At 70.6% G+C, this 56,323-nt stretch carries 55 protein-coding genes, 1 tRNA gene and 2 pseudogenes (2 of these 58 running past the window's edge); 26 read left to right on the top strand and 32 right to left on the bottom strand.

Annotated features, from left to right (window positions below; genetic code table 11):
• A protein-coding gene (gene der / locus O7633_RS07125) for a ribosome biogenesis GTPase Der (RefSeq protein WP_282326926.1) crosses the window boundary here: on the top strand, positions 1–1,148 show its 3' portion. 256 nt of this gene lie to the left of the window's left edge; 1,148 of the gene's 1,404 nt are visible here — the last part of the coding sequence; its start codon lies off the left edge, out of view; the stop codon is at positions 1,146–1,148.
• Positions 1,149–1,869: 721 nt separating this feature from the next.
• Positions 1,870–1,943: transfer RNA gene (locus O7633_RS07120), tRNA-Pro, on the top strand.
• Between the two features lie 114 nt (positions 1,944–2,057).
• On the opposite strand, the gene O7633_RS07115 is transcribed toward O7633_RS07120, so the two are convergent.
• The 3 genes from O7633_RS07115 to O7633_RS07105 form a co-directional block, all read right to left on the bottom strand.
• Positions 2,058–3,269, bottom strand: a complete 1,212-nt coding sequence (locus O7633_RS07115; protein WP_278127555.1) for a site-specific integrase — start codon at positions 3,267–3,269, stop codon at positions 2,058–2,060.
• A gap of 3 nt (positions 3,270–3,272) precedes the next feature.
• On the bottom strand, positions 3,273–3,482 hold the full coding sequence (locus tag O7633_RS07110; RefSeq protein WP_074479352.1) for a helix-turn-helix domain-containing protein: 210 nt from the start codon (positions 3,480–3,482) through the stop codon (positions 3,273–3,275).
• A gap of 1,076 nt (positions 3,483–4,558) precedes the next feature.
• The gene (locus tag O7633_RS07105; protein ID WP_278127554.1) at positions 4,559–6,499 is read right to left on the bottom strand and encodes an Hsp70 family protein; all 1,941 of its coding nucleotides are present in this window, start codon (positions 6,497–6,499) and stop codon (positions 4,559–4,561) included.
• Positions 6,500–6,667: 168 nt separating this feature from the next.
• Between O7633_RS07105 and O7633_RS07100 the strand changes: the two genes are divergently transcribed.
• The 9 genes from O7633_RS07100 to O7633_RS07060 all read left to right on the top strand — a co-directional run bounded on the left by O7633_RS07100 (position 6,668) and on the right by O7633_RS07060 (position 14,237).
• The gene (locus O7633_RS07100; protein WP_282326925.1) at positions 6,668–9,421 is read left to right on the top strand and encodes a LysM peptidoglycan-binding domain-containing protein; all 2,754 of its coding nucleotides are present in this window, start codon (positions 6,668–6,670) and stop codon (positions 9,419–9,421) included.
• 168 nt (positions 9,422–9,589) lie between these two features.
• Positions 9,590–9,931, top strand: a complete 342-nt coding sequence (locus tag O7633_RS07095) for a MarR family transcriptional regulator (RefSeq protein WP_282326923.1) — start codon at positions 9,590–9,592, stop codon at positions 9,929–9,931.
• A 14-nt stretch (positions 9,932–9,945) separates the two neighbouring features.
• Positions 9,946–10,497 (top strand): hypothetical protein, encoded by a 552-nt coding sequence (locus tag O7633_RS07090; protein WP_282326921.1) that lies wholly within the window; start codon positions 9,946–9,948, stop codon positions 10,495–10,497.
• Between the two features lie 13 nt (positions 10,498–10,510).
• Complete coding sequence (locus O7633_RS07085; RefSeq protein WP_282326919.1) at positions 10,511–10,684, top strand: hypothetical protein; 174 nt, start codon at positions 10,511–10,513, stop codon at positions 10,682–10,684.
• Positions 10,685–10,975: 291 nt separating this feature from the next.
• Positions 10,976–11,299 (top strand): hypothetical protein, encoded by a 324-nt coding sequence (locus tag O7633_RS07080; protein WP_282328479.1) that lies wholly within the window; start codon positions 10,976–10,978, stop codon positions 11,297–11,299.
• A gap of 158 nt (positions 11,300–11,457) precedes the next feature.
• On the top strand, positions 11,458–13,365 hold the full coding sequence (locus O7633_RS07075) for a tetratricopeptide repeat protein (protein ID WP_282326917.1): 1,908 nt from the start codon (positions 11,458–11,460) through the stop codon (positions 13,363–13,365).
• Between the two features lie 256 nt (positions 13,366–13,621).
• Complete coding sequence (locus O7633_RS07070; protein ID WP_282326915.1) at positions 13,622–13,744, top strand: hypothetical protein; 123 nt, start codon at positions 13,622–13,624, stop codon at positions 13,742–13,744.
• A gap of 108 nt (positions 13,745–13,852) precedes the next feature.
• Positions 13,853–14,005 (top strand): recombinase family protein, encoded by a 153-nt coding sequence (locus O7633_RS07065; protein WP_282326913.1) that lies wholly within the window; start codon positions 13,853–13,855, stop codon positions 14,003–14,005.
• Between the two features lie 85 nt (positions 14,006–14,090).
• Positions 14,091–14,237, top strand: coding sequence for a hypothetical protein (locus O7633_RS07060; protein WP_256092160.1), 147 nt, complete (start codon positions 14,091–14,093; stop codon positions 14,235–14,237).
• 175 nt (positions 14,238–14,412) lie between these two features.
• Here O7633_RS07060 and O7633_RS07055 read toward each other — a convergent pair.
• From O7633_RS07055 to O7633_RS06960, 20 genes and pseudogenes are all read right to left on the bottom strand, one after another.
• Positions 14,413–14,808: pseudogene (locus O7633_RS07055) on the bottom strand (glycoside hydrolase); the annotation flags it as partial.
• Between the two features lie 376 nt (positions 14,809–15,184).
• Positions 15,185–15,316: a hypothetical protein gene (locus tag O7633_RS07050; RefSeq protein ID WP_282326906.1), complete on the bottom strand. Its 132-nt coding sequence runs from the start codon at positions 15,314–15,316 to the stop codon at positions 15,185–15,187.
• Between the two features lie 377 nt (positions 15,317–15,693).
• The gene (locus tag O7633_RS07045) at positions 15,694–16,095 is read right to left on the bottom strand and encodes a hypothetical protein (protein WP_282326904.1); all 402 of its coding nucleotides are present in this window, start codon (positions 16,093–16,095) and stop codon (positions 15,694–15,696) included.
• Between the two features lie 122 nt (positions 16,096–16,217).
• A complete protein-coding gene (locus tag O7633_RS07040; protein ID WP_282326902.1) occupies positions 16,218–17,207 on the bottom strand; it encodes a DUF932 domain-containing protein in 990 nt (329 codons plus the stop codon).
• A 79-nt stretch (positions 17,208–17,286) separates the two neighbouring features.
• Entirely contained in the window at positions 17,287–18,597 is a 1,311-nt protein-coding gene (locus O7633_RS07035; RefSeq protein WP_282326900.1) for a helix-turn-helix domain-containing protein, read from the bottom strand.
• Positions 18,598–18,771: 174 nt separating this feature from the next.
• Complete coding sequence (locus O7633_RS07030; protein ID WP_278127543.1) at positions 18,772–19,362, bottom strand: hypothetical protein; 591 nt, start codon at positions 19,360–19,362, stop codon at positions 18,772–18,774.
• A 14-nt stretch (positions 19,363–19,376) separates the two neighbouring features.
• Positions 19,377–20,111 (bottom strand): hypothetical protein, encoded by a 735-nt coding sequence (locus O7633_RS07025; protein WP_282326898.1) that lies wholly within the window; start codon positions 20,109–20,111, stop codon positions 19,377–19,379.
• Positions 20,112–20,208: 97 nt separating this feature from the next.
• Positions 20,209–20,895, bottom strand: a complete 687-nt coding sequence (locus O7633_RS07020; protein WP_282326897.1) for a hypothetical protein — start codon at positions 20,893–20,895, stop codon at positions 20,209–20,211.
• A gap of 321 nt (positions 20,896–21,216) precedes the next feature.
• On the bottom strand, positions 21,217–22,062 hold the full coding sequence (locus tag O7633_RS07015) for a replication-relaxation family protein (protein WP_282326896.1): 846 nt from the start codon (positions 22,060–22,062) through the stop codon (positions 21,217–21,219).
• Positions 22,063–22,268: 206 nt separating this feature from the next.
• A pseudogene (locus O7633_RS07010) lies at positions 22,269–22,715 on the bottom strand (type VI secretion protein); the annotation flags it as partial.
• A 111-nt stretch (positions 22,716–22,826) separates the two neighbouring features.
• Entirely contained in the window at positions 22,827–24,299 is a 1,473-nt protein-coding gene (gene ltrA / locus O7633_RS07005) for a group II intron reverse transcriptase/maturase (RefSeq protein ID WP_282326895.1), read from the bottom strand.
• Positions 24,300–24,895: 596 nt separating this feature from the next.
• Positions 24,896–26,935, bottom strand: a complete 2,040-nt coding sequence (locus O7633_RS07000; RefSeq protein WP_282326894.1) for a DUF87 domain-containing protein — start codon at positions 26,933–26,935, stop codon at positions 24,896–24,898.
• Positions 26,932–28,635 carry a DUF87 domain-containing protein gene (locus O7633_RS06995; RefSeq protein WP_282328478.1) on the bottom strand — a complete coding sequence of 568 codons (1,704 nt, stop codon included), beginning with the start codon at positions 28,633–28,635 and terminating at the stop codon, positions 26,932–26,934. Before O7633_RS06995 ends, O7633_RS07000 begins: the two co-directional genes overlap by 4 nt.
• A gap of 47 nt (positions 28,636–28,682) precedes the next feature.
• Entirely contained in the window at positions 28,683–29,570 is an 888-nt protein-coding gene (locus O7633_RS06990; RefSeq protein WP_282326893.1) for a PrgI family protein, read from the bottom strand.
• Positions 29,567–30,478 carry a conjugal transfer protein TrbL family protein gene (locus O7633_RS06985; protein WP_282328477.1) on the bottom strand — a complete coding sequence of 304 codons (912 nt, stop codon included), beginning with the start codon at positions 30,476–30,478 and terminating at the stop codon, positions 29,567–29,569. The genes O7633_RS06990 and O7633_RS06985 overlap by 4 nt, the downstream gene beginning before the upstream one ends.
• Before the next feature lie 14 nt (positions 30,479–30,492).
• On the bottom strand, positions 30,493–30,783 hold the full coding sequence (locus tag O7633_RS06980; protein ID WP_282326892.1) for a pilin: 291 nt from the start codon (positions 30,781–30,783) through the stop codon (positions 30,493–30,495).
• Between the two features lie 384 nt (positions 30,784–31,167).
• Positions 31,168–31,623, bottom strand: a complete 456-nt coding sequence (locus tag O7633_RS06975) for a SitI3 family protein (protein ID WP_282326891.1) — start codon at positions 31,621–31,623, stop codon at positions 31,168–31,170.
• 17 nt (positions 31,624–31,640) lie between these two features.
• Positions 31,641–31,997 (bottom strand): hypothetical protein, encoded by a 357-nt coding sequence (locus O7633_RS06970; RefSeq protein WP_282328476.1) that lies wholly within the window; start codon positions 31,995–31,997, stop codon positions 31,641–31,643.
• A 230-nt stretch (positions 31,998–32,227) separates the two neighbouring features.
• The gene (locus O7633_RS06965; RefSeq protein WP_282326889.1) at positions 32,228–32,755 is read right to left on the bottom strand and encodes a DUF6244 family protein; all 528 of its coding nucleotides are present in this window, start codon (positions 32,753–32,755) and stop codon (positions 32,228–32,230) included.
• Positions 32,756–32,871: 116 nt separating this feature from the next.
• Entirely contained in the window at positions 32,872–33,648 is a 777-nt protein-coding gene (locus O7633_RS06960) for a hypothetical protein (protein ID WP_282326888.1), read from the bottom strand.
• 294 nt (positions 33,649–33,942) lie between these two features.
• On the opposite strand from O7633_RS06960, the gene O7633_RS06955 reads away from it, so the two are divergent.
• Together O7633_RS06955 and O7633_RS06950 are read left to right on the top strand one after the other, a co-directional pair.
• Positions 33,943–34,518 (top strand): hypothetical protein, encoded by a 576-nt coding sequence (locus tag O7633_RS06955; protein WP_282326887.1) that lies wholly within the window; start codon positions 33,943–33,945, stop codon positions 34,516–34,518.
• Positions 34,511–35,350: a DNA methyltransferase gene (locus O7633_RS06950; RefSeq protein ID WP_282326886.1), complete on the top strand. Its 840-nt coding sequence runs from the start codon at positions 34,511–34,513 to the stop codon at positions 35,348–35,350. The genes O7633_RS06955 and O7633_RS06950 overlap by 8 nt, the downstream gene beginning before the upstream one ends.
• Positions 35,351–35,365: 15 nt before the next feature.
• Here the strand turns inward: O7633_RS06950 and O7633_RS06945 are convergent, their stop codons facing one another.
• The 3 genes from O7633_RS06945 to O7633_RS06935 form a co-directional block, all read right to left on the bottom strand.
• Positions 35,366–36,313: an alpha/beta hydrolase gene (locus tag O7633_RS06945; RefSeq protein ID WP_282326884.1), complete on the bottom strand. Its 948-nt coding sequence runs from the start codon at positions 36,311–36,313 to the stop codon at positions 35,366–35,368.
• A 162-nt stretch (positions 36,314–36,475) separates the two neighbouring features.
• The gene (locus O7633_RS06940; RefSeq protein ID WP_282326882.1) at positions 36,476–36,757 is read right to left on the bottom strand and encodes a hypothetical protein; all 282 of its coding nucleotides are present in this window, start codon (positions 36,755–36,757) and stop codon (positions 36,476–36,478) included.
• Positions 36,758–36,895: 138 nt separating this feature from the next.
• Complete coding sequence (locus O7633_RS06935; RefSeq protein WP_282326880.1) at positions 36,896–37,036, bottom strand: hypothetical protein; 141 nt, start codon at positions 37,034–37,036, stop codon at positions 36,896–36,898.
• Between the two features lie 674 nt (positions 37,037–37,710).
• Here O7633_RS06935 and O7633_RS06930 point away from each other — a divergent pair.
• The 8 genes from O7633_RS06930 to O7633_RS06895 all read left to right on the top strand — a co-directional run bounded on the left by O7633_RS06930 (position 37,711) and on the right by O7633_RS06895 (position 42,475).
• Positions 37,711–38,175 carry a hypothetical protein gene (locus tag O7633_RS06930; RefSeq protein ID WP_282326878.1) on the top strand — a complete coding sequence of 155 codons (465 nt, stop codon included), beginning with the start codon at positions 37,711–37,713 and terminating at the stop codon, positions 38,173–38,175.
• 160 nt (positions 38,176–38,335) lie between these two features.
• Positions 38,336–38,533: a hypothetical protein gene (locus O7633_RS06925; RefSeq protein WP_282326876.1), complete on the top strand. Its 198-nt coding sequence runs from the start codon at positions 38,336–38,338 to the stop codon at positions 38,531–38,533.
• Positions 38,530–39,144: a hypothetical protein gene (locus O7633_RS06920; protein WP_282326874.1), complete on the top strand. Its 615-nt coding sequence runs from the start codon at positions 38,530–38,532 to the stop codon at positions 39,142–39,144. Before O7633_RS06925 ends, O7633_RS06920 begins: the two co-directional genes overlap by 4 nt.
• Positions 39,141–39,560, top strand: a complete 420-nt coding sequence (locus O7633_RS06915) for a hypothetical protein (protein WP_282326873.1) — start codon at positions 39,141–39,143, stop codon at positions 39,558–39,560. The genes O7633_RS06920 and O7633_RS06915 overlap by 4 nt, the downstream gene beginning before the upstream one ends.
• Complete coding sequence (locus tag O7633_RS06910; protein WP_282326872.1) at positions 39,553–39,786, top strand: hypothetical protein; 234 nt, start codon at positions 39,553–39,555, stop codon at positions 39,784–39,786. The genes O7633_RS06915 and O7633_RS06910 overlap by 8 nt, the downstream gene beginning before the upstream one ends.
• 88 nt (positions 39,787–39,874) lie before the next feature.
• Positions 39,875–40,219 carry a hypothetical protein gene (locus O7633_RS06905; RefSeq protein ID WP_074472907.1) on the top strand — a complete coding sequence of 115 codons (345 nt, stop codon included), beginning with the start codon at positions 39,875–39,877 and terminating at the stop codon, positions 40,217–40,219.
• A 262-nt stretch (positions 40,220–40,481) separates the two neighbouring features.
• Complete coding sequence (locus O7633_RS06900) at positions 40,482–41,186, top strand: GGDEF domain-containing protein (RefSeq protein ID WP_282326871.1); 705 nt, start codon at positions 40,482–40,484, stop codon at positions 41,184–41,186.
• Entirely contained in the window at positions 41,183–42,475 is a 1,293-nt protein-coding gene (locus O7633_RS06895; protein ID WP_282326870.1) for a hypothetical protein, read from the top strand. The genes O7633_RS06900 and O7633_RS06895 overlap by 4 nt, the downstream gene beginning before the upstream one ends.
• A 229-nt stretch (positions 42,476–42,704) precedes the next feature.
• Here the strand turns inward: O7633_RS06895 and O7633_RS06890 are convergent, their stop codons facing one another.
• From O7633_RS06890 to O7633_RS06865, 6 genes are all read right to left on the bottom strand, one after another.
• A complete protein-coding gene (locus O7633_RS06890; protein ID WP_282326869.1) occupies positions 42,705–43,808 on the bottom strand; it encodes a hypothetical protein in 1,104 nt (367 codons plus the stop codon).
• Positions 43,805–46,207, bottom strand: coding sequence for a DEAD/DEAH box helicase (locus O7633_RS06885; protein WP_282326868.1), 2,403 nt, complete (start codon positions 46,205–46,207; stop codon positions 43,805–43,807). Before O7633_RS06885 ends, O7633_RS06890 begins: the two co-directional genes overlap by 4 nt.
• 300 nt (positions 46,208–46,507) lie before the next feature.
• Positions 46,508–47,608, bottom strand: coding sequence for an FAD-binding oxidoreductase (locus tag O7633_RS06880; RefSeq protein WP_282326866.1), 1,101 nt, complete (start codon positions 47,606–47,608; stop codon positions 46,508–46,510).
• 299 nt (positions 47,609–47,907) lie between these two features.
• A complete protein-coding gene (locus tag O7633_RS06875) occupies positions 47,908–48,588 on the bottom strand; it encodes a GPP34 family phosphoprotein (protein WP_282326864.1) in 681 nt (226 codons plus the stop codon).
• A gap of 10 nt (positions 48,589–48,598) precedes the next feature.
• A complete protein-coding gene (locus O7633_RS06870) occupies positions 48,599–49,612 on the bottom strand; it encodes an acetamidase/formamidase family protein (protein WP_282326862.1) in 1,014 nt (337 codons plus the stop codon).
• Positions 49,609–51,015: an APC family permease gene (locus O7633_RS06865; RefSeq protein ID WP_282326860.1), complete on the bottom strand. Its 1,407-nt coding sequence runs from the start codon at positions 51,013–51,015 to the stop codon at positions 49,609–49,611. The genes O7633_RS06870 and O7633_RS06865 overlap by 4 nt, the downstream gene beginning before the upstream one ends.
• A gap of 333 nt (positions 51,016–51,348) precedes the next feature.
• On the opposite strand from O7633_RS06865, the gene O7633_RS06860 reads away from it, so the two are divergent.
• The 5 genes from O7633_RS06860 to O7633_RS06840 all read left to right on the top strand — a co-directional run.
• A complete protein-coding gene (locus O7633_RS06860; protein WP_282326858.1) occupies positions 51,349–52,686 on the top strand; it encodes a hypothetical protein in 1,338 nt (445 codons plus the stop codon).
• A 34-nt stretch (positions 52,687–52,720) separates the two neighbouring features.
• The gene (locus O7633_RS06855) at positions 52,721–53,668 is read left to right on the top strand and encodes a DMT family transporter (RefSeq protein WP_282326856.1); all 948 of its coding nucleotides are present in this window, start codon (positions 52,721–52,723) and stop codon (positions 53,666–53,668) included.
• A gap of 720 nt (positions 53,669–54,388) precedes the next feature.
• The gene (locus O7633_RS06850) at positions 54,389–54,526 is read left to right on the top strand and encodes a hypothetical protein (protein ID WP_282326854.1); all 138 of its coding nucleotides are present in this window, start codon (positions 54,389–54,391) and stop codon (positions 54,524–54,526) included.
• Between the two features lie 204 nt (positions 54,527–54,730).
• Positions 54,731–55,255 carry a hypothetical protein gene (locus tag O7633_RS06845; RefSeq protein WP_282326852.1) on the top strand — a complete coding sequence of 175 codons (525 nt, stop codon included), beginning with the start codon at positions 54,731–54,733 and terminating at the stop codon, positions 55,253–55,255.
• A gap of 578 nt (positions 55,256–55,833) precedes the next feature.
• A protein-coding gene (locus O7633_RS06840; RefSeq protein ID WP_282326850.1) for a prolyl oligopeptidase family serine peptidase crosses the window boundary here: on the top strand, positions 55,834–56,323 show its 5' portion. Its footprint extends 1,343 nt past the window's final position; only the first 490 of its 1,833 coding nucleotides appear in the window; it begins with the start codon at positions 55,834–55,836; its stop codon lies off the right edge, out of view.

Here is a 56,323-nt window from a genome sequence, read left to right as displayed (position 1 = left end):
CGAAGGACCGGGCGGCCGCGATCGCCGCGCAGGCCGAGATCGCCGTCGCCACCGCCGACGTGGTGCTGTTCGTGGTCGACGCCATGGTCGGCTCCACCGACGTGGACGAGGCCGCCGTCAAGATGCTGCGGCGCAGCGCCAAGCCGGTCATCCTGGTGGCCAACAAGGCCGACAACGCCACCATCGAGATGGAGTCGACGTCGCTGTGGTCGCTCGGCCTCGGCGAGCCGTTCCCGATCTCGGCGTTGCACGGCCGGGGCTCCGGCGACCTGCTCGACAAGATCCTCCAGGCGCTGCCCGAGGCCCCGGCGATCGTGGAGAACCGCCCGCGCGGCCCGCGCCGGGTCGCGCTCGTCGGCCGGCCCAACGTCGGCAAGTCCAGCCTGCTCAACCGGTTCTCCGGCGAGGAACGGGCGGTCGTCGACTCGGTCGCCGGCACCACCGTCGACCCGGTGGACAGCCTCGTGGAGATCGGCGGGGAGACCTGGCAGTTGGTGGACACCGCCGGGCTGCGCAAGCGGGTCGGCAAGGCCAGCGGCACCGAATACTACGCCAGCCTGCGCACCGCCTCGGCGATCGAGGCCGCCGAGGTGGCCGTGGTGCTGCTCGACTCCAGCGAGCCGATCAGCGAGCAGGACCAGCGGATCCTCACCATGGTCACCGAGGCGGGCCGGGCCCTGGTCATCGCCTTCAACAAGTGGGACCTGGTCGACGGCGACCGCCGGTACTACCTGGACAAGGAGATCGAGCGCGAGCTGCGCCGCATCCCCTGGGCGCTGCGGCTCAACCTGTCGGCGAAGACCGGCCGGGCGGTCGACAAGCTCGCCCCGTCGCTGCGCAAGGCCCTGGCGAGCTGGGAGACCCGGGTGCCCACGGCGCAGCTCAACTCCTGGCTGACCGCCCTGGTGCAGGCCACCCCGCACCCGGTGCGCGGCGGCCGGGCGCCGAAGATCCTCTTCGCCACCCAGGCCGGGGTCGCCCCGCCGCGGTTCGTGCTCTTCACCACCGCGCCGCTGGACGCCGGCTACCAGCGGTTCGTCGAGCGCAAGCTCCGCGAGGAGTTCGGCTTCGAGGGCAGCCCGGTGGAGATTTCGGTACGCCCGCGCAAGAAGCTCGGCCCCGGCGGCCGGGGCAAGGCGCACGGCTGACGTCGTCGCCCCGCCCACCCTGGCAGGGGCGGCGGGGCTCCGTCGCCTCCTGCCTCCTCGGGCCGTGCGTCTCCTCGGTCCCTGGGCGCTGCGGTGGCCCGCCGGCTGGCCCCGGCCACCGTTGCCCCTGCCCCTGCTTCTTGATCCGCTCGCCGCCCGGCCCCGCCCAGCGGGGCCGGGCGCGCGCTGTCTGCCCAGTCTCCAGCCGGCCGGGTGTGTCGTTCCGCGTCCCTCCGGCTGTGTGCCGTCTTCACGCCTTCGTCCGGGTTGTGGCGTGAGCCCGGCAGCCCTTGGACCTGGCCCGCCGGCCGATCGCGCCGGCCGGCGGCCCCCACCCGGGCCCCCGCCGCCCTGATCCTGGACGGTTGTCGTCGCTGGCGAACAGCAACTGTCCAGGTTCCGCAGGCCCGGCGACGCGGCAGGCGCGACGGACCAACGGGCGGTGGTGGTGACGGAGCCTGGCGGCAGGCGCATCGGGTGGTGACAGACTCCTGACGAGGCGTGTTGCCCGTGGGGCTGAGCCACTCTGGCGGAGCGGGCCCGGGGCTCTCGCAGACCCGGCCGCCCACCACGCCACTGTCCGGCAAGCTGCCCCCTATCCTCCTAGGACGCCCTCGGGGGTGTGGGGCTGGCAATCGGGGCGGGGCCAATGCGTGCACCGGGAAGATCGTGCGTTAAGCTGTACCGGCTGTCGCAGGGAGCAAGTGCCTGACGGTGGCATCGGGACGTGGCGCAGCTTGGTAGCGCACTTGACTGGGGGTCAAGGGGTCGTCGGTTCGAATCCGGCCGTCCCGACACACGAAAAGCCCTGACCAGCGGAAACCCTGGTCAGGGCTTTTGCTTTCGTCTATGGAGTTTTGAACCGCCCCCCGAAAACCCCCCGATTACCCGGGGCGGCAACCAGGTTTGTCATCCATGGTCATCGTCGTGCCCCCTGGGCGTGGGGTGTCCGTTCCGGTCGGCGCCGAGGCGTTCGAGGACGTCGGAGACGTCCGGTGCTTGGACGGGCTTGGCGATGTAGTAGGTGGCGGTGATTTCCTCGCTGGAGTGCCCGAGCTGGGCTGCGGCGTTCTTGGTGTTGGTTTCTTCCTTGATGAGGGTGGCCACGGTCTTGCGGAAGGTGTGCGGGGTGACCCAGGCGAGGTCGGTGTCGGCGCGGGCCTGGCGCCACTGGCGGCGGACGTTGTTGGGTGACAGCCAGGTGCCGCGTCGGGACGCGAAGATCGCGTCGTGGGGGTTGTCGGCGGCGTCGAGCTTGCGGGCCAGGAGCATGCCGACGGCGAAGCGGGGCAGGACGACCATGCGGTAGCCGGCGTCGCTCTTGGTCCAGGGCTGTCGGAAGAAGCCCTGGCCTGTGACGAAGACCAGGGTGCCGCAGATCGTCAGGGTGGGGCGTTCGGTGGCGAGGTCCAGGTCCGCCCAGCGCAGTGCGAGGATCTCACCGATGCGGGCTCCGGTGGCGAGCATGAGGTCGACGATGTCGGCCAGGTCGCCGGTGTGCCGGGGTCCGGGCTTGCCGGGGACCGGTCGCTGCCAGTCGCGGATGGCGGTGCGGACGGCCTGGAGGTGTTCGTCGGAGAGGATGACGACTGCGCGGCGGGGTTTGCGCAGTCGGCCCGTGTCGCGTACGGGGTTGGTGGGGAGTGCGCCGTGGCGCACGGCGAGGGCGAACATCTGGCTCAGGACGACCTTTGCGCCTCTGGCGGCCGAGGGGCGGTCCTTGGCGATGTCGCGCAGGAACCGATCCAGTCGCCCGACGCTGGCCTCGCGGATCCGCAGGTTGCCGAGGGCGGGCAGGATCGCCGCGCGCACGCTGGTCGCGTATCGGTGGATGGTCTGTGGTGCGATCCGTTCCTCGGTGATGATCTCTTCGATCCATAGTTCGGCGAGTCTGCTGACGTGGGTCTCGCGGGTGATCTCGTCGTCGTTGGGGGTGGTGCGGTCACGTAGCTTGACTTTCAGCGCCCGTTCGGCGGCTGGGCCGGTGGTGTCGGTGGCCTCGATGTCGCGGGTCTTGCCGTCGTAGTCGCGGAACCGGGCTCGTGCGCGGAACCGGCGGGGTCCGAGTTTCTCGGTGCGGATCTTGCCCCAGGTTCCGATGGGCAGTTCAGGTCGGGACATGGCCTACCGCTCCGCGTCGGTGTGCTCATCGAGCCAGCGCTCGACCTCGCTGCGCCGGTAACGCAGCGTGTTGCCGACGCGGATCGCGCGGGGGCCCTTACCTCGGCTGTGCCAGGCGTAGAGGGTGTTCTTGGGCTTGCCCAGCCAGGCGGCGAGGTCATCGATGGTCAGCAGAGGGTCGGGCCGCCACTCGGGGGCGTTCGGGCCGTTCATCGCTGGCCCGGCGGATAGGCGGAACCAGGCTGCTGGCCCGGCGTGGCGTGGCCGGCCAGATGCCGGCGGCCGGTGGTGCCTGACGGCCCGGTGCCGGGGCGGGGTTGGGGGTGGGGCGGACATCGATCGGACTTCCTTTCATTGCAGCCTGACTGGGAAAGGGGGCCGGTGCCGCTGACACTGATGTGCATGGTCGCGGCATGTGTCGGCTGTGGGTGTCTATCCATTCGTTGCGGTCCTGAGGTGTCAAGCCTGCCGCTGATGTCCGTGGAGGTCCGCTCCGCCAGCTGTGGAATATCGAGCGGAGTCGCATCAGGCGTGAGTGAGCGTGCTGGGAAGGTTGGCCTCAGTCGACTCTTCAGGTGGAGATTGGGGGTTCGGTGGTTCTGATGCGTTCCCATAGTGGGGTGGCCTTTCGGAAGATTGGCAAAGTAGAGGTTCGGGTTGGTGCCGGTCTCGATGCGTAGCTCTTCGAGCGACGCGGTGTCGGCCAGTGCGCCGTGAGAAGCTGCCGAGACAGCGATGCGGTACGGGATGGAGCGCCGTGCGTTGCTGGCAGCCCTCGGGTCGGAGCGGTGAGCTGCCGCGTGCCGTGGCTCTTGTCCTTGCCGCGTAGGCCAAAACCTGGGTCGGCTCGGTGACTGCTGAATTGGAGGAGTGGACTACTGGTGGTTCCCCTCGCTGCGGGAACGTTTGAGTGTGGACAGGACGGCCGACGTGGTGCGGGCCTCAATGGCCCTGTGCTGAGTGCTGGCCGATCAGCTTTTGGCCATTGGATTCTCCTTCGGGCAGGCGGAGATAGCCCGACGTCCTCGCCATGAGGACTGGCTCGGTTGGCGAGCTGAGAAATGCAGAAAGCCCGCCGACTGCTCGACGGGCTTGGCGATATGGTGACCGGCTCGACGATGAGCCTGTACGTGCGGCTTCGTGCCTGGAGATGCGTCCGGGGCGGCGGGGCGCGTCCCTTCTCAGCTACCGCCTTCTGATCAGCGGCCGGACGAATCGCCTCGAACGAGCGGAAATCCCGCGCCCACCATGGAACTGAGCTGTGGTTTTCGGCTGCTTCCGGCGGTTGTTCAGCCGTCAGAGTGACCGGTGAGGCGGTGTAGCGCTGACCGGACGTTGGGGAAGGCCAGTTGCAGGGTGTTGCTGGTGAGGCGGATGCCCCACCAGGTGAGGGCGATGAGGTAGCCGGCGATGAGGGCGCTGTTGGTGTTGTAGGTGAAGACGAGGGCGTAGCCGATGGCCAGGCCGGGTGCGGTGATGGTGCGGGCCAGTCGGGTGCGGGTGGCGGTGAGGGCGGTGGCGGTGCCGAGGAGGGCTGCTCCGAGGCTGCCCACGAGGCCGGGCATGCCGGTGAGGTCGACGGGGGCGGTGATGGTGAGCGCGGCGCGCATGAGGAAGATGCCGGCGGTTGCGGTGACGGTGTGGGTGATGGCGGGGCGGGTCATGGCGAGCCATGTGGGTAGTGCGTCGGCGGGGATGCGGGGTGAGGTGGCGGCGATGAGGGTGGCGCAGAGCGCGAGGGGGAGGGCGGTGCCGAGAGCCCATTTCAGGTAGGGGGTGTAGTCGAGTCCGACGGCGGTGCCGGTGGCGAGGCCGTAGAGGGCAGCGGTGATGGTGCCGCCGACGGCGGCGGTGAGGTATCCGCGTCGGATGAGGCTGCCTGTGGTGGGTTCGGGCGTGGGTGTGGTGGGTGTTCCGGCGAGCCAGGTGGTGGGTGCCAGGTGTGCCACGGCGAACGCGGTGAGCATGGCGAGCGCGCCGGCGGTGCCGAGTTGCGGTAGTGAGATGCGGGCTTCGACCACCCTGGTGAAGAGGGTGGTGATGTCGGCGGTGAGGACGGCTTGCAGCAGCAGGGCCAGGGAGCATGCGCCGATGAGGAGGGCGCCGGTGAGGTCGCTGATACGCAGCCGGACGCGGGGGAGTTGGGCGGCAGCGGCCCGGGGTCCGGGTTGGTGGGTGGTGGTGAGGGTCAGGGCTCCGTCGGCGAGGGCGTGGGAGTGGTCGACGATGGTGGGGGTGACGCGGGTCGCTGCGGCGAGGCGGTCGGTCAGTGCGGGCACGCCGGGCGCCGGCCTCACGATGACAGCGGTGAGGTGTTCGGTGTCGACGTCGGCCGCGTCGAGGAGGTGGGCGACTGCGTCGGGCACCTGGTCGAGGAAGGGCTGGGTGGCGGTGGTGATGTCGTCGCGGGTGATGACCACCGGCTGGTGGGGTGTGGGGAGCATGACCGGCGCCCGCTCCTGCTGGACGAGTTGGTGCCGGGCGGTGCGGATGGACTCCCGGAGAGCGCCGTGGTCCTGCGCTGTGATCGTGTCGGTGTGGTCGACGACTGATCGGAGCGGGTCGTGGCCGGTGGTCGCGGTGGCGACGACGTGTCGTGCGATGAGATCGTCGAGGTCGTGCGGGCCGTGGAGTTGCTGTGTCGCCAGCTCGCGGTAGCCGTCGCTGACCGTCTGCAGGACGGTGAGGGTGGGTGGATGGTGGTCGGCCTGGCAGACGAGTACGCAGGAGTTCTCGGGTGTGGTGAGGCCGAGTGTCGTGGTGTAGGTGGCCAGGGCAGCGGGTGCGGTGACCAGGGCCGGCGGTGGTAGTCCCGCTCGGGCCGCTGCATCGCTGAGGTGTGTGCGGCGGCGTGGTCCCCAGGCCGGTGGGACGGTCACGGTGAGGTCGGTGATCGGCTGGCCGACCTGGTGGGTGGCGTGGTTGCCGACGTGCCGCAGGACCGCAGCGAGGACATCCACGGGATTGGGCTGTGCCGGATCGGGAGCCTGGGCAGGGCTGGCGAGGTGGTCGGCCGGGTGGTTGACGAACCGATGGTCTGCGGGCAGCGACCGCGCGGCGGCGGCGTCGACACCGACGTAGAGGTCACCGGCGGGGCCCACGGCGACGCCCGGCGGCATGACGAGCCGACCGTCGATGAGGATGGGAACCCGGGTGCCCTGCCGGCTGACCGTGGCGGCGATGGCCGAGGAGCTGAGGTCGATCGACAACCTGGCGTCCCCGTTGACCATGAGAGGCAGTCTCACCCGTGGTGGCGAGGCATTGTCAACCGTGATCCTCTCCCATGATCCCCGGTGCGCGAATGATGAGAATCCTTCCGGCTGGGATGGTCGGAAATGCTGATCCTCGTGTATGGGAAGAGATTGACGATCAGCCGCAGGGAGGGGCAGGTGCCGCAGATGTCCCCGGATCGAGGCGACAGACTGGCCGAATACGGTGCGCGGGCCACCGTCCATCCTCCCCACGACCCGCCCCGACGCCGTAGGTCGCTGTCCCGTTCCCTGACCAGCGCCGCCCGCGCCGTTATCGGTGCCGGATGCTTCCTGGCGGGAGTACCGGCGCTGTTGTGGGTCGTCGGCGGCAACCCGGTGCGACGGCTACCGGCGTGGTCGCAGATCCCGGACTGGTTCGAACGGTCCAGCGGACGGTTCACCCCGGACGTCCTCATCGGCGCGGCCTTCTGGGTGATGTGGCTGCTGTGGGGCGTCTTCGCGCTGCTCCTGCTCGCCGAGATCCTCGCCGGGCTGACCCGGTGGCGCGTTCCCGCGCTCAGACTGCCGGCCCCGCTGCACCGGCTCGTGTTCGGCCTGGCTGGCACCGCCGCGCTCGCCGTCACCTCCGCCGGCCCGCTCGGCCGCGTGGCAAACCCGGACCCGCCGTCCACGCCCGTTGCCGCAGCAGAGCGCGCCGATGTTCCCCGGCAGGCCGCCGCCCGTGGACCCGCCGTCATCCAGGTCGCCGAGCAGCGCTACCTGTACACGGTCGAGCGGCACGACACCCTGTCCAAGGTCGCCAAAGACTGGCTCGGCGACGCCAACCGGTGGCCGCAGATCTGCAGCCTGAACAAGCACCGCCACTTTCCCGGCGTCGGCGGCGCCCTGCGCGACTGCGACCTCATCTACCCCGGCTGGGAACTGCGCCTGCCCGCCGACGCCCGCCCACCACACACCGCCACACCCGCCAGACCACCCAAGCCGCCACCTGCGACGCCGTCCCGGCCTACGACACCGTCGGCATCGCCGAGTGCCGACCCGGACAGGCCAGATCCCACGACACCACCACCGACCACCGAGGGACCGGCAGCCGTCCCCAGCGCCACACCATCGGCCGCCGCGATTACGTCCGCCTCAACGCCGACCACATCCTCGACGACTGCCGACCTCACCTCGTCGCCGGCCACGCCGACCAACCCCGACGCCCACAACCCGGCGGTCGCAACCGACCAGGACGGAGTGCAGCTGCCGGGAGGCGACTGGCTGCCCTGGTCGCTCGCCGTCGCGATCAGCGCCGCCGCCACCCTGGTCTGGCTCCAACGCCGACGCCGCTACACCGGAGAACCCGACACCGATCCACCCGCCGAACTCCCGCCGCCCGTGGTGCAGGTACGCCGCGCCGTGACTGCCCGCCACCCCGGACCACCGAACCCGGACACCGACGACAACGAGCGGCCGACGCCTGTACCCGAACTCGCATCGCTACCGACCGGCGGAATCGGCATCATCGGCGACGGTGCGCACGCCGTAGCCCGCGCCGCTCTCGTCGCGGCCCTGGCCACCGGCAACCCACACCACCCCCATGCCCGCGGTGAAGTCATCATCGACACCGCCACCCTGGCCACACTCCTGGGCCCCGACGCCACCGCCCTCGCACCATGGCCACGGCTACACACCACCGACAACCTCGACGACGCGCTCACCGCAGTCGAGGCCCAACTCCTGCACCGCAGCCGCATCCTCGACGAACACACGCTGACCGACCTGGACACCCCACGCCAACAGACCCCCGACGAGGAACCCCTGCCACCGGTCGTGCTCATCACCACAGCCCCGTCCGCCGCCACCTCCACCCGCGCCACGACCGCGCTCACGGTGGGCGGCAACCTGAACGTGTCCGCCGTGCTGCTCGGCGAATGGACACCCGGCACCACCATCGACGTCACCGCAGAAGGCCACACCACACACGCCTCCGGACCGGCGACCGAGCCGATCCCACCGCGCCTGCCCGTTCTCGACATCCACACCGCTCTCGGGATCCTCACGACGCTGCGCGAGGCCCACACTGGCGAGCCCACCACATTCCCGTCATCTGCCGAGCCGGTCCCGACGGTCCCGCTGCAGGCCAGCCGAACCGAGTCCGCGTCTGCCGACCGTCCCGCACCGATAGCCGCAGCCGCCGAAACCGACACCATCGGCAAGGCGCGGCTGCGGGTCCTCGGACCGCCGCGGATCGACGACATCATCCACCCCGGCCGACCGCTGCGCGCCAAGGCCCTCGAACTCGCCGTGTTCCTGGCCTGCCACCCCGACGGAGTCACCACCCGCGAGATCGGCGAGTACCTCGAACCCGACGCCCGCATCAGCCAATCCGACCAACGCGTCCACACCAACGTCAGCAACCTCCGACACGTCCTCGCCCGCGCCGCCACCCCCAACGCGAAGAACGCGTACATCGTCAAGAGCGCCGGACGCTACCGGCTCGACCCCACCACCGTCGACGTCGACGTCTGGACCCTGCGCGACCTGATGCGCACCGCCACCATCGCCACCGGCCTGCGCCGCCGCGAACTGCTCACCGCCGCCTGCGACCTCTACACCGCACCCCTGGCGGACAGCCAAGACTACGAATGGCTCCCACCCCACCGGGAAACCGTGCGCCGCTGGGCAACCGAGGCCCACCTCCTACTCGCCGACGACCTCATCCACACAGACCCACAGGCCGCATCCGACCTGCTCGACAAGGCCATCGCACTGGACCGCTACAACGAGACCCTCTACACCCGCGCCATGCACGTCCGCCACGCCCTCAGCGACACCGACGGCATCCGCATCCTCCTCCGCGCCCTGACCACAGCACTAACCGACCTCGACGCCGAACCCCAGGAAGCCACCACCACCCTCGCCAACAGGCTCCGGAGCAACCTCGCTAACAAGTGAGCACCACCGGGAGCGGAACCGCCCCAGGTAGAGGGGCGGCGCTACATCGAAAGGGCGACATCGGCCACTAGGCCCCCCGCAGTTTCCAGGCCAGAGCCCGCTCGCCGTCGTTCCGACCTCGGATCTACCTAAGTAGACAGCATCCCGCTACCTAGGTAGACTTTGCCTATGACTATGGGACCACGCCTCACCGCGCAGACGGTGGCGGTGGTACGCGCGCTGCTGACCGAGCCGACAAGGGCTCGCTGGGGGCGCGACATCGCCGCCGAGACAGGACTGAAGTCTGGCAGCCTGCACCCGATCCTGGCCCGCCTGGAACAGGCGGGGTGGGTGGAGAGCTACTGGGAGGACCCGGTCGAGCACGAGGATGCCGGCCGGCCCCGCCGCCGCTACTACCGATTCACTCCTGACGGAGCTGTAACGGCGCGCCTCGCGCTCGCCGACGCCAGCCGGTCCGCCGCTCGCGCCCCCGCGCTCAACAGGCTGCGCCCGCAGCCGGGCTGCCAGTGAGGACGGAAACCGAGATGGCATTCAGCAGCAACCGCGAAGACTGCTCATTCGGGGCGCTTGCCGACGACCTACCGCAGGTTGTCGACGGCCCCAGCGCTGTCGGTGTCGTCGCTTCCCGCAAGCGCCCCACCCTCATCGAGGTCGTCTTCGTTCTTGCCGGCGGCGTCACCGCCGTCTATGAAATCACCTTCCTCCGCGCCGTCGGCTTCTTTGACACCATCACCACCGGCGTTGCCCCCATCACCGCCCACTCTGCCACCACCACCGACCTCCGCTTCGTCGTTATCAGCAACGCCGCTCTCGCCGTTCTTGGCGGCTTCACCGTCGCCGGCCCGAGGCGTATTGCAGGAGCTGGCATCGCGATGCTGTTGCGCGGCGCGGCGGGGTTGTTGCCGGGGTCGGCGGTGTCCCGGTACTGCGAGGAGTGGACGGGGGAGCTGTACGACCTACGTGCCGAGGGCGCGCCCTGGTGGAGGCGCGCCGGGTACGTCCTCGGGATCCTTCTGTGTAGTGTGCCGCGGCTGGCGGTGGCGTTGCGTCTGGGAGGGGAGCGGTCCTGTGCCTGAGTGGGTTCCCGTCATGCTCGTGTTGGCTTACGCCGGCATGGTGGTCCTGATGGCCTTGGCGAGTGTGTTCAGCGAGACCGAGCCCCGCCGCGACGCCGCCTACAAGGTGCTGCGGGTGATGCTGCCCTGGGGTGCGGTCAGCGTGGCCGCGCACGCGATCGTCAGCTACGCCATCACGGGTATGTAGCGCCGATCCGCGAGGGTGCGCGCCAGCCCGGTGTGCACCCTCGCGGACTTGATCCGGTGGGTGATTCCGCAGAATCGCTCCGGCCTCAAGATCACCCCCGTCATGCCTCCATAACTGATCTTATCGAGGTATGAAATGTCGGACCCGGATCGTGTCCGGCACGATGTACGGCACCGCGCGGGTCGTGGCACTCGTGCGCCTGGCAGTGCGGCACAGTCCGCTGGACCGACAGCGCCTGGTGTGCGACGTCTGCCTTCGGACTCTGGACTGTCCGATGTGGTTCGGGTGGCGATGGTGGCTGATGATGTGGTTATGGGTTCGCGACGCTGGGTGGTCATCGGGGTGGGTGGGTTGGTCGCTGCCGGGTTGGTGGTGGCGGCGGTGGTGTTCGGTTTGCAGGGGGTGGAGGTGGCCAGTTGGCTGGCCGGGGCCGCGAGCTTCGTGGTCGCGGTGGCCGCCCTGGTGCTGGCCCCTTCGGGAGGCCGCGCTGCGACACTGACGCCGCCAGCTGCGGTAGCACCGCCGGCGGCGGGGCCGGGGTCGATCACCGTGCGGGGTGATCTCACGGGGATCGCCTCGACGGGCGACAACGCGACGAACACCCAGCACCGGTGAGGTGGTTTCGACGCGGCCGGGTTGCCCCTTTGCCCGCTGATCCCGAGCCGCCGACGCCGGTGGGTGATCCCGCTGCGCCGAGCGGGTCGGGCTCGATCACGGCGGGCAGCATTCCCGGAATCGCCACAATAGGCGACAACACGATCAACACTCAGCACGTGACGGTGCTGCCGGCGGAGGCGTTGGTCGCGCCGGAAGATGTGCCTGCACCGGCCGGGCTGGTGAACCTGCCGGTGCGGCTGCGGCTGTTCGTGGGTCGTGAGGATGCGCTGGGCTGGCTGGACTCGGCGGCTCAGGATTCGGGTGTGGTGGTCGTGCAGGCGGTCCACGGGCTTGGCGGTATCGGTAAGAGCACCCTGGTCGCACGGTGGGCGGCAACCCACCGCGACCAGCACCGCCCGATCTGGTGGATCACCGCGGACAGTCCCGCCGCTCTCGACGCCGGCCTGGTCGCCCTGACCGTCGCGCTGCAACCGGCCCTCGCGGCTCTGCCGTCACCGTCCCTGCGGGAATGGGCCGTACGCTGGCTGGCCTGCCACGACGGGTGGCTGCTCATCCTGGACAACGTCACTGATCCCGCCCACATCGCCGATCTGGTGGGCCGGCTGCCCCACGGGCGGATCCTGGTGACCAGCCGCCGCGCCACCGGCTGGCCCGACATCGTGACCCCGCTGCGCCTGGACGTCCTCGAACCCGACCAGGCGGTCGCCCTGCTCACCGCGATCGTGTCCCAGGGCGGCGGTGTCATCGACCCCGCAGGCGCTGCCGCCCTGTGCGTCGAGCTGGGCCATCTTCCGCTGGCGGTGGAACAGGCCGGCGCCTACCTGGCCCAGACCCGGACCACCGTCGGTGACTATCTTCGGCTGCTCGCCGAGCATCCCGCCGCCATGTACCGCGACGGCGAGGAAGGCCGGGCCGCCGAACGGACGATCGCCCGGGTCTGGCACGTCACCCTCGACGCCCTCGCCGACGATCCCCTGCCCGGACGGCTACTGCGGGCCCTGGCCTGGTACGCGCCGGAAGCCGTCCCCCGCAGCCTGTGGCACCACCTCGGCGACGGCGCGGGGGAACCGGCGGTGACACGGGCGGTCGGCCGGCTGGCCGCGTACAACATGCTCAGCATCGACCCCGCCACCCGGGCCGTCACCGTGCACCGACTCGTCCAGGCAGTCGCCCGCACACCCGACCCCGACGACCCGCACCGCCAACCCGACGACATCACCACCGCCCGCACCACCGCCACCACCGCCCTGGCCACCGCACGACCCGACGACTGGCGCGACCCCACCACCTGGCCGACGTGGCGCACCCTGCTGCCCCACGTCGACGCGCTCGCCTCCCAGACCACAGCACACGCCACCGACAGCGACCGCGTCACCCAGGCCCACCTGCTCAACGCGACCAGCCTGTTCCTGCTCGACCAGGGAAACCTCCCTCACGCCATCGCCTACCTCAAGCAGGCCCTCACCGACTCCCGGCGGGTGCTCGGCAACGACCACCCCGACACGCTGACCTCGGTCAACAACCTCGCCTACGCCTACGGGTCGGCGGGGGACCTGGGGCAGGCGATTCCGCTGTACAAGCAGGCCCTCGCCGATCGGCGGCGGGTGCTCGGCAACGACCACCCCGACACGCTGACCTCGGTCAACAACCTCGCCTACGCCTACGGGTCGGCGGGGGACCTGGGGCAGGCGATTCCGCTGTACAAGCAGGCCCTCGCCGATCGGCGGCGGGTGCTCGGCAACGACCACCCACAGACGCTAACCTCGGTCAACAACCTCGCCTACGCCTACAGGTCGGCGGGGGACCTGGGGCAGGCGATCCCGCTGTTCGAGCAAGCCCTCGCCGATCGGCGGCGGGTGCTCGGCAATGACCACCCCGACACGCTGTCCTCGGTCAACAACCTCGCCAGCGCCTACCAGTCGGCGGGGGACCTGGGGCAGGCGATCCCGCTGTACAAGCAGGCCCTCGCCGACTGCCGGCGGGTACTCGGCAACGACCACCCGCAGACTCGGGTCATCTATGGCAACTTGCGGGCTGCCATGGAGGGTTCCAGTTCCGAGTAGGGGGCGTGTTTGGGAACCGGCGTCGGCGGCATGCGGCGTGTGTCCAAGAGAAGGCCCCGTCTTTAGCTCCCGGCCCAAAGCAACGCTGAGGAGTTGATCTAGCGGACAGGCTCCGGGGTGCTGTCCGAGAATCGATCGTTTCCCGAACAAGATCAAAAAGCGGGAGAACGACCAGTCAGAGCTGTCTAACAAACCTGTCCAGAAACCCGGCGTCTCCAACAAGCCGATCACGGGTTTGTCGGACACCCTCGATGGCATGACCGCCCCTACACCCACCCCGGGCGACTTCCTCGCACCGGCCCCGCTGTCCGGGGTGCGCATCGGCTACGGCTGGGTGTCGACCGGGAGCAGAACCTCGCCCGCCAACAGGCGGCGCTGACCGCGGCCGGCTGCGCGCGGTGCTTCTTCGACAAGGCCTCCGGCAAGAACACCCAGCGGTCGGACTGAAGACCTCATCGCCATCGTCGGCCGACTCAAGCGCCACGGCGTGGGGTTCCTGTCCCTGTACGAGAAGCTGGACACCACCACCACCACCGCTGGCGGCATGTTCGTCTTCCACGTCTTCGCCGCCCTGGCCGAGTTCATCCGCACCATCATTGTCGCCAACACCAACGAGGGCTTGGCCGCCGCCCGCGCCTGAGGACAACGCCTCGGCCGCCCACCCGTCATGACCCCCGAGAAGGTCTCCTACGCACTGCAGTTGCTCGCCGAACCTGACCCGGTCCATGGCTTCCATCGCCACCCTCCTCGGCGTCTCCCGCGCCACCCTCTTCTACAAGGCCCTTCCCGAACTCACCCTACGGCTCCCGTCCCCGACCGCCGGCGGCCAGCACGACCAGCTGCTCACCGCCGCGCCTTCGCCTCCCGGCTGAGGCGGCGGTGGTGGGTGGTGTTGGGGTCGCCGGCCGGTGGCCAGCCCGGCGAACTGACCACCAGCCGGGCCGGGCAGGAGAATTACGGCGGCGACGGCGGGTGGGGTGTCGGCAGGACGGGCGAACCCATCCGGAAGGATGTTGAGCGCGTCGGTGGGCAGTCGGTAAGGGCGCTGGTCAACTGGTTGACCAGGTTCGTCGCGTCGTCGGTCCACTTTGCGTACGCGTCGGGGTAGGCCGAGACTTGGACCGTCTGGGCGGCCTGGGTGAGTGGCATCGATTCCCAGCCGGGGACGGTCAGGAGCTTGTCGAAGAACCTTCCCGCCTGGTAGCTGGGCTTGGAAAGTTGGGTGACGGTACCCCAGCCCTGGCTCGGGCGTTGCTGGAACACTCCAATGGAGTCGTGGTCGTTGCGGTTGCCGAGGTGGGGCAGGTTGCGCAGGCCGGACTCTTGTATGGCGGTGGCGACGGCGACGATCCAACCCCAACGTGGCACGCCCTTGGCGACGCCGACATCGATGATGGTCGCGGCGATCTCCAATTGTTCGGTGTCCCAGCTGCCGCTGCCGGCTGGGTGCCCGCTGGGGCGTGCGGCGGGTGCGGTGGCTACGCCACAGCCGCCGGAGTCGCCGAGGACTGACGACAGCAGAAGCATGGGCAGTCCGAGGCAGGCAACGGTGACGACGATGACGACGCCGATGATGATCCTGGTCATGGCGGTGGCCTTTCGTTGGAGACGCAAGAAAGCCGGGTCTGTGCGGCCGGCGAGGCAACAGCGGATGCGAGCTGCAGGCGGTGGACGAGCGGTAGCAGCCCGTACGTTCGTCGCCAAGAAGGTCGGCGACTTCGTTCAGTGGGGGCGGTGCACCGCTGTCTCTTCGGATCGTCAAGCGCGGAAAGAACGGTGGACCGCCCGGAGGGGCGGCCCAAGGTGAGTGGCGGTGGGTTCAGGAGAGAGGTGCGGCGAGCACCTGGGCGACGTGACGGAGCAGCTGCTCGACGAGCCGGCCGGCGTCGTGGAGGTCGGAGCGGGTGTCGATTTCTGCGGCGTTGCTCCAGTCCCAGGTGCCGTGGGTCATGGCGGGGACGTGCCAGAGGTCGCCGGGCGGGGTCGAGGAAGAGCGTGCAGCCCTAGCGTTCGGCGAGCAGGGCGAGGGGTTGCGTAGGCAGGTGATGGTGCAGGCGCAGGCGGGCTCGTTGTAGGTGGTGCGCGGCAGGTGGTGGTGGAGCAGGCAGCGACAGTTGCAGCTTCTATGCCACGGTGGCGTAATGGGGCCCTCCGAGGGTGCACAGGCGTACGCCTCGGCCGCCGCCGGCGGTGCGCGGCGTCCGAGGCGTACGCGATGGGTGGGTGGATGTCGGGCCGTCGCTCAGGCCTGCGGCGGACGGCGGAGGTTCGGCCGGGGCCCGGGCGGAGGGCTCGGTCGTCGAGGTCGTCCGCGTGTCGGTCGCCCGGTCAGGTGTCGCCGCCGTTGCTGGTGAGGCGGGTGTAGATGGCGACGCAGCGCAGGATCAGTTCGTGTGACGGCAGGGTCAGCAGCCGCTGGCGCTTGTCGTCGCGGAGGTGGTCCCAGATGAGGACGGTGACGTTGGCCGACCACAGGTCCACGAGGACTCCGTCGACCTTGGCGTGCTGCCGGTCGGCGACGATGCGCCGCAGGGTGTCGATGAGGGTGGGGTCGCCCGGTGGGTGGTTGGCGTCGTCGGGCCGGACGGCCTCGGGCAGCAGGGTGTAACAGTCCTCGCAGGTGTGGTCGATGCGTAGTGGGTGCTCGGTCTCCCACCGGCGGACGTCGGCGGCGGGCAGTCCGCACACCGTCTGCCGGATGTCTCGGGGGTGACGGATGTGGCCACTCATCGGCTGTCCGCCAGGGCTTCGTCGCGCCTCGTCGTGCGCGGTGTCATGGGTGTCCCTCCGGAGATGGGGACCGGGCGGCGGCACGGGTGGCCCGCCGCCCCGGCGGGGTGGGTGGGGAGTGGTCAGACCTTGAGCAGGTCGAAGGTGGTGACCTTCAGGTCGCCGACGTTGCCGGTGAGGACCCGGTTGGCGCGGGCGATGGCGTTCTTGGCGGGCTGGTAGTGGTCGAGGTACTCGGTGATGGCCTGGTAGCCGGCCCACCGGCTGCCGGTGATGGCCGCCTGGGTGTCGGACTCGCGGATGAGGTACTTGAGGGTGCCGAGGCGCTGCTTGGCGTTGTTGCGGGTCTGCTCGGACGCGTTGTCCTTGACCGGCCACACCTGGCCGACGATCTGTTCGAACTCGCGCATGGTCAGCTCGGTGTTGAGCATCCGCTCGGCGGCCTTCTCGAAGGTCTCCATGTACTTCCACATCAGGCCCAGTGCCTCGCGGGCCTGGCTGATCTGGGAGTTGACGTTGGAGGTGTGCCGGAACGTGTAGTGCCCGACGGAGTTGGCGAAAGCGGCGCGTTGGGTGTTGGCGCAGACCACCCGGATGGGGCTGGCGTCCACGCGCAGCGCGGCGGTGCCGTCGTGGGAGGTGGTGCCGATCAGGTAGAGGTCGAGGCGGTCCACCCCGGCGATCTCCATCGCGTCGGGCAGTTTCATGGTGACGAACACGCTCTTGCCTCGGCGGAGGCTGCCGGCGGTTTCGAAGTGGGCGCCGCCCACCTGGTCGACGAGCCGGTCGAGCATCTCGGCGCATTGCTCGTTCTGGACCACGGTGTAGTCGGTGCCGACGATGCCCAGGTACTCGGTGTCGCCGGTGACGGGGTTGCGGCGTACGGTCATCCGCTTGTCGTCGGCGGGGATCTGCACTTCGACGCCGTCGACGATGTCGATGCCGACGGTGCGGATGGTGCGGACGCCCCAGTCGCCGAGGCGGGCGGCGGCCATGATCTCTTCGGCGCGCATGGTGTCCTGGGTGACGGTGCCGAGCTGGTGCCAGGCCGACAGGCGGGCGCTGGCGAAGGCGGTGGTCCCGTCGGCGAGGGTTTCGAGTTCGTGTGGCACGGATTTCTCCTTTCGATGTGCGCGGGGGCCGGGCGCGCGGCTCGGCCCCCGGCAGCGGGTCAGGGATGTGGTGTGCGGGTCAGGACGGGTCGGCCTGGCCGTAGGGGCTGTTGCTGGTCGGCGCGGGGTAGGCGAAGGTCAGTGGGGCGTCGGAGAGCAGGAGGATCCGGCCGGCCGCGGCGGCCTTGGTGCAGTTGTTGCGTACGGCCCCGGAGCTGACCGCGCGGTGGAGCTGAGCGCTGATCGCGGTGGCGATGTCCTGCGGGGTCATCGCGTGGCCCGGGTGGGCGGCCAGGACGTCGAGAGTGAGCTTCTCCAGCTCGCCCCGGCCGAAGGGCTGGCTGCCGTCGGTGTTGACGGTCCCGTCGCCGCGCCGGCCGGCACTGCGGGCGACGCCCGCCGTACGCGGGGGCGTGCGGGTGGGCAGGTCGACGACGTGGGTTTCCCCGTCCGGGGCGACGATGTGCAGCGTGCCGTCCGGCCGGATCAGCGACTGCACCGTCGCCGTGGCGTCCGGTGCGGTGGCCAGGCCACGGATGACCTGGTGGCACAGCGGGCAGCGGGGCGGCTCCGGGTTCGGGTCGACCTCGCTGGCCTTGGTCGGGCCCGGAATCCACCGCTGCGGCAGGCCGGGCAGGCGGCGGGCGGCCTCGGCCTGCTCCATCGCCGTCAGCAGGCGGGTCGCGGTGGCGTGTCCGATGCCGCTCTCGGCCACGATCACGTCGAGGGTCGCGCCGTCGTCGCCGTGGTCGGCCAGGACGCCCTTGATGGCCATGACCTTGCGGTCACCCGGACGCGCCGGCTGCACGACAGCCGCCGCCGGTGCCTCGTCCTCCTCGCCGTCCGCGGAACCCCCGTCGCCGGCGTCGGGCTGGTCGTCGAGGTCGGTCGGCTCGTCCGTGTCGGCGACGTCGCCCTGGTCGCCCGGGTCGGTTTCCGGCTCCGTGCCGTCGGCGTCGCCGCCCTCGTCCTGGCCGGTCCCGCCATCCTGGCCGATGCCGCCGTCCCCACCGTTGTCGACCGGCCCGTCGGGCGTCCCGACCGGCTCGCTGTCCGGCTCTCCGGTTTCGGCGTCCGGGCTGGGGTCGGCGTGCTCGGGGGCGTCCGTGCCGGCGGTGTGTTCGTCGTCCTGGTCGGCGTCCTGCGGAGCGGTGTCGGTGGCCTCGGCCGGGATCGCCAGGGTCCACCGCGTGGGCGTGCCCTCGGCCGCGTCGGCGTCGGTGTCCACCGCGACGATCAGTCCGGCCTCGGCCAGCGCCTTGATCGCCCGGTCGGTGGTCGAGCGGGCCTTGCCGGAGGTGTCGGCGAGCTCCTGGACGTTGCCCTGGCCGAGAGCGGTCAGCGCGTCGAGGACGGCCTGCGTGGCAGGTGTCAGGGACTGGTGTTCCATCAGGGTTTCCCTCCTCAGGGAACATGGATTTGCCGGGCACCGGGTGGTGCCGGGCGGTGGTGCGCCGGGCCGCGGCAGCAGCGGGCGCGGCAGGCGTGGAAACGCGCTGCCGTGCTGTGTGCTGTGCTGGGAGTGCGGCCCGGTGGACGTTGGCGGCGTGATGCCGCGCGGGGATCAGCGGCCGGCGGTGGCTGCGTCCGTGGTGGCCTGGAGGATGTAGAGGCGGTCCTCGGTCGGGTCGCGGTAGATGCCGGCGTCGGCGTGGGACAGCCGTAGTGGGTTGGTGCTGCCGGGCGGGCGGAGCCTGGCGTCGACCGTGCCGACCTTGATGTGGGCGCGGTGGCCGGCGAGGTGCTGTCTGCGGCAGGCGTCGGTGTGCGGCAGGACGACCAGGACGGTGTCGCCGGGGTTGACGTAGCGCCGTTGCACCATCCGGCCCGGGTGTGCCTGCGCGTAGGCGGCGCGTGCGGTGTCGCCGATGAGGGTGTCGACCCGGTCGCGGGCGTGGTGGTACTCGCGGGCCAGGTCGGTGATCGTCTCCAGCGTGCCGGTGACGGCGCTGACGGGCCCGGTGAGGTCGTCGGCGTTGATGAGCAGGGTCCGTAGCTGGTCCACCGTGAGCAGCAGCTCGGTGCGCAGGTGCCGGAGTGTGCTGGCGGCCTCGGGCAGGTGCGCGGCGGTGGGGAGGGGGTCGGCGGCGTGCTGGTCGAGGGTGCGGTCGGTGGTCGCGGCGATCCAGCGGCCGATCAGGTCGAGGTGTGGCATGAGGGTCCCCCGGTTCAGCTGGTGAGGTGGGCGAGTTCGGCGGGGGTGAGCTGGTCGGGGGTGCGGCTGCGCCAGGTGTCGGAGTGGCGCAGGTGCCACCAGCGCAGCAGCGACCGGCAGGCCGAGGCGAGGTCGTCGCAGACCGGCAGCGGGTACGTCATGCCGGCCGGCGTCGGGTGGTGCGGTGCGGCGGTGTAAGCGGTGGGTTTCCAGCCGGGCTCGGTTTCGGTGACCTCGCCGACGATGCGGTCGGGGTAGGGGATGTCGAAGGCGGTGGCGGCCTCGGCGTCGGGTATCACCAGCCAGGTGTGCGGTTCGCGTCGACGCAGGGTGGCCACGCCGCGCGTCGGGTCGCCGGCGTACAGGAGCAGGTGTCGCTCGTCGCTGTCGCCGGGCACGGGCCGGTGGTGGCGCCAGGCGCGGTAGACGGTGAGGAGCATCGCTCCGAGGGCGAGGTGCCGTTCGCGGGCGGTGAGGGCGTCGGTGAGCGCCTGGTGGTAGCCGGCGGCGTGCAGGTCGGCGCGGGCGGCCAGCCCCCGGCGGGTCGTGTCGGCGAGCACGCCCAGCCGGTCGAGGGCTCGGTCGAGAACGGTGGTGCTATCGGTGAACTCGCGGGCGGTGGTGTGCAGGATCCGGGCGAGGTCGCCGAGCGGGTCGCGGGTGGCGGTGTCGTGGCGCCACAGGCGCTCGGGCAGGACGTCGTTGGTCTCGGCTGCGATGCGCCGCAGCGCGGGATCGGTCAGGAACACCGGGCTCTCCTCTGCTGGTGGGCGGGTTGCGGGCATGGCGAGGACCGGTCGCCGCGGGGGCGGCGACCGGTCCTCGGTGTGTTCGGGTGGTTAGGTGTCAGGCGATGGCGACGGCGCACACCCGCGCGTCCGGCCGCAGGTTGCGCAGGTAGCCGCATGCCTCGTTGAGGAAGCGGAACCGGTCGGCGACGGAGTCGCTGGCGGGGGAGAGGACCCGGCCGTCGGTGGTGATGAGGGCGTCGCCGACGAGGGCGATGCGCCAGTGCAGGCCGACGTAGGTGGCTTCGCCGGCCTGGTAGACGGACAGCTCGTAGGGGTCGAAGGCGCTGGCGAGCATCGCCAGCACGCGGGGCTGCTGTTCGAAGCGGCGGCGGGCCTCGTTCAGGGTGATCTTCGTCGGGTCGGCGAGGTGCTGGGCGAGATAGTCCTCCCAGGGCCGGGCGGGCTTGGTGGTGGCACCGATGTGGGTGTTCCAGGCCCGCCAGCGCAGGCCGGCGTGGTGGGTGGCCTTCGCGGCGGTGCCGGTCAGGTCGAGTCGGCTCTTGCGGCCGCCGGCGGCCAGGGTGACCGCGCCGAAGCGGCGGGCGGCGTCGAGCAGGTAGTAGCCGAAGAACCGGGTCAGCCAGCCGATGAGCCGGCGGTGGCGGACGTGGTAGCGGCGGGCCGGGGTGCCGTGGGCGTGCAGGCGGGCGTGGACCTTCTCGGCGGCGGCGAACCAGTCGGCGTCGTCACCGGCGGCGAAGCAGACGGTGACGACCTGAGCGGGCCAGGACGGTGCGGGCATGGCGGGGTGCTCCCTTCGCGGCAGAACAGGGCTGGGCTGGGCATGGCGGGGTGTTCGGTGGTGCCACCGGGGCGCGGCGTCTGGCCGGGGAAGCTGCCGGTGAAGGCGCGGGGCGTGGATCATGAGCCGACCGAAGGGGTGGGCTGTGGGGTGATCCCGCTGGCGCGGGCAGATCCGGAGGGGGACAGACGGGCGGCGGTGCGAGCAGAGAGAAGAAGCTGCACCGTAGCGTCGTGACCTGACAGCGCCAGCGCGGTCAGGATCCGTGGCCATGCCTGTGACCTGCGCTGACAGGATCCGTCGCCGGCCTGCCAGGGGCTGTCAGGGAACGAGGACGCCGTCGTCGTCGAAGTTCGGGTTGTCCGCGACCGGCTGGCCGTGGTCGCTGGGCAGCTCGGTGAGGGTGACTCGGGCGGTGGTGCCGGCGGGGAGCCAGACCGCCTCGGCCGGGTCGGCGGTGTGGGTGGCGGTCGCGCACGGCACGTCGCCGGTCAGGAGCCGGTGGAGGTGTTCCTCGCGGTGTGTGCTGCCGAGCCAGAACAGCACCGGGTAGCGGGGGCCGCCGCGGCGGGTCAGGTGCGTGTACCGGTCGAGTTTGGCCACGACCCGGCCCAGCGGTTCGGTGCCGGTGTCGGCCTCCAGGAAGAAGCCGACAGTCGTGTCGGCGATGCTCCACAGGCCGTGGCCGTCGGCGGTGATGGTCCGGAACTGCCTGGTGGTCAGCGCCTCGGACCACCACCGCTGTAGCCGCGCCTCGGGGTGCCGGCGAGTGTGGGCGGTGAGCCGGACGAAGAACTCGTTGGCGGTGAGCAGGTGGGGCAGGTGCGGGTTGGCCGACAGCCGGTGCACCCGTTGGCGGGTCGCCCGCAGGGTGGGCTCGGGCCGCTGGTGGGCGGCGGCCTGGAACCGGTGCCCGTGGTGGCCGAGGGTCCAGTGCCACGGGTGGCTGCCGCCTCCGGCGCGGGCGAACCGGAACCGGTCCAGCAGACCCAGACCGGCGAGTTCACCGAGTCGGATCTGGCAGGTGCGGCGCGCCTGGAACAGCATGCGGTGGATCTGGTCGGTGGTGAGGACCTGGTGGTCGTCGAGGAGTTGGAGCAGCAGCCGGTCCCGGTCGGTGATGTGCGGGTAGAGGGCCAGCAGGCCAGAGGAACGCGATGGCGGCATGGAGGGTCACCCCGTGGAGAGAGAGTCCCGTAGGGAGTCTGGATGAGTCGATCTTGCTGGCGGGCCGGGCGCGGGCCGGGTTCCGGCAGGTGGGGCACCTGACAGGACGGCGGCGGAGGGCTCGTCCGGGGCCTCGTGTCGCGGACACCCCCAAACGAGCCCTCGGTGCCGTGCCCGGCCGAGCCCCCGCACGAGCAGCCCGCCGGTCAGCGGTCGCGGGAGTTCATCCGCCGTTTCATCGCGGTGCGGGCCAGCTGCTGCATCGGCGGTTCCCCGTCGGTGCGGCGGTGGGCGGCGGCGCATGCCTGCCGGATCGCGGTCGCCTCGCCCACCGCCGGCACCGGCGGGTTGGTGGTGAAGGTGAACGCCGGCAGTTCCCGGTTGCCGACCAGTAGCCGGGCGGCGGCGGTGTAGACGTCGAGGTGGGCGAGGTCGTGCTCGTCCAGCTCGGGTCTGGTGTGCCGGGACAGCTCCCGCGCGTCGGCGGGGTCGACGGTGAAGAACAGCTTCGACCGGGCGTTGGCCGACACCGCCGCCGCCACGTCCCGGGGCAACTGGGCGAGGTCCTGGTGCGCCAGGACGAGCCCGAGGCGGAAGCCGCGCGCCTCGGCGAGCATGTCCCCGACGCTGCCGGGCAGCGTCAGGAAGTTCTGGTGAAAGTCGGCCAGGGGCGCCCTGCCGGTGTTTCCACCGGTGGGTTTTCCCTGACCGCTTCCCGAACCGGACGTGCGCCTCTCAACGCATCCGGCTCTCCACAAGTCTCGTTAGGGCAGGGCGGTCCTCATCGTCGGACTGGTCCACGGAGTCGGGATGGCTGTTCCCCGGTATCGGTAGCTGTAGGTGCGCACCTTGCCGGTGTCGAACAGCCGTACTCCGTTGCTGCTGGGCCACCATCCGCCGGCGCAGTAGCGGCAGCGGAGTTCCTTCCAGTTGGTCTTGGGGTGCTTGCGACGGATCCAGGACCATACGTGTTTCCAAGCGAAAGCGCGCAGGTACTGGAATGTCCGCGAGGACACCCCGGGTCGGAAGTAGGTGCACCAGCCCTGCAACACCCGATTCAGCGGGAGCAGCAGGTCGGCCAGGTCCTGGTTCGTGGTCTGTCGGCACAACGTCTTGGTCTTCCCGGTGATGTTGGCGAGGGCCTTCTTCGCCGGGTAGGTGTAGACGTAGCGCTGGTTGGTGCCTTTCTTGGTGTGGCGCTGGATGCGCCAGCCGAGGAAGTCCAGACCCTCGTCGATGTGGGTGATCAAGGTCTTGTCCGGTGACAGGCGTAAGCCCATCGTGGTGAGGACCTCGGCGATCTCGTCCCGGAGGGCTTCGGCGTGTTCGCGGGTGCCGTTGATCATCAGGCACCAGTCGTCCGCATACCGCACGAGGCGGTAGGTGGGCAGACCTTGCGAGCGTCGCTTCGCCCGGAAGTGTGCGCTGAGACTCGGCCCGCCCGGTGCGTGGGCGATGTACTCGTCCAGCACCGACAGGGCGACGTTGCTCAGCAGCGGGGACAGGATCGACCCTTGCGGGGTACCGGCGTCGGTCTTGCGCAGCGCGCGTTCCTCGGTGAGGATGCCCGCCTTGAGGAATGCCTTCACCAGGTCCAGAACGCGTTTGTCTCCGATCCGCGCTCGCACCCGGTCCATCAGGGCCGGATGTGAGATCTCGTCGAAGCACGCCTTGATGTCGCCCTCGACCACCCAGTCGAACCTGCGTTGACCGGTGGTCAGGTACTGCACCTCGGCGACCGCGTCGTGAGCCCGGCGTCCGGGGCGGAACCCGTAGGAACACGGGAGGAAGTCCGCCTCGAAGATCGGCTCCAACACCAGTTTCAGTGACGCCTGGACCACCCGGTCGGCGATCGTGGCGATCCCCAGCCGGCGCAGCTTGCCGCCCGGCTTCGGGATTGTCCGCTCACGCACCGGCAGAGGCTGGAAGCTGCGGTCCTTCAACGAGCCGCGAAGCTCGGCGAGGAACCGCTCGATCCCAACCCCGACTTGGATGGACACGGCCGTGTGGCCGTCCACCCCGGCGGTCTTGGCGCCCTTGTTACCCCGCACCCGATCCCAGGCCACAATGAGGAAGGCCGGGTCGGTGACGAGATTGAACAGATCACAGAACTTCTTGTGAGGATCGTCGGTTGCCCAACGGTGCAGCTTCGCTTGGATCTCCTGTACCCGGCGCTCTGCCGCAAGCAGAGTCAGGGCCGATTCGTCGGTGTTCACCGATGCCTCCAGGTATTCCACTTCTTTGGCTGCTTGACTTGCTGGACCCCTTTGCCATGTACGCGGCTTTCCCGCGCTCGGACTACTACGGGTCCTCCGTCCCATGCCGTGGCCGTCAGACGACAACGGTCCTGCCCTCGACCGGACTGGACGTCCGGCCGGTAGGGCGACCACGGATGGTTCCCAGGTTCACTGCACACCGGTCCACGGATTAGGTGCCCGACTCTGCCCCGGCAGCATCGCCAGTGGTACGCCGCAGGCTTTCCCACTGGCCTCCTTCCCGTCGAATGCGTAACGGTTACGGAGTTGACCACCGCGATCGATCGGTGGTGGTCACGCACTGCATCCCAGCCCATATCCACCAGGTTGGAGCTGGTACATCGCTTACGGGGGATCATGCGTCGGTTCCTCTCGTACACCTTTCCGCGTCGCTTGCCGGACCCGGCCTGTCTGGTAGTGCCAGACCGTCCCGTCGTTGTCAGGACTGCTCCCGCCCTCACCGGCGTTTCCCGGATCAGGCTGTCCTCAGCTTCACCAGCCAGCTGCGACTGGCCGGCGGAAGGGTCCTTTCATCCCTTCCCGGTGTCACATCCCTCGGTCAGCGAGCTGACCTGGGACTACAGCGCTTCCTGGCGCACGCACTCGTCGACGTACAGGCTGGCGTCCCGGCGCTGGTCCTCGGCGATGTTGGCCCGGGCGATGGCGGCCTGCCACACCCGGGCCACGATCAGCGAGCCGAGGATGCGGCTGGTCTCCTCACCGAGGATCCCCTTGGGCAGCCGGCACAGCAGGACCCCGCCGTCGAGCACCGCGCCCATGTCGAACGAGCTGTGCGCGTTGCCGATCACGCTCTTGACGAAGTCGCGCAGCAGGAAGGCCCGTAGCCGGGCGAGGACGGGGGCGATGACCTGGCCCCGGAACTGGTCGTTGATGCCGTCGTACCAGAGCCAGAACCCGCCGAGGCCGTCCGGGTCATCGAGGCCGTGGGTGAACCGGCCCCGGAACTCCCGGTCCTGCAACAGCGACGGCACCAGGCTCAGCGTCGGTTTCGCGTGCCGCATCAACGTCAGGCACGCCACCCGCATGGTGTCGTCCATGCGTGGTCCCCACTGGCCGGCGAAGATCTTCGCGAAGATGCCCACCAGGTTGTCGACCGCCAGGTGCGGATCGCCCTGGTCGTCGAGGGGGTTGAAGCAGCCCGGGTTCTCCTGGTCCGGGTCGATGATGACGATCTTCTTCGCGTACGAGGCGGGGAGCCGGTCGAGAATGTCGGTGATCAGATCCCCGCGCGGGTCGATGACCACCGTGCCGTGGCCGGCTCGGATGTCGCCGAGGATCATGTTCAGCAGCAGCGTGGACTTGCCGACGCCGGTCTTGCCGACCACGTGCACGTGCTGCCGGGCGTCGGCCACCCTCAGCCCGACGCTGTGGTGGCCGATCTGCGAGCGCCCCAGCACCTTCACGCTCCGCCCGCCGGAGGGCACCTGCACGGGCACCGGCACGGCCCTGGCCCGCGCCCGGTCCAGGCCCGGCACCGCCAGGTCCTGCGGCAGCGCCGCCAGGGCCGCGAGTTCCGGCACGGTGGCCAGGAACCCGCGCCGCAACCGCCGGCCGGCGATCGTCGCCACCGGCCGCGGCATCTTCATGCGCCGCAGCCGGTTCGGCCCGGTGTACGCCGCGGCGGCGGAGGCGATCGTGTGCCCGAGGCCGACGAGACGCTCCCGGATCTGCGTGGCCCGTTCCTTGTCCGGTGGGGTCCGGTCCGCGTCGGTGGCCACGGCGAACCGGACGGCGATCTCGAAGTGTGGCACCCGCACCGCCTTGTCGACCATGGTGCGGGCATCGGCGGTGGTCACCGGGTTCCGCTCGGCCGCCCGGGCCGCCGTCGGCGGGGTGTGTGGCCGCGACGGTCCGGGCAGGAACGCGTCGAGCAGCCACAACAAGGGCTCGACGGCCAGCCGTGTCCCGGCCGACACCGTCCGGGCGGTGACGTCGGGCCTGCCGTGCGGATGGGTGGGCGTGGCCGCCGCCGCTTGTCTGGCTGCGCGGATGCGGCGGGCCGACGCCGGGCGGGCGAGGACCTGCACGCACGCGTGCTCGCGGTGGCGTACCTCGGCCCCGGCGGCGAGCAGCGCCCGCAGCGGATCGGCGTCGTGTTCGCTGCGCAGCGGCAACCCGTCGGGGTGCTGCGGCCAGTGCGCCCCGCCCACCTCGTCGCCCACCTGCGCCGGGATCGGGGCGGCGGCGTCGCTGGTGGCCATCGTCGCGGCGGGCCAGGCCGCCCGGACAGCGGCTTCGACCGCGCCGGGCGGTACCATGCCCGGCACCCACACCCGGATGGTCAGCGCCCTGCCGGTCCACGTGTACTCCCACCCGACGTGCGGGTAGCCGAACACGCGCCGCCGCCACACCGACGGCGTCAGCACACCGACGAGGGTGGTCCAGAACGCGGCGGCGGCCTCGGCGGTGACCTCCGGCGGCGCGGCGATGGTCAACCACCGGGCGCCGGCGGCGAACCGCCGGTGCCGCCAGGCGAGCACCCGGTCGTGGCCGAACACGGCCGCGACGATCACGGCGGCGGCGAGAACACCGAGCCACGGCCGGGCGGCGACCCACTGCCACATCTCGGCAGGCCAGGTTGGCGGTGTGGTCGTCATTCGACCTCCCCGACACCGGTGACGGCGATCGTGTGCTCCGCGGCCGAGCCGACGCTGCGGAAGGGGATCCGGCTGCGCCCGGCGACGAGCAGGCCCTCGCCCCGGGGCGCCGACAGCAGCAGCCGGGCCTCGCCGGCGGTCAGGTTGAACGCCTCGGCGACGGCGTCGATGGACTGCGTGCTCTGCCGCATCAGCACCTGGGTAGCGGCGTTGGACACCACGGCGAGCCCCAGGTCGGTCGACAGCACGTCCGCAGCGTCCTGGGTGACGACGCACAGCCCGGCGGACCGCTTCCGGGCGGCCTTCGCCATCCGGAACAGGAACCGGCTGCCCTCGCCGTCGCGCATCAACAACCAGGCCTCGTCGACCACGACGAGCCGCCGCCGTCGGTGCGCGCCCGGGGCGGGTGTGTCGATGCCCGACCAGATCGAGTCGAGGGCCAGCAGCGTGCCCACGGTGCGCAGCTCGTCGGGCAGGTGCCGCAGCGACCACACCACGAGATGGCCCTCGGGGCGGACCGACGTCGGCCCGTCGAACAGGCCGGCGAAGTTCCCCACGGTCCACGGAGCGAGCCGGGCGGCGAGGTGCCCGGCGGGCGGGTCACCGTCGGCGGCGAGCACGTCGGCGAGGTCCCGCAGCAGCGGCGCGGGCCTGGTCCACGTGGCGGGGTCGCCGTTGATGCCGGCCCGGGCGTAGGTGGCGGTGATGGCCCGGTCGAGGGCGGCGCGTTCGGCCGGCGGCGGGGCCGCCCCGAGCAGCACCGAAACCAGGGTGTGCAGGTAAAGGCCGCGCCGGGTCAGGGTGTCGGGCCGGTGATCGGCGGGCAGATCCAACGGGTTGACGCGTACGCCCGGTTGGCCGAGCTGCACGATGGTGCCGCCGACGTGCTCGGCCAGGGGTGCGTACTCGTCCTCGGGGTCGATCACCGCCACGGTCGTGCCCTGGTACAGGTTGCGCAGCACTTCGAGCTTCACGAAGTAGCTCTTGCCCGCGCCCGAGCGGGCCAGGACGACCGAGTTGTGGTTGTCCTGCGCCCACCGGTTCCAGATCAGCACGCCGTTGCTGGTCGTGTTGACCCCGTAGAGGACCCCTTCGGGCACGGTGGTGGTGCCCGGCGCGGGGGCGGCGAGGTCGGTCGAGGCGAGCGGGAACGCCGCCGCCAGGGCGGTGGTGTCGAGGATGCGGCGCATCCGCAGCGCGTCCACGCCGACGGGGAGGGTGGACACCCAACCCTGTTGGTGCCGGAACGTCGCCGGTTGCAGGTCCAGCAGCACGCTCGCGGCGGCCGACCTCACCCCCGCGACGGTCTCGTCCAGCTCGTCGAGGGTGCGGGCGTGGACGGTGACGTAGATGCCGACCTCGAACAGCTTCGCCGCCCCCCGGGCGACGCGTTCGGCGAGGTCCGCAGCATCGGCCGCCGCCGCCTCCACCATCGGGTCACCCAGCCGGCCCTGGTCGGCGTCGAGCCGACGCGACGATTCGAAGCGGGCCCGCTGCCGCTTGAGCATCGGCGCGGCCAGCTGCGGCGCGACGGGGTCGAGGTGCACCGCGACGTCGACCCGGCCGGGGTAGGACAGCAGCGGGTCCAACCACGCCGGCCCGACCTCGGCCGGGTAGCCGCACACCACGTACGTGGCGGCGTACCCGTCGCCCACCCGCACGTGCCGGGGCGCGACCGACAGGGCTGCTGGGGACGGCATGCCGTCGGCAGCAGCGGCGCTTCTCGTTCTGCTGGACTTTCTCAGGTTCACGGTGTGCTCCGTAGGGTGATCGGGGTGCCGGGCACCGCGCGAGGGCCGGACACCGGCGGAGAGAACGGATCGGCCGCCTGCGCGAGGGCGGCGGTGACGGCCGGCCCGTCCAACGCGACGGCTTCGACACCCACGCCGGACAGGGCGCGCACGGCGGTGTCGGCCGCGTACGCGCCGGTGACGACGGCGAGGACCTGCCGGCGCAACGGATCGCGGCGGCTGTCGAGGTCGGCCAGGAAGTCGGCGTAGTCGCCGGCGGCGGCCTGCAGCGCGGGATGCGGCAGGCGCGGCGCGTGGTCCACGGTCGCCTGCGCGTAGGCGGTCAGGTCGTGCCGCTGCGTGGCCACGACGAGCTGCGCCGGCCCGGTCAGCGAGTTGAGGAACCGCCCGAACCCGTCGAGCAACGCGGCCTGTTCGCTGCCGGTGCGCAGGTGGATGTTCGTGGTGCCGCAGGCGATCAGGACCTTGTCGCCGCCCTCGCTGGTGAGCACACCGGCCGGGGTGACGCTGGTGACCGCAGGGCGCAGCGGCGCCGGGACACGCGGCTCGCCGGCCGCGACCGCGCTGGCCCGCGTCGCGCCCGGAGCGAAGGTGCGCGAACTGCGCGACAGCAGGAACCCGTGGCGTAGCCACACATCCAGCGGCAGGCCGTCGCGGCGGCCGAGCGTCACCACGACCGCGCCGGCGAACACGACGACCCCGGCGACGATCCACGCCACCGGCGGCAGCAGATGCCCGAACCTGCGGTAGACACCGAACGCGGCCAGGCCGACACCGCCGACGATGCCGAGCTGCCGGAACGTCAGCCCGAACGCGATGCGGTCCGGCTCGTTGACGTCTGCCGGGACGACCGCGCGGGGCACCGTGTCATCCGTGCTGCTCATCTCGGCCTCCGTACCGGTAGGTGCCGGCCCAGGCCGCGGGTCAGCCCCTGGAGGGCGACCGTGCGCAGGACGAGTCCGACGACGTTGGGACCCCGGCCGCCCTGCTGGCTGACGAACCGGCGCATCAGGGTCGGGATCTTCACCGTGGTCCAGAGCACGACGACCACGAGCACGAGGTTGAGCGTGTCCGACCCGGGCAGCCCGAGCAGGATCGGCAGGTTCGACTCCGGGTTGATCAGCAGGTCGATGCCCGCCGAGAACACCACCGCCTGCAGCGTGGGTGTGGCCAGGCAGCCCAGGAGACTGCGCCACCACAGCTCGGCGGCGCCCTGCGTCCACGGGGTGGCATAGCAGGCCAGGGCCACCGGCCCGATCCCGGCCAGGACAACCAGCACCCCGACGCGCGCGATCCAACCGCCGACGAGCATGAACATCAACACGACGATGAGCAGCCCGATGACGGCCGTGAGGAGCGCGGTGCCCTCGTCGGTCATCGCCGAGGTGATACGGGCCTGCACGAAGGTCACCGCCACGGTGGTCGGCGCGGCCTCGCCGGCCATCGACACGGTCAGGGCGTTGGCGACGTCGATGAGCGCGCCGGTCAGCGGCACCGCGAACGCGGACAGGACGAACCCGACGACGAGCCGGGGCACCAGTTGCTTGACGCTGTAGCGGGTCTCCACCGAGTCGCCGACCATCGTGGCGGCGCCCCCGGCGACGATCGCGAGGACGAAGCAGGCGTTGACGACCAGCGACCCCTGCTCGGCGATCGACTGCACCTGCGGCAGGACCGTGACGTCCGGCGACACGAAGATGGACGAGGTCAGGAAGGCCAGGAGGCCGCCGAGAAGAGCAACGACCGTCTCGGCGAGCCAGCTGATCAGGTCGTCCATCAGCAAGTTGACCATCACCGGTGGCCGCCTCAGCCGCCGAGGATGCCCTGCAGCACCTGCAGGACCACCGGGGACAGCACGGCCAAGGCGTAGCCGATCAGGGCCGACTTGAAGTTGCCCTTAGCCTGCTCGACCTGGGCCGGGTCACCCCCGGCCGCCATGTACCGCAGGCCACCGATGACCAGGAACATCGTCGCGACGAGCGCGATGATGCCCATGATCCAGTCGGTGATGTTGGAGATGACCTGGCTGATGCTGTTCGCCGCCAACGGCTGGGCTGCGGCGGTGAGGTCGGACAGGACAGCGAGAGTGGTGTGCATCGCGACCCTCCACAAGACTGTGCGGGCCGCCGCGGTGGGGACCGGGCGAAGGGGATGTGGTCCGGTGGGGGCGCTCCTCCCTTACCAGTGGTGAAGGGATAGCGGTGTCAGTACGCCGCGCCAGTCGTGCCGGACCACGGGCCCCGCCGGAAGGAATGGTCCCCACCGGGCGGGCATGCCGTGGATGACATGCACCGCTCAGATCTCGACTGTCAGGCCGATCGAACCCCCGGTTCGTCTGTCACGCTCTGACAGGGCTGGCCCTCGGTGGGGTGCGCCGTGCGGATGCCTGTTCTTTCGCACTTGACCTGCGCCGTGCTCGAAATCTCGGCTCCGACCGACCCATGTCTCAACCATTGTGATCCGGCGGAGCGGGGCATGGATTCAGCCGGTGATGAGGTGGGTGAGGCGGTAGTGATCCCACCAGCCGGTGCGGTGGTGTAGGCGGATGACGCCGTTGGTGCGGGTCAGGAGGAGGTGGCTGCCGTCCTGGATGAGGGCGGCGTCCCCCGCTCGTCCGGCCAGGACCCTGGACACGGTGGTGATCATGTTGGGGATGGCTTTGTCGGCGAGGTCGTCGGCGTGGGGGGAGAAGGTGATGTTGACGTAGGTGTCGGGTTCCCATTCCCAGCGGGCGCCACTGTCGGTTTCGGCTTCGTAGTAGCCGTGGGTGCCGGCGCGGACGGTGATGGCGTAGCCGCGTTGGTCGTAGAGGCGGGCCGTGAACAGCCGCGGGTTCGTCGTCGGTCGCGGCGTCTCGTCGGGGTGCGCGGCGGTGAGCGCGGCGATCTCGTCAACTGCTGGATCGCCAGCGAGGATCAGCCGGAACTCGACGCCCATGTCCGCTCCGCCTCTGCTCAGTGCCGCCGGATGATCTGTTGGATCGTACCGTCGGGTTGCACCACGGCCAGTTCCTTCAGCCCGTCGATGGGCCAGTCGTCGAACTGCCGTCGTAGCGCGCTGAGGTCACCCTCCCAGTCCTGGAGGTTCACTACCACCCGCTGGGTCTGCTCGTCGTCGATCTTCTCCCGGACCTGGCTCCAGACGTTACGTACGGAGGTGCGGGCGGCGGGGGAGTAGCAGTCGAAGACGTGGCCTTCGACGAGGTAGTCGGGGTCCTTGTCCGGGTTGCCGTGGTCGCCAGTGCGTTCGCGGGCGTCGCCGGTCTCGGCTGGGGTGGGGTTCTGGTGCACCCGGTAGCCCTTGGCGGCCATGCTGTCGGCGCATTCGTTCTCCAGCTCCAGGGCCCGCCGGGTGCTGTCGTCCACCTTGGGCCCAATCCTGGTACGCGGTCCGGTGGGCGTGCCGCCGGGGACGCCGCTGGGTTGCCGGCTCCACGGCGGAAACACCTCACCCGAAACCCGGGCATGGTCGGGCTCGGCGGGAGAAGATTCGGTGCTGGCGGCAGGAGTGGGGCTGACCGGCGGGTGCCGGTCAGCCCCACTCAGTTTCCCGAGGCCCCGAGCTGCCGGGCCTGGCCGGTCGCCGCTTCTACGGCCTGCCCGGCGGTTGCGGCGCGTTGTACGAGCAGCACGAGGACCTGTTTGACGCCGTCGAGGGCCTGTAGAAGCGGCCCCGGTTGTCCGCCCTGCAGGACGACGCTGGCCAGGTTTCGGGTCTCGTCGAGGTGGCTGATCGTCGCGGTGGCGGACTCGCGGGCGGCGGTGATGCGCTGCTGCACCGGCGCGAGAGCGGCGATGGTCTCCTGCGCGGCGGCTTGCCGGGGAACCGCTGCGGCGGCCGTGGTCGCCTCTCCGACCGCCGCGGCGAGGCTGCCCAGCCCGCCCTGGACGGTGGAGACCGTCGCCCGTACCCGGGCGATCCCAGCAGCGACGCCGGCGAACCCTGCGGCGGCGGCCCGTAGGGCGATCTCCTGGGCCTGCCGGTCGACCGCCGCCGTGAGACCCTGGGCCCGGTCGACGCCCGCCGTCAGCGCTCGCAGCTCCCCGATGATCTGTTCCATGCTCGACACGCGTCAGCCACCCCGACCGAGAACGAACTCCGGACCCCGCAACCTACCCGGACGACTCGGCCCAGGGGCACCCCGAACCGCCCGGACACGTCGAGGACGCCGGCCGTGTGATGCCGTCAGGCCGCCGCAGCGGCGGCTCGCTGGGTGGGCGGGCGCATCGCACCGGAAAGGTCGCCTCGGGTGACGGCGGCAGCCACGACACGTTCGGCTCGCCTTCTGCGCATCCGCAGGACCGAGGCGGTCACGCCCCGCTCGGCGGCCAGTTGCTCGATCAGCGCGTCGCCGAACCGGGTCGCGCTGATCAGCTCGGCGGCGTCGGCGGTGATCAGTCCGGCGGCGGCTGCCCGGCCGAGCAGCAGGTCCGGATGCCCGTAGGGCATGCGCGGTGACCGCGAGCCGGTGGGCAGGTCCAGCGGGAGTTCCTCGCTGTCGTCGGCCTTGACGACGGCGGCGCCTGCGCGCCACGCGGCCCAGCACAGCCGTAGCCACAGCCGGGGCGGGGCGAGGTCCGCCGTGCGCAGGGCGTGGAGGAACCCGGCCAGCACCTCGGAGTCCACGTCGTCGGCGTGCCGGGCGTGGCCTCGGCTGATCTTCGCCGCGAGGTGCGTCAGCGCGGGCAGGGCGACGCCGATCGCACCGACGACCCAGGCCGGCCCCCAACTGCGGGTGTGGTGGGCGAGTTGCCGCCACACCACGTCGGTGGTGTCACTGTCGTAGCGGTTGAACATGAGCAGGGTGCGTAGCTCGTCCAGCGGCATCGTCGTGTCCGGCAGGCCCGGCACCGGGCGTGCGTCGAACACCAGCGGCGCGGGTTCGCAGGTCAGCAACATGAACGCCTGCTCGGCGGTGCTCAGGGCCGTGACGGCCGTTTTGGTGCGGGTGGTCGTTGCCATCGTGATCGTTCCCCTCGGCGGTAGCGCTTCGCCCGACTGCGAAGGCTTCGAGACCCCCGATTGGGACAGCTCCACCTGACACCAGAAGGGGTTGTCAGACCGGGACAGGCCGTGTCTGTGCTGGTCAGGTTCGCGGCGGTGCCGACCGTCCGCGTGCCCGCCCACCGGGCGACGATGCGTGTGACCTGACCTGACCTGACCGGTCCGGTCAGGTCACGGGTGGGTTCGATCGACCTGACAGCCACGCACTGGGAATCGTCAGTACGTCCCGCCGGTCCGGGGGCCACCGCGCCTATGACCGACAGAAACCCGCACCAGGCACCGGTCCCCGTGGGGGACGTGGTGCCCGGCGACGCGCCCGTGCCGATCACCGTCTGGCCGGTCCCGGCCCCACCACAGGGCGAGACCATGTCCAACGCGATGGGCGTACGGCTGGTCCACAACCTCACCCACCCCTCCGACCTGATCATCGACCTGGCCGTGGGCCCGCAGCTGGCCCGCGCGGTCATCGCCGCCCACCGCCGCAGCCATCTGCAGTCGACCCGGCTGCTCGGCTGGGGTCGGGAAGCGGCGACGCTGATCGTCACCGGCTGGCCCCCCGACGGTGGCGTCTCGGCGGTGGAGTTCTTCCTGCGCTGCCACGCGAGTCTCCTACCGGGCGGCTGCCTGGCGGTGCTGCTGCCGCACGGGGACGTGATCCTGCCGGTGGACGTGGTCATCGCCGCGAAGCGGGCCGGGCTGGCGTACCTGCAGCACGTCGTGGCGGCCGACCGGCCGCCCCGGCGTGGTCAGCGGGCGCAGCTGGACATCCACACGGACGTGCTGATCCTGACCCGCAGCGCGACGCAGCCCGGAGGCGTCGATGGGTGAGTCCATGCCGGTGACGTCGGTGTGGCTGACCTGCCAGCAGCCGGCCCGGGACCAGCGGCGGGGCCGCTACGTGCCGGAGAGCTCCAGCCATCCGGGAAAGATGTTGCCCCACCTGGCCGCGCACGCGATCAGCTCGTACACCGCGCCGGGCGATCTGGTGTTCGACCCGATGTGTGGGGCCGGGACCACTCTGGTCGAGGCCATGCACCTCGGCCGGCAGGGGGTCGGGATCGACATCGAACCCCGGTTCACCGCGCTGGCCGCCTCCAACGTCGCCCTGGCTGCGTCGCAGGGTGCGACCGGGTCGGCTCAGGTGTTCACTGGCGACGCCACGGGTTTGCTCGGCCTGGTGCCGGCGTCGGTGGTCGGCCGGGTGGGGCTGGTGCTCACCTCACCGCCGTACGGGCGCGGCACGCACGGCCTTGTGCGCGTGACGAGCGCCGGGGTCCGCAAGCGGGACCACGTGTACGGGGACCGGGAACGCGGCAATCTCGCCTACGGCGGATGGTCCCGCCTGTTCGACGGGTTCGCCGCGATTCTGGCCGCCAGCTGCCGGCTGCTGCGTCCCGGTGGCATCGTGGTGATCACCTGCCGTCCGGTACGCCGCCAACGCGACGATCTGATCGACCTGCCCGGGCAACTGCTCGGGGTCGCCCGGTCGGTGGGGCTCGTGCCGGTGCAGCGGTGCGCGGCGATGCTCGCGGCCGTCCGCGACGGACAGATCGTGCACCGGGCGAACATGTTCGGGCTCCTGGCCGTCCGCCGCGCCAGGGACGAAGGCATCCCCGTGCATCTGATCGCCCACGAGGACGTGCTGGTCCTACGTCGCTAACAGACTCCCGAGAGTTCAGGGAAGCTGACGGGCTCTCGACGTGAACCCAGGGTTCGTCTGCGCAGTCACGCTATCGCGGGTCCGGGGGGTTCGCGGTGAACCTGGCTGAGGGTCTGGCGACTGTGTTTGCGTCAGGAAGGTGGCCACCACTTCACGGAAGTCGTCAGGGTTCTCGACCCACGGCAAGTGACCGGAGCCGGCGAGGCTCACGCGTTGGCTGTTCGTCAACGCTTGGTGCAGCGAGTCAACGGCCCAGCGGGGGCGGATGTCCTCGGTGCCGTCGATGATCAGCACGGGCAGGTCGAGCGCTCGGCACTGCACTGCCAGTTCGGAGTCGCTGAGTTCTTGCTTGACCTCCGCGTTGAGGGCCTGGTTGCAGTCGTAGTTGATGCCCAGCCATGGGGTGGCCATGCGTTCGGCGTGCCGCAGTGCGGTGCCGGGGTCGGCGAAGTCGGCCGACCATTGCAGGAGCGCCCATTCGTGGTCCTCTGCGGGCGTGCGCGTGCGGACGCCGAGTGCCTCCCACCGGGCCAGATGATGCCCGAGTCGCAGCCTCAAATTCCGCTTGTAGTGCGGGTGCCAGCCGCGGTCGGGGTCGATGCCGGTCCCGGACACGTAGATCAGGTGGCTGACCCGTTCGGGGTGTTCGATGGTGTACCGCAACGCCAGGTGCGCACCCCACGAGTGGCCCATCAGGGCCATGCGCGGTCCGGCCAGTTGGTCGCGTACCGCGTCGAGGTCGGCGACGAAGCGGGCGACGGTGTATGGTCCGCGCCGCTGCGAGCGTCCGCAGCCGCGCTGGTCCCATCGGATGGTGCGGGCGCGGTCGTCGAGCAGCCGGGCGACCGGGTCGAGGTAGTCCCACAGGCCCGGACCGCCGTGACAGAGCACCAGCGGCGGCCCGGCGCCGGACTGCTCGGCCCACAGATGGCAGTTGTCGTCGCTGCGCACGTCCAGGCTCATGGGCGACAGTATGGCGGCTTGTGCGGGACCGCTTTGCTGAGCGATACGGCCGAGGCAGTTGATGGTTGGGCGCGTGGGCCGGCCGGTGTGGGCCGCCGGACCGTCGCTTCGCAGCGGGTCACCGCCAACGCTCGAGCGATTTCTCGGACATGAGGTTCACGGTCAGGCCGGTGTCCCCGGCGCCTGGTCGATGAGTGCGGCCTCGGGGACGCGGCCGTCGGCGATCAGAGCGGACAGCTCATCGAGTAGTCGTTCGAGATCGTCGCGGTTCTCAAGGTCGTAGTGCTTGTTGACCATCCTGTCGTCGGCGAGGCGGACTGTCGTCAGCTCCGCCTCGCCGGTGGCCCAGATCATGATCGCGGCGAGCCACGTCGTGGACTCGAGCTCGCTGACCACGACCGCCTTGCCGTGGTTCGGCTGGATCGGGCGCGTGTGCCATCGCATCCCATCGCATCCCCAGTCTCGCCCACGTCTCTGCTCGGGCCTTGACGGTGACCGACAGCGCCTCCAGGGGAAACGTCATGCCCGTGACTGTCGCACGGCCCCCACCGGCTGAATCGGCACCGAACCCCGGCGATGCGTTCAGTCGAACCAGTTGAACAGCAGGTCTCCGAGCCGGTCCGGCCGGTGGTAGGCCGCATCACGGCGCTCGGCCTCGGCGAGGAATCGCAGGTCACTGTCGTCGAGCGGCTGGATCGGCTCTGCGGCCGTGGCGACCCGCAACCCCGCCTCGGGAACGAGTTGCCGGCCGGCACGTCCACGAACATCAGCGTCACCAAGTGACGATCCTGCGGCCCGGCCGCAGCGACCAATGACGTCGCAGCGTTGAACAGCAGCCCCACCGCGACTCCATCGTGGAGCATCACATCCACCTGGTAGTAGTTCCGGCCGACGGCGGGCTCCTCGATCGGGGTGGTGACGGTCCCGCCGGAAGCACGCATGTTGGTCGTGCACCGCAGCGAGCCATACGGCACGAGCAACCGGATCGTGGTGTGGCCTGGTCACCCCTGCCTGCACCCTGTCCACGATCTCCACGGCTGAATTGTCCGTAGACGGTGGCCGGAACGTCGAGTCCCGTTGCACGGGGACCGATCTGACAGATCGCGGTCCTCGGCGTGCTGACAGCCTCTGCCAGCCGTGCCGACCTGACAGCCCGGCTCATGGGACTGTGGCCGAGGCTAACCTGAAGGCTCTTTCTTCCTCTTGTGCCCCCTGATCTGGCCTCTTCTCGCGACGTCATCGCGCCCACCGACTCCGGTCGGCCGCCGTCGCCCGCGTCTGATCCGGCCCCACAAGTTCCACGACCCCTGCCCATGCCAAGGGGAGGGGTGATGTTCCCGTTCCGCCCGGCGGTCACCACCCGGTGGCCGCCTTCGTGCTGTCCGATGGAGGACAACATGCTCATGCCCCGCTGGTACCTGGCTACCCCCGACTGGTTCGCCGAGCTGCCCGACGCCATCCGCAGCGGCGACGACGGCCAGACCATGATCATCCAGCTCGCACGACCGCTCCACGATGGGCCTCTCGTTGGTCCGGCGGAGACCGACGCCGCGATGGGCGTGGCCCTGCTGGCCGTCGAGCAGCTCGGTGAGGCCATGACCCACGCCACTGGATGCCGTGACCTGACCGAACTGGCCCGGCTGCTGTGCGGCCTCAACCTCGTCCAGGCGCACCTGACCCAGACGATCCAGCGCATCGCCGAGAACGTCCACGGCGGTGCCTTCAGCGGACTCGCCGCCGTGCCCGACACCGTCGTGCAGGACCTCACCGACAGCCTCAGCACCGCTGGCAGCAACGGCGAGATTCTCGCCGGTCACCTCAAGGAGGCCCACCTGATCCTGCGCTCCGTTGCTGTCTCGTAGACCCAACCTGCGCCGGGACGCGTGATCCGCACCCGATAAAGCAGCTGTCTCGACCCGCACCATCCGGCCGATGCCCGGCCGACCGCGCACACCCGCGCAACATCCGGGCACGGCCGGCAGGCGTGCCCGGATTCCATCCACCAGCAGATGGAGGAATCCCGTGCCACACCACCTCTCCACACGCTCCGGCCCTCGCCGCCGGATCCAGCCGTACCACCTCGACGACCGCCCCGGCGACACTCCTGCCGCGCACCTCGGCCGCCGTGTCGAGACCGGCCGCTGCCGGGACCTTCCCGCGCTGCGACGGATGCGCTACGCCCCCACCGGCCCGGTACCCGCCCCGGTGGTGCTCGCATGACCGCCCCCGAGATTCCCGCCGTCCCCGTACGCCTGGCTCGGCGGCCCGTCGTCGGAGAGCTGGTCGTCCCATGGATTACCGCCCGTACCCCCGATGGCCGGTTCCGGTTCGGCGCTGTCGACCACCATCGTCACGTCCGAGCGCTGCAGGAACGGCTCTGCCAGACCTGCGGCGACGAACTCGACACCGGGCGGATCGTCTTCGCGCTGCGCGACAGCGACCTGCGGCTGCTCGTCAGCCCTGAGCCGGGCATGCACCCCGTCTGCGCCGCCTACTCCGCCAGTGGCTGCCCCATGCTGGCCGGCCGGATGAGCCACCACCGCACGACACCGCTGGCCGCGCAGCTGACCGAGGTCGGCGCGTCCTTCCACGGCGATCCCACCGGAAGCCGCCCGGCGGCACCCGCCGAACGCTGGCACCTGCTCTGGACCACCGGCTACCGGGCCTTTGTGAATCCGCTCACCGGCCAACCGGCCGCGATGGTGCTGCCCGAGCAGATTCTGCGCGTCCGCCCGATCGGCCCACCTCCGCCGCTGCGCCCCGCCGATCACACCCCGGACAGCGAGCCCGACCCCGCGTCCACCCCTGGCCCCGAACGGAGTCCGTCATGACCCTGCATGTCATCGCCGTCTACCACAACACCGAGAGCCGGTTCCTTCCGTACGAGCCGGGCCACGCCCTCACCCAGGTCATCTCCTACTGGCGGCGCCTGCCCGCCTCCGTCAAACCGGAGCGGACCGCCAGCTGGATCTACGGCCTGTTCAACGTCGACCTCGACCAGCTGGAGACCTGCCGCGAGACGCTGAGTGGAGAGGCCGACTTCCTCATCGCCTGCACCTACCGGCTGCTGCGGCTGCGTTCGATGTCCACCGGAGACGTCATCGCCATCACCGCCAACGACCGCACCACCTGGCTGGCCTGCGAGTTCGGCGGGTGGAGGCACATCGATCCGCCGAACAACATCACCGGGGAGCCGTTCACCGCCGGCACCATCCGCCAGCACCTGCGGCGAGACCGCCGTGCGTGAGCACCCCTGCCACCACCACCCGCGGGGCCGGCACACCGATGCCTGCCTGAACGGCCCGTGCGGCTACTGCGGAACCAGCCTGCAGGTCATCGCCTCCGGCGAATGCCGCTCCTGCCTGCTGATCGTCTGCGAGGCATGCGACGCCGGCTACCACCCCGACCTCGGCCCCGTCTGCCGCTCCTGCGCGCAATCCAGCGCCAGCCGCAAGGCCCGCTCGGCCACCTGACCGTGCCCTGGGACCACACCCCGTACGGCCAACCTGATCGTCCGCCGGCCCTGCCGAGCGGGCACGTCCCCCTTCCCGGAGGTTCCGCATGACACCCAAACCGTTTCCCGTCATCGCCGTCACCGGTAGCCGGCTGCTGCGTGCTGAGCTGCGCACCGTCGAACAGCAGGCCGGATACGAGTTCGAGTACGCCGACTCCGTTCCCCAGGGCCGCCGCTACGCCAGCCGCCGCCCGCTGATCGTCATCGGCTCCGACCTGGTCGCCCGGTTCCGGAACCGGCTCGCCTGCCGCGGCATCGTCGTCGTGGCCTCGGTGAACCCGCCCGACGCGAGGGTCTGGGTGCACGCCGAGCGCGTCGGCGCAACCTACGTCATCGTCCTGCCCACCGCCTCCTCCTGGCTGGTCCACCACCTCCTGCGCGACCTGCCGTAGCAGCTGGCCGCCGGCCACCTCGCGCGGTGACCGTCGGCAATAGGACCGAACAGAGTTCCGGTGCCCGGTGATCAGCAGCCCTTGACCGGGCGGCAGCGCATCCGGCAGCAACGCCGAGCCCGCCCCACGGTGCCGGCTGCCGGGACACCGAATACAGAAAGCGGCCCGCCATCAGGCGGGCCGTCGTCGTTTCAGGACCCGGGACGCAGATCGCCTACGAAACGTACGCGTCCCGGGTTCTCCATCGAGATGGAGGAACCCAGTGTTCACCACACTCCTCGCGATCGCCACTATCGTGGCGGCGATCCTCGGAGCCGGCGTCGGTTACCTCGCGACCCGGCCCACCATCACCCGGCTGCGCGCCGAGCTGGCCGACGCCGCCTGGCAACTGACCCACGACCCGCTCACCGGCCTGCTCAACCGCACCGGTTTGCGCACCATCCACACCGCCGTCGGCGCGAGCTCCCCACCACAGCGTCTCGTCGTCATGCTCATCGACCTCGACCGGTTCAAAGAGGTCAACGACACCCACGGCCACGACGCGGGCGACGACCTGCTCGTGGAGATCGCCGACCGACTCGCCCAGGTCGTCCACACCTACGGCGGCACCGTCGCCCGGCTGGCCGGCGACGAATTCACCACCATCCTGCCCCTGCGGCACTACCTGGCCAGCGACATCGCCGACCGGATCGTCAGCGCCATCGCCGCGCCGGTCAACGTGCAGGTCGACAGCGGCCTGGCCACGGTCACCGTCACGGCCAGCGTCGGCATCGCAACCGTGGTCAGCACCGACCCGTTGCAGGACATCGCGCTGCACCGCGCCGACATCGCCATGTACCACGCGAAGCGCCAGGGGCCCGGCCGGCACGTCGTCTACGCCGACGGAATGACGATGCCCGACCGTGCACACCGTCGTGGACCGCGGCTGCGTGACCTGCGCCGCGACCAGCGGGGGAGCGCCGAATGAACCTCGCCACCCTCACCGCCTGTGCAACCTGCCGGCTGGCCCTCACCGAGCACCCCGACGGGCACGGCACCATCTACCGGCACCCAGTGACCGAGGGCCGTCATGCCGTCGTCCCCGTCGACGCCGACCAGGTGAACGGCGTGTTCGACCGCTGCCACACCTGCACCGGCGCGCCGTCGGTGTGGAAGTACCACACCAGCCTCATCCAGATCGCGGTCCTTGCGGCCGTCGAGACCTACAACGACCAGTGGCACGTCTGCTACCGATGTGCCCAGTTCATCGAGGCCGACGACTCCGAGGGCCTCACCGCCCACTGTGCCGCCCGTATGCAGTGGCTGCCCCACCACCACGAGTACGCCGTCCTCCGCGCACTGCACCGCGGCATCGTCCTCGGCCGCGAAAGCAGGACCCTGCTCACCACCACCGACTGGCCGCCGGCCCGGCTCACCGCCGACATGCTGCCGAAGATCCGCGACCGGTTCACCGGCCTCCTCCGCGGCCCCGCGCACCTGCCCCCACACCTCAACGAACCCGACCACCGCCGGGCCCTGGCCGACCAGCTCGACCTCGCACCCATGTACTGGATCAACCAGGAGTTCACCGACATGGTCAACCAAGTCGGCAACAACCAGCCACCGGCGGCCGTCACCGACGACCTCGCCGCCACACCGGCCGGGCTGCTCGCCTGGCCCGAACCCGTCGGCGACACCCGGCAGCTCGCTGCTGTGTCCTGGACACCCCACGCGGACGGCTGGCAGCTCATCGGCTACCGCAGCATCGGCGGCACCGCCCTCGACGACGACCTGATGCCCGCACTACGACACGAGATCGGCTGGCTCGTACCCATCCACGCCGAACACGTAACCCGAGGGACCAAGCTCGACGGACGACACCCGCTCGGCCCCCTCGTCACCACCTGGCTGCTGATCAGACAGCAACTGGCCGAGGCGGTGCCGGCGAAACTGCCCAAGGCAACCACCAGGGCGTACCAGCGCCACCGGCGTCCTGCCCCCGAGGTCAAAATCGTGCGCATCGCACCGCGCAGCACCACCACCGCACCTCAACGAGGCAAAGCTAGTGAAGGCTCCACTCGGGCCAAGCCCGACCACCGCTACTGGGTCTCCGGCCACGACCGCCAACAGCCGTACGGTCCCGGGCGTAGCCTCCGTCGCACCATCGAGATCGCGCCCTTCCTCAAGGGAGACGAGGGTCTGCCGATCAAACTCAGTACCACCGTCCGTGCCCTCGGTAGCCGAGGCGATGACCGGACGCGGCGTACCGACCAATAGCTGTGCGTGTGTGGTGGTGGAGCTTGATCCACCACCACACACGCACTGCGGCCTTTTTGCGTCTGGATGCCCGGTCGCCGCTTGTGCGCGACCGATGTGGTCTGACCTCTCGATCGGCTCGGGCGCGAGTGCATCGGCCGGGAGGATGCCCGACAGGCGCCGTGGCCCGGCCGGCGATCGTCCTCGATGGCTGGTCGACGTCAGTTCTCCGCGCCGGAGGGCAGGGTGGTCAGGGGCCTTGGGGTAGCCGATGTTGCATGTCACTCGCCTCGGCCCCCGGGTGTCTCCTCCGTGGTTGGCCGACCCGCGGGGAGGTCGGTTCAGTGGTGGGGAGCGCACGGGTGGGGGTCGGTCTCCGGTTGCTGCTGGGTGAGGGGGGCCGGTCGTGGGGGTGGTGACACGGGGTCGGTGGCGGGGTGTCGAAGATCAGGGTGGCGGTGACGAGTCGGTGGTCGGAGGGGTAGGGCTGTCGTGTCGGGACGTGGACGCGGTAGCTGTGGGGGTCGACGTGGGGGCGCATGGTGTCGTTGGCGAGGAGCCAGTCGATGAGCAGGCCGCCGCCGGCGTCGATGTCGTTGTTGACGGTGGGGAGCAGAGGTATGTGGGGGTTGGTGGTCCGGGCGAGTTCGGCGATGGCGTGGAAGCCGCATCCGTTGGTGCGGTGGTGGGTTTCGGGGTTCCAGCGTCCGATGAGGTGGTCGACGGCGTCGGTGTCGGCGGTCCAGGTGCCGTCGGGGTGTTGGCGTGCTTTTTGGGCGCGGGCGCGGTGGCCGGCGGCTGTCCAGTCGCGTTGGGGTAGGTGGGGGCCGGAGGCGGTGCTGTTGAGGTCGCCTCCGACGATGACGGGCATGTCGGTGGTGCCGTAGCGGTCGAGCAGGGCGGCTTGTTGGCGGCGGCGGATGCCGCAGTGGGGGTCCCAGTGGGTGACGGCTGCGGCGAAGGTGGTGCGGCTGTCGGGGGTGCCGGGTTCGCCGGTGTCACGGATCGCGAAGACGGCGATGTTGCGCTTGTCGGCGAAGACGTGCGGGTCGGCGGGGGCGGGCCAGGAGCGCAGGGTCAGCAGTGTCGGGTCGTAGAGGATGGCGGGTGGCATGGGGCTGTGTGGGTCGTGGCCGAGCACGCCGACGTAGGGGCGGTCGAACCGGTCGGCGAGCAGTTCTGCGGCGTGGTGCAGGGGGCGTTGGCCGTTCTCGTGCCAGGTCTTGGCCTCGCAGAGCAGGATCAGTGCGGGTGGGGCCTGCACGTCGTGGAAGGCGTCCACGAGGGGGCGTAGGTTGCGTTGGCCGTGGCGGAGGCCGCCGGCTTCGAAGTTGAACAACGCGATGGGGATCATGGTTGCTCCGTGGGTGGGGTGTTCTGGTGGTCAGGCGTGGGGCTTGCTGGGGCCGGGTCCGGGGTGCTTGTCCGGCGGCGGGCGGTGACCTGGCGGGTGCGGGCCCAGCCGGAGGGGGTCTCCCACTGCATCCCGATGGCACCGAGCGCGGCGGCCTGGTTGGGGGTCAGGGTGCCGGCGCGGCGGGCCGCGCGCTGCTTCTTGAGCCAACTAGACAGGTTGATGTCGCCTTCGCGGTGGCCTTTGCGGGGGTGTAGGTGGCCTTCGCGCTGGTAGTAGGCGGTGGCCGCTGCGAGGTTGCGCTGCCAGGCGGCCTCGCGGATGGACCAGTGGATGCCCAGTGCTTCTAGGGCGCGGACCCGCTTGGCGCTGAGGACGCCCTTCTGGTAGTCGACGCGTCGGGCGGAGAGCCAGCGGTAGAGGTCGATGTCGTTGACGGTGTGGCCGAAGGGAACGTCGAGGTGGCCGTGTTCGGCGTGGAACCGGCGGGCGGCGGCGTACCCGTCGTGGTGGGCTGCCCGGATGCTCCAGTCGATGCCCAGGGATTCGAGGTCGGCGACCCGGTCGGCGGGCAGGGTGCCGGCGCGGCGGGCCGCGCGTTGCTGCCACAGCCAGTTGTAGAGGTCGAACCCGTCGAGGACGTGGCCGCGGGGGACGTGCAGGTGACCGTGCTCGGCGTGGAACCGTCGCGCGTAGGTGAGCCCTCGAGCCCAGATTCCTTCCCGGGGGTCCCAGTGGAAGCCGAGCGCGTTCAGGTAATCGACGCGGTCCTGGGCCAGGCGGCCGGCCTTGTGGTCGGCGCGCTGCCGGAAGACCCACCGGTCGAGGCGGACACCATGCCGGAGGTGACCGGTCGGGACCCGGGTGTGACCGTGGTCGGCGTGGAAGTCGCGCAAGGCGCCGTAGCCGACCATCCAATCGGAGGTGGTCTCCTCCAGAATCCGCACGGTCAACTGCCTCAGCAACTGCTCGGCGCCGTACCCGTCCGGCAGACGGAGCAGCAGTCGCGGCGGCAACGCCCCGCCCCCGCCGCACGTCTGGGTGCGATTCCGGTCGAGGTCGGCGGCCAGACCGCTGTCGTGCGCCCGCAGCGCCCGCAGCGTCTGGAGCAGCGTCGTCCACCGGGCCATGTCGCCCGCGACGTCGGACGCCGCGTCCGTAGGGTCATCCGGCAGCAGTACCGGCAGCAGGATCGTGGCGATCCCGGACCCGGACGGGTTACGCCGCAACGCCCGCCCAACGGCCTGGATCACGTCGGCCGGGGACTCCTTCGGGGCGGTAAACACGACCGCGTCCACCGCAGGCACATCGACGCCTTCGCCGAGACATCTGGCGTTGGAGATCACCGTCCACCCGTCGTCGGGTGGGTGGGCCAGGCGGTCGAGGTGCAGGCGTCGCTGCATGGCGGTTTGGGTGCCGTCGACGTGCCCAACGGTCAACCGGCCCTTGGGCCGCTCGTCGGCGGGCAGGGCTGCTACGGCGGCGGGCAGGGTGCGGGTGAACTCCCTGCTGGCCTGCACCCGTGGTGTGAACACCAGCACCCGCCGCAGGTTGAACTCGGCCGCCGCCCGGGCCAGGGCGGTCTGCACCACCATCGTCCGTAGCGGCGCGGTGTGGGTGTCCACCACCGCCGTTGGGTCCAACTCCCGCAGCATATCCAGGGCCTGCCCGCTGGTGACCCCGATCGCCACGACCCGGTAGTCGTCCAGCCAGCCGTCACCGATTGCACGGGTGAACGGATACGTGTAGCAGACGGGCCCGAACACCGTCGTCTCATCCATCGACAGCACGTCGTCACCGTCGCCGTTGGTGCGGAGCCTGGCCGGCAGCAGCCGGGGCGTGGCCGACATGTACAGCCGCCGCCGCGCCGGCAGATGCTCGTCACGGTGCACCAGCGCACCGTGCTTGCCCGCCCAACCGGCCGTGTGGTGCGCCTCGTCCACGATCAGCAGGTCGGCGGCCACCCCGGCGGCGTTCAGGCCCCTGCCCACGGTGTCCGCCGACCGGTGCGTGACCAGCACCAGACTCAACCCCGACGCCGCATCGTGCTGTCTCGCCCATCCGGCGATCTGCGCCGCGTCGGTGGTCACCGGGCAGGTCAGGTCCACCACCCGCACCGCTTCGTCGGCGACACCACCGTCGCCGCACACCGCCAGCACCCGGGCGGCCGCACCCGCCCGGACCCACACGTTCAACGTCTGGGCCAGCAGGGTCAGCGACGGCACGGCCACCACCACCAGCCCCGAGGGACACAGCCGGACCCCCGCGTGCACAGCCACGACCGACTTCCCGCTGCCGCAGGCCGCCCGTACCTGACCACGGCCGCCGTCCGCCAGCGCCGCGACCACCGCGTCGACGGCCTCCCGCTGATAGCCGCGCAGCGTCGGCATCGGCGTCATCAGCGGGTACGCCGGTCGACGCGCGACAGCCGGCCGGGAGCGGCGGACGGCGCACAGGCCGATGCGGACCGGAGGATTGCGTGGTGGAGACGCCGGGGGTGGGAAAGCAAGGGTGTGCTCCTGGGTCAGGGTGGGTGGGGCGGCGGCTGTCGACGTCGGCTGGTTCGCCTGGAGAGGCGGGTCATCCGGTGTCGGGCGGGACATCCCGCAGGGGAAGCGGAGCCCGAGCGCGTCGAGGGGCCGTGGAGGCGTGGCCGGAAGGCCTCGGGGCCGGGCGGCCGCGAGGAGGTGGACGCGGTGTCACCGCAGCGGGGTCGCCTTGCGGCGTGTGGTGGTGTCCTGCCGTCGGGAGAACCTGGTGCCGCCGGTTGGTCCTACCGCGGGTGAAGTGGGGCGGGTGAAGGTTTCGGCGAGGTGGAGGTGGCCGGCGGGGATACCGGCGAGGGAGAGTCGGTGGCGGGCGTGGTCGATGAGTGCGGGTGGGCCGGCGACGTGGACGTGGTGGCCGGGCCGGTAGTGGTCGAGGACGGCGGTGAGCACGTCACCCTGGGCGGCCGGGTCGACGAGGGGGTCGTCGGTGAAGGTGGGCCTGATGGTCAGCCACTCCGGATACGCGGTCTGGAGGGTGTCGAGGGTGATGCTGTCGTAGAGGTCTTCGAGCGTGCGGGCGCCGACGATGAGGGTGACCCGCCGCTGCCGGCCGTTGGCGGTGCCGGTGGTGGTGAGGTGTTCGGTGATGGCGCGTAGGGGTGCCAGGCCGGTGCCGCCGGCGGCGAGGAGAAGGTCACCGTAATGGTCGGGGTCGAGGGTCAGTCCGGCGTGGTAGGGCGGGCCGAGCCACACGTATTCCCCGACGGCGGCGTGGTGGGTGAGACAGGGCGAGACGGGTCCGTCGGGGACGGCGCGGACGTGGAGCTCGATGGTGCCGTCGGGACGGGGTGCATTGGCCGGGGAGTACCACCTCCAGGCACCGGGCCGGTGGAGTGTGGTGACGGGGAGAGCCTGGCCGGGTTCGTAGTGCAGGCGGCGGCGAGGGCGCAGGGTGAGCACGGTGGTGGTATCGGTTGCCGGGTCGCGGTCGATGATCTGCGCGGGGGTCCACGGGAGCGTGGTGGTGAGGCGGTGGGCAGCGCGGTGGGTGAGGTTGAGGACATGGTGGCCGTGACGGCGCCACTGTTCGGCGGTCGTGGACGTCCAGGTGGTGGGCGCGTGGCGGGCGATGGTGGCGGTGAGGGCGTCGACGAGCGTCTGGTGGTGGTAGGGCTGCAGGCCCAGGTGTCGGTAGGTGGGGGCGAACGCGGCGAGCAGGGCGGTGCGCCCGGCGTGGTTGTCACCACCGGCGATCAGGTGACCGACGGTGGCCAGGAACGTTTGTGCATCACGTTCGGGCAGCAGCCTCATCCGTTGGTCGGCCAGGAGGGACGAGAAGTGGTCGGTGGCGCGGCGCAGGTGGGGTGTGACGTCGGCCCATGATGCGCGGAGGTCGGCTGGATGGGCGGCGGGCGGTGTCACGAGACCGGCTCCTTGGCGCTGATCGGGATGCTGGGTCGGTGGCGTGGTGCGCGTGAGGGCGCGGGTCGCTGGCGGTGACGCGTCGTGGTCCTGCCAGCGGGCATGAAGGCTCGGCAGCCGGTGATGTTGCGGCGGCTGCGGGACGGACATTTCACCGCCGTTTCCCGGGGGGACGCCGAGAGAGCGGGTCAGCGGTAGGTGGCGGTGGCGAGGTCGCCGATGCTGGCGTCGACCGCGGCGGTGATGTCCCGTACGGCTCGGTGGTGTTGGTTGGCGATGGTGGTGAGGCGTGTGGTCAGGGTGGTGGGGTCGTTGTCGAGGTACAGGTGGGTGGTCAGGCCGAGGACGGCGACGAGGCCGGCGAGTGCGGCGGTGTGGTCGTTGGGTTGTTCGCGGCCTTGGGCGAGGTAGCAGAGTCGGGCGCGGGGTACGACGGACCATTTGCTGTGGGTGGGTAGGTAGGTGTGGCGGTGGGTGATGCCGGCGAGGCGTCGTTGGCGGTGTGGGCGCAGGATTCCGGTGGTGACGAGTCCGGCGCGGGTGCGGTCGTAGAGATCGACGGCGAAGTGCCGCAGCCAGGTCCGCAAGGGTGGGGCGGTGCGGGTGGGGTGCAGTGAGGTGAGGGCGGCGTCGGCGATGAGGTCGCCGACGGGCCGGTCGGTGCGCAGGCGCAGCCGTTGGCCGGGCACAGCGCCGGTGGGGTCGGGTGGGTCGACGATGACCCGTGCGGCGAGGTGCAGGTCGATCAGGACGGCGCCGGCGAGGCCGAGGGCGAGGGCCCGGCGGTGTACGTGCAGGCGGCCGGTGTCGTCGTCGTGGGCGAGCATGAACAGCTCGTCGCGCAGCGGCAGGCGGGGGATCGTGGTCACCGGTCGGCTCCTACCGTGTTTCGGCGGCGAGCCGCCGTAGCCGGCGGTGCGCGTCCTGGTAGGCGTCGGCGGATGCGGGAAGCAGGGCTTTGTCGATGGCGGCGAGGATCGTGTAGTTGGGGTCGCAGACGTTGCCGACGGGTGCGCGGCCGGCCTGGGACACGAGTTGGTAGGCGTCGAGGGTGTCCAGGCCGGTCAGGGTGCTGGTCCAGCCGACGAGGTCGTGGTGGGCGATGCGGTAGGCGTCCTCCAGGGGGCGGGCGCAGCCGACCGACATGATCGAGGTGTCGGTCTCCAGCCGCGGCCAGGGTGTCGTCACGCCTTTGACGACCTCGACGATGAGGGTGGTGACGGTGGCGATCTCCACCGCGGCGCCGCAGGCCTCGCCTTCGCCCTGGCGGGCGTGTCCGTCGCCGAGGGCGAGCATCGCCCCATGCACGTTGACCCCGAGGAAGAGGGTGACGCCGGCGCGTAGCTGCGGGGTGTCGAGGTTCCCGCCGTGGGAGTCGGGCACGAGTGTGGAGCGGGCCTCGAACCCTGCGGGTGCGACGCCGATCGTGCCGATCATCGGTTCCAGCGGGAGATCCACGCTGTGGTCGCTGCTCGTGGCCTGGAACCGTACGGTGCGGGCCTGCTGGTCGATCCCGTATACCCACACCCGTTCGGGTAGCGGTGGTTGCAGGGTGGTGGTGCGGGCGGTCGAGGTCAGCGCCCCGAAGTGCGGGAACGTCGTCGACACCCCCCAGTCCGTGGCGGGGGTGATCGCGGCGATGTGCACGGCGAGGGTGTCGCCGGGCTCGGCGTCCTCGACGAAGAACGGCCCGGACACCGGGTTCAGGTACGGCATGCGGCACACCCGCGACGGCAGGTCCGCCGGGCCCCGCACCAGCCCACCGAAGCAGTCCTGCGTGAACACCTCCAGCACATCCCCGCAGCGGACGTGGGCGACGGGCAGACGCGCGCCGAAGGTGTGCGCCAGTTCCCCCGGGCCCGGCCGGTACACGATCCTGTCCATGCCGGTCACACCCGCTCCATGTCACGGCCGGCCGGGCGGGCCGGCACCAGGCCGGACAGCACGGGACGCCGACCGGTGGCGTACAGGCAGGCGAGGACCACCAGCCCCACCGCGAGCCACGCCAACCCGGCCCGCTGGGCGGCGATGTTCGCATGCACCACCACGTAGGCCAGGACCGTGAAGCCCAACACCGGCATGACCAGGTGCGCCCACCAGTTGCGGCTACGCCGACGGACGAGGTGGTGCACCACCACCGACACGTGCAACACCAGAAACGCCACCATCGCCCCGAAGTTCACCAGCGACGACAACACCGTCACCCCGTCCGCCCGACCCGCCATGTACAGGCCCAGCACCAGGGACACCACACCGGTGAGCAGGGTCGCGTTGACCGGCACACCCCGCCGGGGCGACACCCGCGCCAGGAACCCCGGCAACTGCCGATCCCGCGCCATGGCGTAGAGCAGCCGGCTCGTCGCGACCTGGGCCACCATCGAGTTCGGCAACCCCCACGCGACCGCCGTCGCCACCGCGCACACCGTCGCCAACCAACCCCCGCCCGCGACCCGCGCCACGTCGTAGAACGCCGTCCCCGCCGGATCACCCTCGACCAACAACCGGCCCGGGTCGGCGACCAGCATCGCCGCCAGCCACGTCTGCCCGACGAACAACACCCCCGCCAGGATCAGGACCGCCGCCATCGCCCGCCCGACCTGCCGGGGCCCGCCCCTGCTCTCCTCGGCGAGCATGGAGATGCCGTCGAACCCCAGGAACGACAACACCGCGATCGACACCGCCCCGGCCACCACCGACCAGCCGAACGTGTCGGAGTCGTAGAACGCCCCCCAACTCAACCGGCCCTTGCCCGCGGCGAGGGCACCGGCCGCGACGACCAGGAACACCGCCAACACCAGCAGCTCACCGACGAGCATGACCCGCGTGACCAACGCCGTCATCCGGATCCCGACCGAGTTGACCACCGTGTTCACCACCACGAAGCCCAGCAGCCAACACCACACCGGCACCGACGGCACACTCGCGTGCATCGCCACCGACGCCACCAGATACAACAGGCCCGGCACCAGCACGTAGTCCAGCAGGATCACCCAACCCGCCAGGAACCCCACCGGCGCACCGATCCCACGCCCCGCGTAGTTGTAGACGCTTCCCGACATCGGAAACGCCCGCACCATCTGCGCGTACGAGAACGCGGTGAACACCAACGCCACCACACCCACCACGTACGCCAACGCCACCATCCCACCCGACCCCGCGTACACACTCCCGAAGATCGCCATCGGCGCGATCGGCACCATGTACACCAACCCGTACGCCACCAGATCCCGGAACCTCAGCCCCCGAGCCAGCTCCTGCCGATAGCCGTAGCGGCCCAACTCGTTCTGCTCATGCATCAGCGAGCCTCTCCATGTCGATCAACTGCGTGTGCCCGACGTCGTGCGCCGGTCATGGTCGAGCGGTCTGTGGTGCGCTGCCGTCATCACCTGACGCCGGAGGTTGTGGAGGGGGCCACCGTCGTGAGCAGGTGCCGTGAGCAGGCGTTCCGCGTCGTGTTCGAGGGTCCCGTCCGCAGCGGGGAAGATCGACCCCAGCTGGTGGGGACCTTCGACCTACCGTTACTCCCCGGATCACGGGGAGTAGCGTGTCGATGGCTTCCGTCACGGCGACGGTGATCGCTAACGTGCTACCGACGGTCGTCCTGGTGGCGGTCACTTTCGGAGGCAGGGATGGCGAGGAGCGCGCGCAGTTTCCAGCGGGAGGCCGACGAGCTGCGGGCCAGCGGGTGGACGTACCGGCGGATCGCCTCGCACTGGCGGCAGCGGTACCGCATCAACCCGCGGGTGGCGTTCCGCCTCGCCCACGGCCTCACGCAGGCCGACGTGGCGCGCCGCTGGAACGAGCAGTGGCCCGACGCGGACGCGCCGAAGACCGCCAAGCAGATCTCGTACTGGGAAATCTGGCCGGGCCCGGCGGGCCGGGCACCGTCGCTGGACACGCTGAACAAGCTGGCGTTCCTCTACCGCTGCGCCGCCGGCGACCTGCTCGGCGGCGAGGACCACAGCCACCTCGATGCGGAGGCCCTCCGGGCGGGCACACCGGAAGCGCCGGCCAGCCGGTCCACCAGCGAACGTGCCACCGGCGTTCCGCTGCCCTCCGGCGCCGTCCTGACACGGGTTACCGAACGGATGGTCGAGGACCTGGAGATCCTGACCGACACCTACCGGCGTCTCGACTACCGGGAGGGTGCCGGCATGGTGAGCGCGGATGTCGGCACCCATCTGCACCGCATGCTGGAGGTCAGCAACCGCACGACGAGCACTGCCACCCACCGCCGACTGCTACGCGCTGCCGCCGACGCAGCCCAACTCGCCGCCTGGCTCGCCATCGATGCGCAGCGCTACCAGCAAGCGCACGGATACTGCCGGCTCACCATCTCGCTCGCGGAGAAGGCGGACGACCGGGCCCTGCACTCATACGGCCTGGGCGTTCTCAGCCAGATCCACCTCCACAACGGGGACGGCCGCACCGCGCTCAGCCTGCTCGGCACCGCCCGGGACGTCGCCGGCCGAGGCGTCCCGGCCGCCGTCAACTCCTGGCTCGGCGAGGCCACCGGGGAGGCGTACGGACTCCTCGACGAGCCCCACCGGGGAATGATCGCCCTGGCCGAGGCCGAACGGGCCTTCGATGGCGTCAGCAGGGACAACACCCCCGCCTGGTTGAGCTTCTTCAACGCCGACTGCCACGCCGCCCGCCTCAAGGGCCGCTGCCTGACCCGGCTGAGCCGCCCCACCGACGCGACCCGCTCCCTCTACGAGGCGTTGACCCTGCTGCCCGCCGACTTCGTGCGGGAACGCTCCGGCACATTCATCGACCTCGCCGTCGCGTACACGCAGATGAACCAGATCGAACAGGCCTGCCACGCCGCCAGCGAGGCCGACGTGCTCGCCCGACGTACCGGATCCGAGCGCAACCGCAAGCGGCTACGCCAACTCCTTGTCGACCTGCTGCCCTGGAGTGGTCTCGACTGCGTGCAGAGCCTGTACCGGCAGGTCCTGATTAACTAGAGCGCGTGCGTACGTCGACCTGCCACGACCCGCTGTGACCCGCCGCTCCTGGATCGACCTCGTCGTTCTGTCGGCCCTCTGGGGCGCGGTGTACCCGCTCATCACCGTCGCTCTGCGCGATTTCCCGCCAGCGCTCGTCGTCCTCGGACGGGTGCTGCTCGCCGCGCTGCTGTTGCTTCCTCTCGCGGTGCGCCGGGACGCACTCCGCCCCGTCTGGAGCAACCCCCTGGCGATCATCGAGACGGTGCTGGTGCAGTCCACCGCCCCGCTGCTGCTGCTCACCTACGGGCAGCAGTACGTCTCAGCCAGCGTCGCCGGCATCCTTGTCGGCGCACAACCACTGTTCGTCGCGCTCCTCGCCCTCCGATTCGCACCCGACGAACGCCCGCAGGGCTGGCGGGGCCTGACCGGGATAGTCCTCGGCCTGGCCGGGCTGGTCATGCTCTTCGGCGTCGATCTGCGCGGAGGCCGGACGGCGCTGCTCGGCGGCATGCTCATCCTCGCCGCCGCGCTGTGCTACGCCGCCGGTGCCATGATGATCCACCGCCGGTACGCCGAGGCTCCGCCCCTCGGCGTCGCCACCTCCGCCATGCTCGTCACCACCGCAGCCGTGGTCGTACCCGCCTCCGTCACAGCCCCCATTCGGCTGCCCGGCGTGGACGCGACAGCTGCCCTGCTCGTCCTCGGGATTGTCTGCACCGGCGCGACGCTCGCTCTGTTCTACGCACTCATCACCCGCGTCGGCCCCGCCCGCGCGGCACTGGCGTTCTACCTGTCACCAGCCTTCGCCGTCGCCTTCGGTGTGATCTTCCTCCGCGAGCAGATCAGCGTCGCCGCGATCCTCGGGCTCGGCGCGATCGTCGTCGGCTCCGTGCTCGCCGCGTACCGTAGCGAGCCGACTCTTCAGCGGACCAAGGAGAGGGATGCTGAACACGGCAACACCGTCCATGAATCCGACTCCGAACCCGGCGACGCTGGGTAGTCCGGCAGCCAGATCACGCACTATCCGGATCCGCCGGCATCCACCGTCGGCCGCCCAAGATTGTGGCGGCGGGACGCCAGACACGCGTGGCGAGATGGCGGCCACCGCTGTCGGCTCATGGGATCCTTTCAGGTCGGGAGGGATAGAATGAGTCGGCGAAGCAAGAAGCGCAGTATCGAGCCAGAGGTGCGGGCTGCCCAGATCAACGCTCAAGCCATCGTGACGAGTGCGGAGATCCAGGCGAAGGGTGTCCGCGGCGCTGCTCGCATCACAGTGGCCGGTGCTGTGATGGGTGCCCTCGTGGCTGGGCTCTGTGTGGTGACGAACACTGCGGTAGCGGCTCTCCCGGGCGTGCTCATACGACCCGAACCAGTGACCACGACTGCGGGTCCGACGCCCGCTCACGCCTCCCGCACGTCGGACTCCGCAGATGCCATGGGGCTGGGCGCTCTTCTTGGAGACCTGCAAGGTCTCGCTCGCACCATTCCGCGTAGCATTGCCGGCTTGGTCCAGGTGAACATCTATGTGATCACGGCATCCGGCCGTCACCCTGAACGGGATGGTGGTGTTCGCCGGTCAGCCAATGGCCCTGTCTGCTTTACTCCCCGCCCAAGGGGCAAGGCCGGAACGGATGGCATAGGTGGTTCACGCTGTGCCCGTGAAGTGCCTGTGCCTTGGAGTCTGAGTCGTCGCACCACTCGGCGGGCACTGGCGTTCCAGATGTCACCTGCCGTCCCCGTCGCCTTCGGCGTGGCCTTCCTCCGCAGGAAGATCAGCGTCGCCGTGGTCCTCGGGCTCGGCGCGATCGTCGTCAGCTCCGTGCTCGCCGCGCACCGCAGCGGCCCGGCTGCTCCGTAAATCTCTGCTGGCGCAGGGCACTGGCAGGCTTGCGGTTGGGGCAGATGTTCGGGCCTGGGGCGATAGTTGGGCCGCTATGATCACCTTCTCCTGCGTGGGTCAAGTCGATACGGGATCGGGCGGGGTCCTGCCGGTGCTGGGAAGTGGAAGGGCCAGCGGAACCACACCTCTGCCACCATGGACCGCAGTATGGATCGGTAAACGATGAATTTGTTCCCTGCCTCCGAACAGCCGCGCCCCTTTGGTGATTGCGACTCCCTGGCCGACAGTCGTGAGCCGGTGTTGATGTCGCTGCACGCGGTGTACTACGACCTGATCTGGGCGGGTGAGAAGACCCATGAGTTTCGGAGGCGGTTCCTCAGCGGCCGGCCGGTGCGCTGGTACGTGTACCTGAACGCTCCGGTTGCCCGCCTCGGGCCGGTCATCGATCTTGCTCCGGCCATCGTCGACACACCGCAGGGGATCGCGGCGATCGCGGAACAGACCCGTGTCGGCAATGGCGCGTCGGTGCTGGAGTACGTCCGGGATCTGGAGCAGGCCTTCGCTATTCCGATCGAGCGTGTGTCGGAGTATCCGGGTGTTTCGATTGCTGAGCTCAAGGTGGAGCTGGGTGAGTTCCACCCGCCGCAGGGATACGTGAAGCTGCGGAACCATCCCGAACTGTTGGGCGTCTGCGAGAGTGTCACGGCCGAGTCGCCGGTCCGGGAGATGACCGTCCGGGGCCGGTAACGCCCGCCTGAGTGTCGGCGATCGGGGAGGTGGGGGTCATCGCTCGTCGTCCCACAAAACCGTCGCCGCTACGCCGTGCCCGGGAGGGGACGGACGTTGGAACGTGGTGGAGGCGATCGATCAATGGGCCGCCGGTGGGCACGCCGTGTCATGTCCACCATCGTCAGCGGGTGGGATCTGGGCCGCCAAACCACCCGTCATGCCGACCGCAAGACCTTGTGTTGCGATCTATAGCAGACCTTTCCTTGCCGAAGCGGTGAAAGATCGCTATCGGCGCGATCTTCACATCTGCACTACCTGTATGCGGCCACGTTTCGGGGCCTCATCCCCTCTGGGTCAGCTGTAGCTTCCGCCCAGCCGCGGCGTTGGGCAGGAAGGTTGCTGGAGCACGGAGGCGAGACTCCGCAGGGCGTGCGTGTCGGCGGGCGTAGAGTCGGCGTTGTGGCTGCCCACCCCCGTGAGTCCCCGAGGCCGGGCCCGTCCGCAGCCCGGCTGCCGGCGTGCCGAGTGTGGCATCCGAGAGGGCTATTCGTCTGCCGTCCTGCCTGTTTGACGCCGGGCTGCGCGAGGAGGCACGCGTGAGGGCGGAGGCCGCCGATGCTCCCATTTCGGCGACGGACGCGGTGCGGGCATCCGTCAGTTATGACCAGCTTCGAATCTTCGACGGTTCGCTCTATTGGTTGGAGACGCGACCCGATGCTGGCGGAGCCGCAACCCTGACGCGGTGGCATCCCGGCGAAGGAACGCGGGACGCGGGTCCCGCGAACTTCCACATCGGCAGCGCGGTGCACGCGTACGGCGGTGGCTTCTTTGCCGTCGTCAACGGCGACCTGTGGTGTGTCGGCGAGGGCGGCCTGTATCGGCATCGCCGCGGAGGTGACGAGCTGGAACTGATCAGTCCAGGGGAGATGGGAGACTTGGTCGTCGGTGCGGGCGAGCTGCTGGCCGTGCGGGAGTCCGAGCAGGGCGACGAGCTGGTGGCGGTGGCGCTCACGGGGCCGCCGCAGTTGAGGGTCCTCGCCGAGTCGGCGGGCTTCTTCGGCGCGCCGCGACCAGGGCCGGCCTTGC

The organism is Micromonospora sp. WMMD712, assembly GCF_029581295.1.
Classification (GTDB): Bacteria; Actinomycetota; Actinomycetes; order Mycobacteriales; family Micromonosporaceae; genus Micromonospora; species Micromonospora carbonacea.
The sequence above is the reverse complement of the archived record's forward strand: the minus strand, read 5'-3'. Positions and strand labels throughout refer to the sequence as shown.

Excerpts from the sequence above, each read along its gene's own strand:
- O7633_RS07115 (WP_278127555.1), bottom strand. The coding sequence starts at position 3,269 with ATGTCCCGACCTGAACTGCCCATCGGAACCTGGGGCAAGATCCGCACC.
- O7633_RS07110 (WP_074479352.1), bottom strand. The coding sequence starts at position 3,482 with ATGAACGGCCCGAACGCCCCCGAGTGGCGGCCCGACCCTCTGCTGACC.
- O7633_RS07105 (WP_278127554.1), bottom strand. The coding sequence starts at position 6,499 with ATGGTCAACGGGGACGCCAGGTTGTCGATCGACCTCAGCTCCTCGGCC.
- O7633_RS07100 (WP_282326925.1), top strand. The coding sequence starts at position 6,668 with ATGTCCCCGGATCGAGGCGACAGACTGGCCGAATACGGTGCGCGGGCC.
- O7633_RS07095 (WP_282326923.1), top strand. The coding sequence starts at position 9,590 with ATGACTATGGGACCACGCCTCACCGCGCAGACGGTGGCGGTGGTACGC.
- O7633_RS07090 (WP_282326921.1), top strand. The coding sequence starts at position 9,946 with ATGGCATTCAGCAGCAACCGCGAAGACTGCTCATTCGGGGCGCTTGCC.
- O7633_RS07085 (WP_282326919.1), top strand. The coding sequence starts at position 10,511 with ATGCTCGTGTTGGCTTACGCCGGCATGGTGGTCCTGATGGCCTTGGCG.
- O7633_RS07080 (WP_282328479.1), top strand. The coding sequence starts at position 10,976 with ATGGTGGCTGATGATGTGGTTATGGGTTCGCGACGCTGGGTGGTCATC.
- O7633_RS07070 (WP_282326915.1), top strand. The coding sequence starts at position 13,622 with ATGACCGCCCCTACACCCACCCCGGGCGACTTCCTCGCACCGGCCCCG.
- O7633_RS07060 (WP_256092160.1), top strand. The coding sequence starts at position 14,091 with ATGGCTTCCATCGCCACCCTCCTCGGCGTCTCCCGCGCCACCCTCTTC.
- O7633_RS07050 (WP_282326906.1), bottom strand. The coding sequence starts at position 15,316 with ATGACCCACGGCACCTGGGACTGGAGCAACGCCGCAGAAATCGACACC.
- O7633_RS07045 (WP_282326904.1), bottom strand. The coding sequence starts at position 16,095 with ATGAGTGGCCACATCCGTCACCCCCGAGACATCCGGCAGACGGTGTGC.
- O7633_RS07035 (WP_282326900.1), bottom strand. The coding sequence starts at position 18,597 with ATGGAACACCAGTCCCTGACACCTGCCACGCAGGCCGTCCTCGACGCG.
- O7633_RS07030 (WP_278127543.1), bottom strand. The coding sequence starts at position 19,362 with ATGCCACACCTCGACCTGATCGGCCGCTGGATCGCCGCGACCACCGAC.
- O7633_RS07020 (WP_282326897.1), bottom strand. The coding sequence starts at position 20,895 with ATGCCCGCACCGTCCTGGCCCGCTCAGGTCGTCACCGTCTGCTTCGCC.
- O7633_RS07015 (WP_282326896.1), bottom strand. The coding sequence starts at position 22,062 with ATGCCGCCATCGCGTTCCTCTGGCCTGCTGGCCCTCTACCCGCACATC.
- O7633_RS07000 (WP_282326894.1), bottom strand. The coding sequence starts at position 26,935 with ATGACGACCACACCGCCAACCTGGCCTGCCGAGATGTGGCAGTGGGTC.
- O7633_RS06995 (WP_282328478.1), bottom strand. The coding sequence starts at position 28,635 with ATGCCGTCCCCAGCAGCCCTGTCGGTCGCGCCCCGGCACGTGCGGGTG.
- O7633_RS06990 (WP_282326893.1), bottom strand. The coding sequence starts at position 29,570 with ATGAGCAGCACGGATGACACGGTGCCCCGCGCGGTCGTCCCGGCAGAC.
- O7633_RS06985 (WP_282328477.1), bottom strand. The coding sequence starts at position 30,478 with ATGGTCAACTTGCTGATGGACGACCTGATCAGCTGGCTCGCCGAGACG.
- O7633_RS06980 (WP_282326892.1), bottom strand. The coding sequence starts at position 30,783 with ATGCACACCACTCTCGCTGTCCTGTCCGACCTCACCGCCGCAGCCCAG.
- O7633_RS06975 (WP_282326891.1), bottom strand. The coding sequence starts at position 31,623 with ATGGGCGTCGAGTTCCGGCTGATCCTCGCTGGCGATCCAGCAGTTGAC.
- O7633_RS06970 (WP_282328476.1), bottom strand. The coding sequence starts at position 31,997 with ATGGCCGCCAAGGGCTACCGGGTGCACCAGAACCCCACCCCAGCCGAG.
- O7633_RS06960 (WP_282326888.1), bottom strand. The coding sequence starts at position 33,648 with ATGGCAACGACCACCCGCACCAAAACGGCCGTCACGGCCCTGAGCACC.
- O7633_RS06955 (WP_282326887.1), top strand. The coding sequence starts at position 33,943 with ATGACCGACAGAAACCCGCACCAGGCACCGGTCCCCGTGGGGGACGTG.
- O7633_RS06950 (WP_282326886.1), top strand. The coding sequence starts at position 34,511 with ATGGGTGAGTCCATGCCGGTGACGTCGGTGTGGCTGACCTGCCAGCAG.
- O7633_RS06945 (WP_282326884.1), bottom strand. The coding sequence starts at position 36,313 with ATGAGCCTGGACGTGCGCAGCGACGACAACTGCCATCTGTGGGCCGAG.
- O7633_RS06940 (WP_282326882.1), bottom strand. The coding sequence starts at position 36,757 with ATGCGATGGCACACGCGCCCGATCCAGCCGAACCACGGCAAGGCGGTC.
- O7633_RS06930 (WP_282326878.1), top strand. The coding sequence starts at position 37,711 with ATGCTCATGCCCCGCTGGTACCTGGCTACCCCCGACTGGTTCGCCGAG.
- O7633_RS06920 (WP_282326874.1), top strand. The coding sequence starts at position 38,530 with ATGACCGCCCCCGAGATTCCCGCCGTCCCCGTACGCCTGGCTCGGCGG.
- O7633_RS06915 (WP_282326873.1), top strand. The coding sequence starts at position 39,141 with ATGACCCTGCATGTCATCGCCGTCTACCACAACACCGAGAGCCGGTTC.
- O7633_RS06905 (WP_074472907.1), top strand. The coding sequence starts at position 39,875 with ATGACACCCAAACCGTTTCCCGTCATCGCCGTCACCGGTAGCCGGCTG.
- O7633_RS06895 (WP_282326870.1), top strand. The coding sequence starts at position 41,183 with ATGAACCTCGCCACCCTCACCGCCTGTGCAACCTGCCGGCTGGCCCTC.
- O7633_RS06890 (WP_282326869.1), bottom strand. The coding sequence starts at position 43,808 with ATGATCCCCATCGCGTTGTTCAACTTCGAAGCCGGCGGCCTCCGCCAC.
- O7633_RS06885 (WP_282326868.1), bottom strand. The coding sequence starts at position 46,207 with ATGACGCCGATGCCGACGCTGCGCGGCTATCAGCGGGAGGCCGTCGAC.
- O7633_RS06880 (WP_282326866.1), bottom strand. The coding sequence starts at position 47,608 with ATGAGGCTGCTGCCCGAACGTGATGCACAAACGTTCCTGGCCACCGTC.
- O7633_RS06865 (WP_282326860.1), bottom strand. The coding sequence starts at position 51,015 with ATGCATGAGCAGAACGAGTTGGGCCGCTACGGCTATCGGCAGGAGCTG.
- O7633_RS06860 (WP_282326858.1), top strand. The coding sequence starts at position 51,349 with ATGGCGAGGAGCGCGCGCAGTTTCCAGCGGGAGGCCGACGAGCTGCGG.
- O7633_RS06850 (WP_282326854.1), top strand. The coding sequence starts at position 54,389 with ATGTCACCTGCCGTCCCCGTCGCCTTCGGCGTGGCCTTCCTCCGCAGG.
- O7633_RS06845 (WP_282326852.1), top strand. The coding sequence starts at position 54,731 with ATGAATTTGTTCCCTGCCTCCGAACAGCCGCGCCCCTTTGGTGATTGC.